A 57,671-nucleotide genomic window follows, 5' to 3' on the forward strand; every position below is an offset into this window, starting at 1 on the left:
ACACTATGACACCGTTGAGGAACTGAAGGATGAGCTCCTACAATATCTCTTTTACTACAACGAAATGAGGCATCATCAAGGAATAAATGACATACCTCTTAACTTTAGAAAATCATTACCGAATTAGTTGACTTTTACAATTGCGAGTGAGGAACGAACGCGGCAATCTCTCACAAAGAACTCAACCAAGCATCAGTTACTCTCTTTTAAACAAAAATGGACTGAAACGAAATCCTTAATAAAAGAAATACAGAGGTTTCATGACAGCAAAGCACCCACTAGTAAACGTACATTGGTAGGCAACTTATCTAAACCCATTACTATGATTAGCTTTTCTCAGAAGGGTCAAGCACTCTCCTTATATCAGCAATTAGAATCGGTGAAAAATCAAACACGGATAAATCAGTTCCAGCTAACCAATCAAGACACTGCTGCTTATCCATTTTTGTATCAGTGAGAAACTCAGTAATTGCGATTACAGTGTTTCTACTTAGACCTAAGGACAAAAATGATAGTTGGGTAGTTTGGGAGACCCCAAACTCAAGCCACAAATTGAGGTCAGGAATATCGTCCAGCAATTCAGGTCGATTAATTTCTGAAATGTAATGCCGTAAAATATCCACATAGCAACTATATTCTTTTGCAAACCTAAACCGGGCAAAATTCTCTACTTGCTCCATAGTGTCTCTACAAACCTTGTCAATTTTCACTTTAGGATCACTCTTTTTATAGCTTCTATATGAGGAGCTAATCAAATAGGAAAGAGGTTTACCACTCATCCAATTGACCAACAATATTGCACGAGAGTAATTTAGCTTCGGTTGGAAATCTGCAAGTGTTTTGCCTATTCTACCAATCAACTTTGTATACTCATCAACAGCAGCAGCATCTTCAGGATAAACAGGGATAAGCGATTCTAATTCATTCTGTTTTGATTCAAAATATTCTAAAAGTTGCTGTTGAGCAATTGGCGAAATTCCAGGATTGCGGAAAATGATCTCACTAGGCACGGCAATCCTGTCTTTCAGAGATTCAAAGATTCCCAAAAGCTTTTTGATAAAATCAGTCTTAGGAACGAGTTTATCCTGTAAGAATCGTGAGTAATAGTATGAAAAAGCAAACTCCAAGTCCTGACGGTTTTCTGCTACGCTCCTTGGAGTATCTTCAAGAATGAAATCAATGAGCTCCTCTTCCTTTATCAAATCAAGAGCTTTTTCTATTCGTTGTTTACGCTTAAAAGGAGATGGCTTTATTTCCCATCTATCTGGCTCTATGCAAACAATATTTCCACTGAACTCCTTACCCCACCTACCAGCACGTCCGGCTAAATTCCAAAAGTCATTTTCATTGAGTGGCTTACCCCTACCCCTTGTTGGTTTTTTAATAAACACAGAGGTCGCTGGTAGATTTACCCCCTCGAGCAAAGTGGATGTACAAACCAAATACTTGATTTGATTCAATTTGAATAATCGTTCTATTTCCTGCCTAATCAGAAGCGGCATATTTCCGTAATGGAAAGCAACTCCTTTACCAAGAACCTTGGCCAACGAATAATCTCTGTGAATTGACGATTTGACCAGTTTAATCAATTCGTTAATCTCAGAATTCTGAGATTCGTCAGGGCTCAACCCCATCAGTATTTTCGCATTACTTTCGGCTTCAGCAGCACCGTTAGCATAAATCAACCCACCTCCTACATTTCCAGAAATGGCTTTTGCCAAAAGCGAAATCTTCTTTGCTTCTGACACAGGTCTATCTTCCAGATTAATCGTTCCAATCTGAACACTCCCTGCTTTGGAGACCAAACTCACGTTCCATAACATCGGCTTTCTTTTGACTGGAGTTAGATACAGAAGATTCTGATTAACAGCGACAAACTCGGTGTTTACAACTGCGCTTGAACCTGAATCTCCGATCCAGTTTAATAATGCTTCAGGATTGGATGTAAAAGGACTTGAAAAGAAAATCCTAACCCGTGGGTTAAGTTCTTTAACCTCCTCAAGCTTTCGTTGCAGTAAAATCCCTCGATTTCCGTTGTCAATTTTATGAGCCTCATCAACAACCAAATAATCAATTGATGAAGTTCCAGGCTGTGTTAAAAACCAATGAAGCCTCTCTTGGGTGAATACGTACAGATTAATCTGAGAATTTGCCGTCTCGTTTAACGGGACCGTTGTTAGATTAACATTTACCAATTCTCTTGAAGTAATGAGTTTTCTCAAATCCTCCTCAACCTGACTGATTAGTGCTCGAGTTGGAACTATGTAAACAATATTGCAGCGACCTGAAACCAACCACTCGCTTAAAAGCTGAGACAGTATAAATGACTTTCCAGCAGAGGTAGGAGCTGAAATACTTACAGCTGCATGCGTTAATGAAGCATCGTAAGCCTCCTTTTGAAACCTGTTGAGGGAAACAACCTCGTTATCAATTATAGCAGAATTTTCAATCCTAGTTCGATTTGTTTGAAGTCGAAATGGTAATGGAAGCTGCTGGGCTAAGTCAGGTTCAATTAGCTGCCTCTTCTTAGCTAATTCTAATGCTGGTTGATTAGTCAGACTCTCAAGGACCACTATTGCACCCGCCTTTTGTTCTGGGCTGGTACTAGCCCTCAAGCATGACTGTGAGATTCGCAGAGCAGCCTCTAAATGTTCACTTTTTGAAGATAAACTCAGAATACTTGCGATGCCCAACAAATTATCCCAATTAATTTTCCCCAACAGGGCTTCCTGACTCTCGCACCAATTTAAATTGGACAAGGTATTACCTACAGAAAATGCTTGAATTGCACCATACTGTCTAGTGAAACTTGGGAGTTCAAATAACTTCTCTGCTATCATCGCGACACGATTTTCAAAAACTGATTTCTTAGGTCTTCAACTGAGGGAAAGGGGATTAGGAAGACGTGTATTTCAAACTTTTCGAGATTGACATGATTTTTAATTTTCGACCCGCTGGTTTTCAACCACGATTCAATTTCAGCTTCAAATAGTTTCTTTATATCAGCAAGAGTCTTTTCATGAGGATTACTCGGATAGTGTTTACTGTCAAAACCAACGAAACAAACACCCTTATACTTTAACTTATTCGAAGCATCATCATCCAAATCGAAATACTTTACAATGGCATCTTCCAATTTAGGGTTGTTAGTATTGTCGAATATGTTTTGAGTAATCAACATTAAATCTCTTTCCTGCACCGAACCTGAGCCATAGGTATCCAACAGAAATCCTTTTAGACTATTAAAACAATTGGTTAAACCAGAATTTAGGGTTTTCTCCATCTTGGACTCTCCCCAATAAAGAGATAAGGTGTCATCTTTTGAATCAAAATGAACATGTATACCATCTGCTCCTTGGTAATGCAGTTTTCCCGAAGTCTTTAAGCTCATTTTACTAATCAGTTGAGGAAATCCGAGGACTTCTTGAACCAGAACATATAGAAGCATTTCTCCCAGTTCACCTGTTTGCTTCAAATCAGTAAACAACATCTTTGCCTTAGCCTGTAATTCCAGAATCTTATCGGTAGAATTAGTTCGAATGAAACTTTCTTTCGCCTCATCAATCGACTTCTTTGGTATTGAATAGTCAACAATTTTGGTTGCTATAAAATCTACAAGGTCTTTAGTTCTTGGATTTCCTTGCCCATCCAATTTGACACAATAGCAGTGTGCGATAGCCTCGGTTTCCGGTATCTCAAGATCTTTCTCAAGACACGCGATCCTGGAATTGATTTTCCCTTCCTGAGAAATAACCAACTCATTGATTGCATCTTCAATCCAACTCATGGCTTTAAAAGTTTTGGTTTCTGTCCTATCTCGGCTAATGCCTGAAATATCGGGTTGGACAAAACCAAAGAAACGAAACGTTTTCCTTGAAATGGATTCGGACAACAAAATGAATGGATACATAATTTGTATTTAAATCACTTAGGGTTTATTCCAAACCACACACTCCAGTACGTAACCTATTTATGTCCAATCTTCTGACGCATGTTTCCAAACGCGTGCCTTCCAGTTCATCTGCCCTAAACACTTCCCGTTTCCATCCACCCGCACCGGCATAGGAATTCGCAATCGGGGTACCCACACTGCGCAGAGGCCGTCAGAACGGGGCGCAGAAGTGAACCCTGAGCTTGTCGAAGGGGAACGGCTTGGCCCGTTCAGGCCGCAGAGCAGTGAAGGGTCGAATGAGGATTCCAAGCCTTGACTTTTTGGTTCCTTTTGGGTCAAGCCAAAAGAACAAAGAAGCACCCCGTTGTAGGGCGTTTACAACTCTCCAAAAGTGGTTTTCCTCCCCCAACAAGTGGTTTGCAATTACCAACGAGAGGTTTTCAATCCCCAAGTACGCGTTTGCAATCACGTCCAGCGCGTTTGCAATAGCCAACAGCAATCGTTCAATCACTAACGGCAATCGTTCAATCGCCAACCAGTTGTTTTCATTCGCCAACATGTGTCGTTGAATCACCAACCAGTGACTTTCAACAACCAATGGGTGACGTTCAACCGCCAACAAATGGCTTACCTTCCCCAAAAAGTAGTTGCTACCCCAGCAACACCCGTTTTCATGGGCTGCATAGCTCACTTCTATTTCAGCACAGAAACACGCGCTGGGAACACATTTCACTTTCAGTTGTTCTTCCCCCAGAAAAATCCAAAACCATCCACCATGAAACTGATCCTGAGCTACGTTCTTACCACCCTTGTCTTCTTCGCCATCGACCTCACGTGGCTTGGCCTCGTGGCCAAAAAGTTCTACTGGCAACAACTGGGCGACCTCCTCAAAGAAAACGTCAACTGGACCGCAGCCATCATTTTCTACCTCATTTACATCGTGGGCATTTTCATCTTTTCCATCCTCCCAGCGGTAGAAAATGATTCCGTAAAACACGCCCTCTTTTACGGTGCGCTCTTCGGTTTCTTCGCCTACGCCACCTATGACCTCACCAACCTCGCAACGCTCAAAGGCTTCCCGCTTAAAGTGGTTTTCGTGGACATCCTTTGGGGAATCGTCCTCACGGGAGCCGTCAGCACAGCAGGTTTCTACATCACCCGCTGGGTACACTAACGCTGCTAAGTATTCAGGCATGTGCAAATCGCCTTCGGCAATATCTTCAGCCACAGAGGCACAGAACACACAGAAGGATCACAGATAAATTGTCCTTCTGCGAAAACCTCTGTGAAACGCTGTGTTTCTGTGGCCAAGAAAATTTCCTTTCGATAGTCCTCAGGTTTCTACATCACCCGTTGGGTACACTGACGCTGCTAAGCCGTTCAGGTACGTGCGAATCGCCTTCGGCAATATCTTCAGCCGCAGAGGCACTGAACACACAGAAGGATCACAGATAAATTGTCCTTCTGCGAAAACCTCTGTGAAACGCTGTGTTTCTGTGGCTAAGAAAATTTCTTTTCGATTGCCCTCAGGTTTCTACCTCACCCGTTGGGTGCAATGACGCTGCTAAGCCGTTCAGGTACGCGCGAATCGCCTTCGGCAATATCCTCAGCCACAGAGGCACAGAACACACAGAAGGATCACAGATAAATTGTCCTTCTGCGAAAACCTCTGTGAAACTCTGTGTTTCTGTGGCTAAGAAAATTTCTTTTCGATAGCTCTTCGGTAAAAGCAGACCTACCAACTTTCAATCAAGGCAACTATCTTGTTGCCCAAATGCTACAACTCACCAAACGATTTCCGCAAAAACGTGCGTTCATCACAGGCGCAGGCTCAGGCCTTGGCCTCTGTCTTTGCCGCGAACTGGCCGCAGATGGCTGGACCATCGGCATGAGCGACATCAACCTCGTCTCCCTCAAGGAGAAAAGCGAGGAAGTCGCAAAACTGGGCGCCAAAACGTTCACCTACGGATTGGATGTTTCCGACAAGGACGCCTACAAGCAGGTCGTTGACCAGTTCCTTTCTGATGTGGGCGGCATCGACCTTTTGGTGAACAACGCAGGCGTTGGCGATGGTGGCTACGTGGAAGAATACAGCCTCGAAAACTGGGACTGGCTTCTCAGCATCAACCTCCACGGGGTCATTTACGGAAACGTGCTTTTCATTCCGCAGTTCAAGAAGCAGAAAAGCGGAGCCATTATCAATGTAGCAAGTGCCGCTGCATTCATGAGTTTGCCCCGAATGGCCGCATACAATGTGGGCAAGGCAGGGGTTCGTTCCCTTTCAGAATCGATGGATGCCGAACTCAACGCCCACGGAATCCAGGTTTCGTGCGTGATGCCCACCTTCTTCAAAACAGCCGTCATGAAGAACGCCCGCGGAAATGCCGAAGAGATTCACATGAGCAAGATGATCTTCGCAACCTCCGAACTGACTCCCGAACGTGTCGCGAAGTACGTTCTGAAGAAAGCTGGCAAAGGACGATTCCACATCATCCTACCGGCAGATGCCAAGTTCTCGTTCTTCATGAAGCGGTTCTTCCCAAGTCTGTTGCTGCGCATCATCCGTTTGGGCGAGAAGAAAAAAGATGTAGTTCGCCAACGCTTAGAATCCCGCTACAACCAAGCCAACAAAAAAGGCAAGGTCGACCACCAGCATTGGGATCAAGTTTTTAAAAACCCCTCCTGACCTCCCCAAAAGGGGAGGAAATTAGAAACCATCTTAGGCGGCTCCTCTCTGAACGGGTTGTGAATCGCAGCAACTCTCCCCTTGGGGGAGATGCCGAAGGCAGAGGGGTCTCTACACGTTGAACCGAAAGTGCATAACATCTCCATCCTGCACCACATATTCCTTGCCTTCTACACGCATTTTGCCCGCTTCCTTCACCGCAGCTTCCGAGCCCAGCGTCACGAAATCGTTGTAAGCAATGGTTTCCGCACGGATGAAGCCCTTCTCAAAGTCTGTGTGAATAACACCTGCGGCTTGCGGAGCGGTCATCCCTTTTCGGATGGTCCATGCACGAACCTCCTTCACACCAGCCGTGAAATACGTTTGAAGGTTGAGAAGCTTATAGGCCGAACGGATCAGTTTGTTCACACCCGCTTCTTGCAATCCCATATCCTGAAGGAATTCTTGACGCTCTTCGTAGGTATCCAAGCTGGCAATGTCTGCTTCCGCAGCAGCTGAGATCAGAATCACTTCCGCGTTCTCATCCGCAACAGCAGCTTTCACTTTCTGGGAATATTGATTGCCCGAAACCACCGAAGCTTCATCCACATTACACACATATAATACAGGCTTCAGCGTCAGCAGATGAAACGTCTTCGCCAACTCCAACTGGTTATCATTCAGGTCGGCCGCGCGCGCAGATTTCCCTTGCTCCAAAGTGGTTTTCAAAATGGTCAGCGTTTCGTATTCCAATTTCGCCTCCTTCTGCCCGATCTCTGCCTGCTTCTTCACCTTCACCATGCGCTTGTCAACGGTTTCAAGGTCTTTCAACTGAAGCTCGGTATCGATCACTTCCTTATCGCGTATCGGGTCAACCGAACCATCCACGTGCACCACGTTTCCATCATCGAAACAACGCAGCACGTGAATGATCGCATCCGTCTCGCGAATGTTACCCAAGAACTGATTTCCCAATCCTTCGCCTTTACTGGCACCTTTCACCAAACCTGCAATGTCAACAATCTCGATATTGGTCGGCACTACGCGTTCTGGCTTCACCAAACCCTCCAATTTCTCCAAACGCTCATCCGGAACGGTGATCACACCCACATTCGGTTCAATCGTACAGAACGGAAAATTAGCCGCCTGCGCCTTGGCGTTGGAAAGGCAATTGAACAAGGTGGATTTCCCAACATTCGGAAGTCCTACGATACCGCATTGTAAAGCCATAGCTCGATTTTTTGAGGCGGCAAAGGTAATGCAATGGTTATATGATTTCCCGCCTTGATGGACTTGGTTAATTTAGCGGCAAATGCGTACCGAATTCCTGTTGCTTATAGCCTTTGCTTTAACTCTAACCGGAGGATTTGCTCAATGTCCTTCCGAAGAACAGATTTCTACAATTATTAAGGTCTTTGAAACCGACAGTCTGCTCGGTTCAAACGAATTCCATGTCTACGATTCAACGGACCGAATTCAATTGAGCAACATTGAATTATGGTTTTACTTTTTCCAGAAAGGAGATAGCGCCAAAGCTGCTCAGCTGTTGAGTGAAGAATTTGCGGATTCTCTCGTTAGTCATACCTGCAAAATCAAAGCACCGTTTGACAACAATCGAGAACCTTATTCTGGCAATAAACTACTGGTTATTTCCCCCTTTGTCCAAATTGATCAGCTGGAATTTGTTGCAGCAGATCTCAAGCGGTCAAAATATTTCTCCTATCGAGGTCTATTCTGCTTTGAACCAGATGGAACTCTTGTAGATTATCGAATTACAGAAACGATTTTCTGATGAAAATTAGCACTCGCCTACTATCAAATACTGTTTTAGTTTCTGTAGGAATCCTTCCGTTACTCCATTGGATGTTCGGACACGTGCATCAGGATGCTTGGTGGGATGAGTTGATCTCGTTGAAGGATTACGCGTTGGTCACGTTTGAAACCACGCGAACTTCCTATCCCGAACCTGGCAATCACATCTTCTTCAACCTGTTCGACAACCTGGTGAGCCGTCTCATTGGCGTTCGGGATTTCTACGAAATGCTCGATAACCTCTGGAAACTCCGACTGGCTCAAGGACTGTTGGCGATTGGAACGTGCGTTTACACTTTCCTAACGGTAAAACGATTCTTCAGCGAGCGCTACGCCAGCCTCGCAGCCATCATTCTGGCCAGCACCATTCCATTCCTGAATTTCTCCTTGCAACTGCGAGGCTACAACATGAGCATGCTTTTCGTCAGCATGGTCATCTACCACGGGTGGAGCTACTTGGAAAGCCGCAAATTGTCGCATCTCATACTCACAGGATTGACCTCCTTCTTCCTACTCTACACCATTCCGAGCAACGTTTATTTCCTGTTTGGACTGAGTGCGGTAATTGGGATTGATTGGCTGCTGCAGTTTCGAGAAAAAGGAGGAAACGAGAAAATGAAAAAGGGGGAAAAGGAAAAGAAACCTTCTCTGTTCTCCTTTCCGCATCTATGGGTTTTGGCCGCCATCGGCATCGGTGCTGGGATCACATTCGTGGCCTATCAACCCGTTATGGAACAATTGCTCGACAACCGTTTCGTGTCGAAAGCTCCACCGGAAAGAGCCTTCGTTCTGACAACTGTTTTCCCTTCGGTGATGAAAGCATTCTTCAGCTTCCGTTGGCTCTTGCTGATTCCAATACTTGGAGGTTTGTTCTTCTGGCTCACCAAGAAAGAACTGGCTTTCGACCGAAGGAAACTGGCTTATGTGCTGGTGGCATTCCTTCTTCCGTTCGTTTTTCTTTATGTACATGATAAAGTTCCATTTGAACGGACATTCGTGCATCTCGCACCCGTTTTCGCCATTCTGCTGGCAGGCATTTCTGCTCTTTTCTTAGAAGGATTGAATCTGAATGAGACCGCAAAACAAGGATTTATAGCGGTGCTTGCCATTTACTGCATGGGCAACTATGTGTGGCAGGAAAGCGAGATCAACATTCATCTCGACAAGAACCTCGAACGCAACAAACGCGAACAGAACATTTACAACGCCTTTTTCCTTGCGAATAATTTTCAACCGCACCGGGCTGTGAAGGAATTCATAGCCTTGAACGACACGAATGCGGCCGTAATGTTGGTGGATGAGTTGGACCGCGTGAGTTACCTCTACTATTTGGAGAAGTACGACATCACCAGCTACGCGATGATTAAGATTCAACCGAAAACGGTGGAGGCACAAGGGCACACTTTCAATCATGTTGGCATGTTCCAAAAGTCGATGGGAAAAGGCAACAAACCCGCGTTCCAACAGATTCCGGCCAACTTGGACGACAAGAACAAACCCTACAACAATTATCTGCTGCTGACCCAAGTGGTTTCACAGATCGAACGCGGTAAGAGCATCTACCTTTTTACGGGTTTCCCGAACAAAGCAGAAAAGGCCTTCGACATGTTTTTCAAAAACCAGATTTTGCTGAAGCGAGAGAATGAGTTCGGCTTTGCCAATCTGTTCAAATTGGAGGTGAGATCCGTTTCCGACCAACCTTGATCCACGGTCATGCTGTCCGCCTTTGGCGGATTCAGCATCTATTCTAAGACTGATCAAAAGACCCTGAAACAAGTTCAGGGTGACGGTAAAATCGCACTGATTGGCTTTTCAAAAGTTATTAACGCGGCTTTGCTCAGCATAGCTGTTACCCTACTTTTGAACCGAACCAATCAGCCATCAAATGCCCTCCAAAGAAGAACTGAAACGCATCTGTTCGCAGACCCGAAGAGACATTGTACGAATGGTGGCTGCACCCGCTTCGGGACACCCTGGCGGTTCATTGGGTTGTGTGGAGTTCTTCGTTTCGCTCTACCACGAGATCATGAAGCCTGACGCGTCCAATTTTACGATGGATGGCAAAGACGAAGACGTGTTCTTTCTTTCAAACGGTCACATTTCTCCGGTTTGGTACAGCGTGCTGGCACGTTACGGTTATTTCCCAGTAAAAGAGCTCGCCACATTCCGTTTTCTGAACTCGCGATTGCAAGGTCATCCAACGACACATGAAGGATTGCCGGGCATCAGAATGGCTTCCGGTTCGTTGGGTATGGGGCTTTCGTGTGGCATTGGAGCGGCACTTTCCAAAAAGCTGAACGGAGAAGACAAATTGGTTTACACGCTTCATGGCGATGGCGAATTGCAGGAAGGTCAAATATGGGAGGCGGCCATGTTCGCATCAGCCAAGAAAGTTGACAATATCATTGCCACGGTTGACGTTAATGGAAGGCAGATCGATGGCGACACGGATGATGTGATCGCACTTGGCGATCTGAAAGCAAAGTTTGAAGCATTCGGCTGGAAAGTATTCTCATGCGATGGCAACAATTTGGATGACCTTTTGAAAACCATGGCAGACTGCAAAGCAGCAACCGGTAAAGGCGTTCCGGTGATCAACCTGATGAAAACCGAAATGGGCATGGGAGTTGATTATATGATGGGCTCGCACAAATGGCATGGCGTGGCACCGAATGCGCAGCAGTTGGAAGTGGCGCTCGGCCAATTGGAAGAAACTCTGGGGGATTACTGATTCCCTTCCTGATAAAATGTTCCTTTTGAGGAAACATATTTCTTGCCTGATGTTAGCCTTGGGATTGATTCTCTGGTCTAACACAAGCTCAGTAGCGCAGGAAAACCCGACCAAACCGCAGAACAGAATCCTATTCGTTTTCGATGGCTCGCAAAGTATGTTCGGCCATTGGGAAAGCGGAATGAAGATCGACATCGCCAAGCAGATGTTGAATGAGCTTTTGGACAGTTTGAAGAATGTAGAAAACCTTGAACTTGCTTTCAGGGCTTACGGGCATCAGAGTCCTTATATATCTGGTTCGCAGCGCGATTGCAAGGACACACGTTTGGAAGTGCCATTCGGAGGTGGCGGTGCTTGGGCCATTAAGAAAGCGTTGGAAAAGATCCAGCCGAAGGGAACAACACCGATTGCTTATAGTTTAGAGCAATCGGCAAAAGATTTCCCGCCATGTTCCAATTGCCGCAACATGATCATCTTGATCACCGATGGAATTGAGGAATGCTATGGTGATCCGTGTGCTGTATCAATGGCGCTTCAATCAAAAGGAATTGTTCTCAAACCATTCGTTATCGGCATTGGCCTTGACCTTGAACTGGTTGACCGTTTTAAGTGTATTGGAAGCTACTTCAACGCAAACACCGAGAAATCGTTGAAAGACGTATTGAATGTGGTCATTTCGCAGGCGCTGAACCCCACTTCGGTGCAAGTGAATCTGCTTGACATTAACGGTGAACCGACCGAAACAGATGTAGACATGACGTTCTACGACTTACATTCGGGCAAGATGGTTTACAACCTCATTCACACCATGAACCATCGCGGGGTTCCAGACACATTGGTCATTGATCCGTTGGCTTCTTACCGAATGAAAGTTCACACGGTTCCACCCGTGTTTAAGGACAGCATCGAACTGACTCCGGGCATTCACAACATCATTGCGGTGGATGCACCTCAGGGCGACCTCATCATGAAAGTGCAAGGCAAGCACGATTACGAAAACCTTCAGGCCATTGTGCGAAAAGGAGGCGATATGAACACGCTAACGATGCAAAAGGTCGGTAGGAAGCAACGCTATTTGGTTGGCACCTACGACCTTGAAATCCTGACATTACCAAGGATGTATGTTTCGGGAGTGAACGTGGCGCAAAGCCATACCACCACCGTGGAAATTCCGCAACCAGGCATGGTTCACATTATGCGTAAATCCAAAGGTGTTGGTGATGTTTTCGTGAAGGATGGAAACTCCCTGAACTGGATTTATTCGCTCGACCCCGAACTTACTTCAGAAAGTATTCCGCTTCAACCTGGAAGCTACAAAGTGGTGTTCCGACCTACGGGTTCGAAGCGCGCTTTCTACACAATTGATCAGGATTTCACAATTTTCTCTGGCAAATCACAATTGGTTGAATTGAGATGATGAACACTTTTGATAAGCCACAGAGACACAGAATGCACAGAGGTTTTCACAGAATGGAAAATCTCGATTTTTCTGTGGAAATCTGTGTTTCTGTGGCTAAAATCATGTCATGAAATACTCAGAGAAAGACTTTCCCCTTCAAAAGGAGACCGACATCATCATCGGTTCAGGAATAGAAGTTCACAAAAGTCTTGGTGCTGGTTTTCTTGAGATTGTTTACAAGGATGCCTTAGAACTGGAATTCAGACAGAGAAACGTGTTCTTCGAAAGAGAAAAAGAATATCCTGTTGTGTACAAGAACGAGATTCTACCTCATTGTTTCTATGCGGATTTTGTAGTATTTGAAAATGTGATCCTTGAAATAAAGGCGAAATCAGACATTGCCAACGAAGACATTTCACAAACCCTCAATTACCTAAAATGCTCCAACTGCAAAGTTGGTCTGATATTGAATTTCGGTAGAACAACACTTGGTATAAAGCGACTTACTCTTTAATGAATACATTGCTGCATTTCTCTGTGAAAACCTTCTGTGCATTCTGTGCCTCTGTGGCTAAAAAACATAACTCATCATGGTAATAGAAAAACTGACCGAAGACCGCGACACACGCTCTGGATTTGGAGCTGGACTTCATGAACTGGGAAAGAACAACGACCAAGTGGTAGCCCTCTGCGCTGACCTTACCGGCTCGTTGAAAATGGATGCTTTCCAAAAGGATTTCCCAGACCGTTTTTTCCAAGTTGGAATTGCCGAGGCTAACATGATGAGCATTGCGGCAGGAATGACCATCGGTGGGAAAATCCCGTTCACGGGAACGTTCGCCAATTTCAGTACAGGTCGCGTTTACGACCAGATCCGTCAGACCATTGCTTACTCTGGTAAGAATGTGAAGATCTGTGCATCGCACGCAGGTTTAACGTTGGGAGAAGACGGTGCCACACACCAGATTCTTGAGGACCTTGGCCTGATGAAAATGCTTCCAGGAATGGTGGTCATCAATCCTTGCGATTACAACCAGACGAAAGCCGCTACACTCGCCATTGCTGAACACGAAGGCCCCGTTTATCTGCGTTTCGGTCGGCCCAAGGTTCCGAACTTCACTCCTGACAATCAGAAATTCGAGATCGGAAAGGCTTGGAAAATCAGCGAAGGAACAGATGTGAGCATTTTTGCAACAGGTCATTTAGTATGGAAAGCGGTTGAGGCTCAGGCCATTCTGGCGGATAAAGGCGTGAGCGCAGAAATCATTAACATCCACACGATTAAACCTTTGGACGTGGACGCCATCTTAGCTTCCGTTAACAAAACAGGATGTGCGGTGACGGCCGAAGAACACCAACGCAACGGTGGCCTCGGTGACGGTGTGGCGCAAACGTTGGCTTTGAACGGTCCGGCACCGATGGAAATGGTGGCAGTGAACGACAGCTTCGGGGAAAGTGGAACTCCTGAGCAACTGTTGGAGAAGTACGGACTGAGTACAGAAAGCATCGTTGAAGCAGCATTGAAGGTCATCGCGAGAAAGTGACATGCTTCGCATGATTTAGCCACAGAAACACAGATTTACACAGAACAAAAAGAGAGGAATACTTTTCAGCGAAACCCTCTGTGTTTTCTGTGTTTCTGTGGCTACTGAAAGTATTTCGCTTCAACACGAAAATTGCAGATGACCGAAAGTGCGGACAAACGACTGTTGGAGCAATTCAGAGACCCTTCGTCTCGGAATTTGGCCTTCAGTGAGCTGGTCAACCACTATCAGGAACGGCTTTATTGGCACATCCGCAGAATCGTCATCGACCATGATGACGCGGATGACGTGCTGCAGAACACCTTCATCAAGGCATTCAAAAATCTGGAACGATTTCGCGAGGACAGTCAACTTTATACTTGGCTGTATCGGATTGCGACCAACGAAAGCATCAGTTTTCTGAAGAGCAAAAGGCGCAACATTTTCGTTTCGTTGGATGATGTCTCGCATGCACTTTCCAGCAAGTTGGAAGCCGACCCGCAATTGAGTGGAGATGCCATTCAAATGAAGTTGCAGAAAGCAATTCTCACCTTGCCGACCAAGCAACGAATGGTCTTCAACATGAAGTATTTTGATGAGATGAAGTATGAGGACATGGCGGAGGTCACAGGTACTTCGGTGGGCGCGCTGAAAGCTTCGTACCATCATGCCGTCAAGAAAATTGAGGCGTACATGAAACAGCAGTTTTAGAGAGTCGTCAACTTTTGGAAAGTTGACGACTCTGGCAGGATTAAACCTTTTAGAAAGACAATTGTCAATGCAACGTGATGAAAACCACAGACAACCATAACGAACCCAAGTTGAACATTGAGGGAATTTCGGAGCAGGAGCTCAAGCGGAATGCTTTCAAAACACCGGAAGGTTATTTCGAAAACCTCACGCCTCGCGTGATGGAAAGCGTTCGGAATTCGGAACGGCCAGTAAAAGCTGGTTGGTCGGTTTGGATGAAATTTCTGCCACCTTCCATTGGAGTTGCGGCTGTTGCTTTGGCCGCGTGGTTTTTCATTCCGCCAACGGCTAACGATACGCCTGATTTTGACACCGTTCTGGCTTCACTGACAGTTGAAGAATTGGCAACTTATGCTGATCTGCAACCTTCGGAATTAGTGAGTTACGAATTGATTGACTACCATCAGGTGGCAATGAACGAAAGCAAATTGACCGATGATGACATCATCGAATATTTGGAAACAGAGGAAGACGTGGAATTGAACACGATCATGAACGAAATAGAGATCTGAGATGAAAAAGCTATTGATTTTAAGCGGATTGCTGATACTGAGTTCGATTTGGTTTGCAATGGCGCAGGAAGAACTGGATCCGTCTAAACGAGAGAGATTGGAAGCCTTGAAAGTGGCTTACCTGACAGAAAAGCTGAGCCTCACGCCAGAGGAAGCGCAGCAGTTCTGGCCAGTATATAATGAATTGGATGACAAGATGCGCGAACTTCGAAAGCAGCAGCGGGACAACCGCTCCGAGGCGAAGCAGAATTTTGATTCGTTGAGCGATGACGATCTATCAAAGACCATTGATCAGGAACTGGTTTTGGAGCAACAGGAACTCGACCTGAAAAAGGAATACAACGAGCGTTTCAAGAAGATTCTACCTATTAAAAAGGTGGCGAAACTTTATGCAGCCGAGCATGGCTTCAGGAGAGAATTGTTGCACCGCGCCAAAGACCGCACTAAAATTCCGGGCGGACCTCCGCATTGATCGCATCGAAGTAATCTGAAAAGGCGCTGAACGATCAGCGTCTTTTTTCGTTGTAACCATTGATGGGAATTATAGTTTAACTGGCCAGCTGAACATTGCGGCAACAGGTACAGAAATCAAGGGCTGCCGTAAGTTTTCAGACAAATTGAATGATTGAATTTTTTGTATAATCGCGCAAGCAAAACCAAAACCTTTTTACACAACAAAAATGAGTGAGACAGCCGAGATTCGCGTAGGAGATCAAGTGATAGAACTTCCCGTTGTCACCGGGACGGAAAACGAAAAAGGAATCGACATCCGTAAACTGCGTGACCAGACCGGGCTGATCACATTCGATAGCGGATACAAGAACACAGGTGCTACAAGTAGTGCCATCACTTTCCTTGATGGTGAAAAGGGGATTTTGCGATACCGTGGCTATCCGATCGAGCAGTTGGCTGAGAAGTCAACGTTTTTGGAAGTTGCTTACCTGTTGATCTATGGTGAATTGCCAAGCAAGGCCGAGTTCACGGCTTGGAGTGAGAAGATCACGCGCCACACACTCATTCATGAAGATATGAAGGAGTTCTTCGAGGCGTTCCCTCGCAAGGCGCATCCAATGGGAGTTCTTGCTTCGAATCTGATCTCACTTTCAACGTTCTATCCGGAAAGTCTGGATCCAGACCGTGAGGATGAAAAAGTGGATCTCACCATTATCAGATTGATCGCCAAGATCAGCACCATTGCTGCTTGGTCTCACAAAAATTCGGTCGGTCATCCGGTTGTTTATCCAAGAAACAAATACAATTACACGGAGAACTTCCTGAACATGATGTTCTCTGTACCAACAGAAGACTACGAACCAGACCCGGTTGTAGTGAAAGCACTGGATCAACTGTTGATCCTTCATGCCGATCACGAGCAGAACTGTTCTACTTCAACCGTAAGAATCGTTGGTTCTTCAAGAGCGAACCTTTATGCGTCTATCGCAGCAGGTGTTTCTGCCCTTTGGGGACCGCTTCACGGTGGAGCAAACCAAGCGGTTATCGAAATGTTGGAGAACATCCAAGCTGATGGCGGTGGCATGCAAAAGTGGATCGATAAAGCGAAAGACAAGGACGATCCGTTCCGAATCATGGGCTTCGGTCACCGCGTGTACAAGAACTTCGACCCACGCGCTACCATCATCAAGAAATCGTGTGATGACGTGTTGGAGAAACTGGGCATCAACGACCCGATTCTTGATCTTGCCAAACAATTGGAGGAAGTGGCCTTGAACGATGATTACTTCAAGTCAAGAAACCTGTACCCGAACGTTGATTTCTACTCAGGAATCATCTACAAGGCAATCGGAATTCCAACGGAGATGTTCACGGTGATGTTTGCGATGGGACGTCTACCAGGCTGGATCGCTCAATGGAAGGAAATGATGGCGAACAAAGAGCCGATCGGTCGTCCGCGTCAGATCTATACTGGCGAGAATGAGCGTCCTTACCAGCCGCTTTCAAGCAGATAATTCAAGCACATACACTTACAGAAAGGATGAGGTCGGCCTCATCCTTTTTTGTTTACGCCCCCCGAACCTCACGCAAGGAGGGGAATTTGCGTTCTTTGCATTTATGAGCAAGGGCATTTTCCGCAAGCGCAACATCGGGCTTTTCATCAAGGTCGTTATTGCGTTTGTTGCGCTGTGGTTCATCTACCGCGAGGTGCAGCTCAAAGATCAGGACGCCAAGCTCAGTTCGGGAATCAGCGTTCTTACCGAAAACCTGCCCCAGTTGATTCTTCTTATTGCATTGATGATGCTGAACTGGGTTCTGGAAGCCTTCAAGTGGCGGTTGTTGGTAAGTTATTTAGAGAAAATCTCGCTTTGGAAATCGCTGAAAGCCATCTTCTCAGGAATCACCATTGCCATCTTCACTCCCAACCGTGTTGGAGAATACGGTGGCCGCATCTTTCACCTGCAGAAAGCCGACCGCATCGATGCCGCGCTGCTCACCATTGTCGGAAGTTATGCGCAACTGGTGGTCACGCTCGTTACAGGAATTCTCGCCACCATCTTCTTCTTACCAGAGTACGTAGGTCTCGGGCCGATCACACCCATGCAGTACAATCTCATCGCCATCCTCATGTTCGGACTTTGCGTGCTACTGGTTGTTCTTTTCCTTAACACGCGGCTGCTGACCACCATCATCAACTGGCTACCGATTCCCCAAAAATATCGCCACTACGCGGGCGTTTTTGAGCATCACAGTTCCTCCACACTTTGGAAGGTTTTCCTCGCCAGCTTGGGGCGTTACCTCATCTTCACGTTTCAGTTCTTTCTGCTTTTGAAGTTGTTCGATGTGGAAATCAGCTACGCCAATGCGATGATGATGATCTCGATGACCTACTTCGTGATGACAGCGGTGCCGACCATCGCCATTACCGAATTGGGTGTGCGCGGCTCCATTTCGGTTTACTTTTTGGGGATGCTTTCCACGAATGTGAAGAGCATTTTCTTGGCAAGCTCCATGCTTTGGCTCATCAATCTGGCGGTGCCCGCATTGATCGGTGTGGTGTTCATTTTCCAACTGCGTTTCTTCCGAAAAGCTGACTGATGGCGTGGCTCTGGTATCTTCTTTTCGGATTCGCAGTAACGGTGATGGTGCTGTACTCGGCCATGATCATCTACGCCATTTCGGGCTGGAAGAAGATGAAAGTGGAAGATGAAAAACCAGCTTGGCTTGGCGTGAGCATTCTTGTTGCGGCACGCAATGAAGCCGAAAACATAGAAACCGTTATCCGCGACATTTTCAACCAGAGTTATCCGAACGAACTGTTCGAACTCATTGTAATTGACGACCATTCGGAAGATGACACGCTTTCCATTGCGGAATCACTGAAAGCCGAGTTCCCGAATCTGAAAGTGCTTTCAAACCAAGATGGCGAAGGCAAAAAATCTGCATTGCAGAAAGGCATTCGCGAAGCCAAATTCGAAACCATTGCTACAGTAGATGCCGATTGCCGCGTTCCCTCCGAATGGCTCATTACCATGACATCGCATTGGGAGAAAGACCAGACCAAAATGCTTTTGGGACCCATTGTTTTTCAATCCGACAGAACCGTTCTGCAACAATCGCAGGCCATGGAAATGTTGGCCATTATGGGACTGACAGGTGGTTTCGCTTCGCATCAAAAACCGATCATGGCCAATGGCGCCAACCTGTTCTTCGACAAAAGTTCCTTTGAAGAAATCGGTGGTTACGTGAGTTCAGAAAACCCTTCGGGCGATGATGTGTTCACCATGCTTCAGTTCAGCGAAAAGTGGCCCGATTCGGTTCGGTTTGTGAAGCATTACGAATCGGCTGTTCTGACCAAAGCACAACCCACATTTTCAAGTTTTTGGCAACAGCGTAAGCGGTGGCTTTCCAAGCGAAGCGGCTATACGAATCTGTTGGTGAAAGGAACCGCTATCATCACCTACTTCGCCAATCTGGTCGCCTTCATTTCATTCATTTCCATCATTGCCGCGTTCGGTTCTTATTGGGCAGACAGACTCATGTGGGTTCTGTTCGCCAAAACCATCCTTGACCTCGTACTTACGAGAACTGTGAGCCGCGACCTGCAACCGCATTGCGGCATCGCCAATATTCTGGTCACGGAAATATTCGTTGCCGTGTACGTCACATTTCTTGGCATTTTTGGAAATGTGCGCAGCTATGTTTGGAAAGGACGAACGATAAAAACCCCCTGACCCCCAAAGGGGGAAGCTGAAGCACGGGTGAATAGAGAAGGCGACAATCTGTGAACTCTGGGATTCAAAACATTCGCATATTCGTACTCATTTGTAATAAATGGGAAAGATGAAAGCATGAAATTCGAAATGGAGAAATTCGAAAACTCTGTGCATCTCTGTTTCTCAAAAGTTCTCTGTGCAATAAACAATGAATAAAGGAACGTCACTCGGGCAATTGGCTTGGCGCAGATTCAAGAAGGATGCTGCGGCCATTTTCGGTTCGGTGGTGATTCTTGTGGCCGTGATGCTTGCAACGCTTGGCCCGCTGATCACACCAGATGGAAGCCCGCACGCCAACCGACAGATCATTGAGTTGGCCGCCAAAAAGCCTGGTTCAACTTTCACTTTTTTGAAAGTTCCGAGAACCGTTGTTTCCGAAGATGGATTCAGCGAAAAACTGCTGGTAGGCAAACAGGAAAACTATTCTTGGGTCCCCATTTTCAGTCATTCTTTTTCTGCGGATACGCTGGTCATTGAACGCTACACAGGCGATACATCGAATGATGGTGAAATGGTGAAGTATTCCTTCGCATCGCTTTCATCAGAAGGAAAATCACCTGAAGAAGTGGAGAAAGAACTCATCGAAACCAAAACATTCTGGCTGGGCACCGACCGGTTTGGTCGCGACCTGCTTAGCCGCATGATCCTCGGAACACGCATCTCGCTCAGCATCGGATTTGTGGCCGTGGCCATCTCCTTGCTCATCGGAATTCTGATGGGTTCATTGGCAGGATTTTTCCGTGGCTGGATTGATAATGTGGTAATGTGGTTCGTAACGGTGGTCTGGAGTATTCCGCTATTGCTTCTGGTCATCGCTATCACGCTGGCAATGGGAAAAGGATTCTGGCAGGTCTTCGTGGCGGTTGGAATGGCCATGTGGGTAGAGGTGGCGCGTATCGTCCGTGGACAGATACTCAGCATCCGCGAGAAGGAATTTGTGGAAGCCTGCCGTGCGCTCGGTTTCTCTGGTTTCAGAACAATTGTGCGGCATATTCTGCCGAATATTCTCGGACCTGTCATTGTCATTTCGGCTGCGAATTTTGCTTCGGCCATTCTGATCGAGGCAGGTCTGAGCTTCCTCGGCATCGGTGCGCAGCCACCTATTCCGAGTTGGGGAGCCATGATCAAAGACCATTACGGCTACATCATTATGGACAAGGCGTATCTGGCGCTCATTCCCGGAACGGCCATTCTATTGATGGTACTTGCGTTTACCTTAGTGGGAAATGGCGTGCGCGATGCGTTGGATGTGAAAAGCACCCGATAGCTTCAAGATCTCCACGGTTTTGAAAACCTTGATGGTCTTTCGCTAAATTTGAATCATGGACGTTGCACAATTGAAATACAGCATCATTGAAAAACTCATCCGAACGGAGGATGAACAACTGCTGCAAAAAGTAGCCGAACTGATGAGTTCAACACGTGCGCGCTACCCAGAAAGCGACCTTAAACCAATGACGGTTGAGGAACTGAATGAACGTCTCCGAAAAGCTGAGGATGACATTGCGAATGGAAGAGTCTACTCCACCGATGAAGCAAAGAAAAAACTTGGCCTTTAATGGCATCTCGCAGAATCATTTGGACCGAACGCGCCATTGATGACCTGCAAGACATCAAGGAGTTCATTTCATTGGACTCCGAAATTCAGGCTACCAAACAACTGCTCAGGATATTTGACCGCGAAATGCAATTGATAACCCGACCCGGAAGTGGCGGAATACAAACTGAGACACGTTCTAATTTCGAAATACGATACTTGGTTCAGGACAATTACAAGATCCTATATCGATTTACAGAGACCGAAGTGTTTGTTCTCACCGTTTTCGAAACACGTCAGCATCCTGAAAAGATGAAACTCTGAATGAAAAAAGCTGCATACACGGCACTGGTCCTGGTCATTGCAATTTCCGTGGCCTTCATGCTCGGCCCCAAGCCGCCCGAATCTCACCTCAACCCTACTCCAACCTCCATTTCCATTCCGTTGGATTCGTTGGATGGCTGGCTGGCGTATCGTGAAAGTGGTTTCCAAACTCTGAAACCCAGCAATGAAGCCAAGATCGAATGGTACAATGATTCGGTTTCGGTGACCGACTATGCTGTGGTTTATCTGCATGGTTTTACCGCTTCGGGCGAAGAAGGAAATCCCGTTCATCGGGCATTTGCCCAACGATACGGCTGCAACCTGTATCTGCCTCGGTTGTACGGCCACGGATTGGACACTACCGAACCGTTGATCGACCTGACACCCGAAAACTATCTGCAATCGGCCAAAGAAGCCATTGCCGTTGGCAAGAAGATCGGACAGAAAGTGATCGTGATGAGCTGTTCGACAGGTGGAACGCTTGCAATTTACCTTGCCGCACACGACCCCGAAATTGACGCGCTGATCTGCTACTCGCCCAACATCGACATCTTCGATCAGACCTCGCAGGTGCTGACCCAACCGTGGGGACTTCAACTGGCGCGTTTGATCAATGGAAGCGATTTCCGGCAGTATGAAGCTCCCGAAGAATTCAAAAAGTATTGGCAGACCAAGTATCGTTTGGAAGGATTGGTGGCGCTGCGTTCGCTGATCGACCACACAATGACCGAAGAAACATTTTCGCACGTAAAGCAGCCCATTTTTGTGGGTGCGTATTTCAAAGACGCATCCGCGCAGGACAGCGTGGTTTCGGTAGAGGCCATGCGCCTGATGATGCCTGAACTGGGAACACCCGAAAGCCAAAAACGCATGGTGGAATTTCCCGTTGGTGCGCACGTACTCACCAATCCACTTCGCAACCCTGACGTGAAACTCGTGGAAGATGCAACTTTCCGATTTGCGGAAGATGTCATTGGTCTAAAACCTGTGAAATAGCACAATTTCACAATAAGATAGCGTTCTGTTATTTTCTTACTTTTAGACCTATGCGGTGGAACGTCTTGGTTTGGCTATTGCTGAGTGCCTCTTGTTTTGGGCAGGAGGTGACAGATTCCATTCCCATTCTAAAAAGTTATGATGACCCACTACCTCAAACGCCCTGGAACGGACGTGTGATCTCTGCCATGCAAAACCCTGCGTTTGCAGGTTTTGATAGACGATTGCAATTCGGTTATTACTATGAAGGTCAGAACTTGAAAGTACCGGAGGGCTATGACACAAAAAAGGCAGGCTTCTGGAATCAGACCGCAATCATTGATTTCGCATTTGGAGGGAAACGAAAAAACATCGGGGTCAATATCAGTTACAATGGAGGGCAGCGACTTATTTCTGACTACCATCGAGTTCAAATTGCACATTCATACCGTTTTCATCTGCGCAACCACAAATTCATATTGGGCGCGGGAATACGCTATCTAATGCTGAAAGGAGGCTCGGATGCTGCAGCATATGGTGATATGCTCGATCCGAGATACGGTTTCGTTTATCCTACGCAGGAATTTTTGAAACAAGACTCTCTTCAGTTGGCTGAATACTCCGCTGGTCTTATTTACAATTGGAAAAGACTATTTCTCGGATATGCTTTCAGGTACGAGGACAGGTCTTTATTGACCGCTGCAGGGAAAGACCTTCATCCTGTTCATCACCTCAATGCCATGTATACTTTGAATTATGGCGCCACGGGTCAATTTGCCGCAGCGTTCACCGCAGAATATGACGGGTTCAGGTGGTATCTGGAACCCGCGTTGGTCGTTATGCTGAAAAACATATTCTTCCTGAAGTTTTCTTCACCCAATGTCAGCCAATTCAAGACAGAACTGGGATTGCAGCTATGGAATTTCCGTGCGGTGTACTCCTGTTCCTTCTATTTCAACCAATACGCCATCAACACGTATGGCGTAGCCTCCATGTCAGGGGGACTTCGGTATCATTTTCAAAATCTTAAATCCAGAAAGAAATGAAACAACTAATCCCTTTCTTTCTTTCAGCACTTTTACTACCAGGATGCGTCAAGGAAATACCAAGTCCCTCCTATAAACACCAACCTCCAAACACAGTTGGAGTTATACACGGAGATACAAGCATTTGCTTCTATTGGCTGGAATTTTCACTGATCAATGGTTTAAGAGAAGAAGTGGACTCTTTCAGGTGGATTCCGATTGACACAAATGGTTATTACTTCCATGTTCACAGTCTTCACGATACTTTGGCCATCGACAATATTGAATGGCCCGATACGGGAAATATTATACTGATGAATTATGTCCATGGTGACAGTTCTTCCTTTAATATCACCGTCCTTTCATGCTTTCAGAGCTTGTACATACCAACGGGTTTTAAACCTGACGGGGATGGTATGAATGATCGATGGTCGCCTGTCTATTATGGCATCTCCGAGATGGATTGGATGATTCGTTCAGAAAATGGGAAAGTTCTGTTTGACAACAAAGGTGACATCAATGCCTCATGGGATGGAACTTATGAGGGCAAACCACAACCGGAAGGACTTTATCGGTATTGGGTGAGATACACCACCATTGAAACACATGAGTCGAAAGTAATGGAAGGCTGGCTTCAACTTTATCGTAATTGATGATGCGTTGGGCAACCTTCATACTGCTCTTTTATTTTGGATCGGTCTGTGCACAAAACGCAACAGATTCCACCACCGTTCCTGAACCCGAATGGGAAACCAAGAACTACACACAGGAGGATAAGATCTACAACCGCTCGGTATGGACGTTTGTGGACAATCCTGCGTTGGCTGGATTTGATAGAAAACTGGCCGTGGCCTATCGCTATCGGATGAAGAACCTGGCGATGGGCGTTCCGAACAAGGATGGAAATCTGACACTGGCCTTTCAGCGGCATGAGGCATTTGTGGATCTTCCATTCGGTGGACCGAAACAGAACTGGGGCATGGGGCTGTACTATTCTTATGAGAAGGAATTGCAGCACACCTACCATCGCATTCAGATGGCACGTTCCTTCCGCATACAGTTTCCCAAAGGCCATAATCTCATCTTGGGTTTTTCGGTTGGTGTGCAGCTTGCAAAACTGAACAACCAAGACCGACTCACTTTTCCAGATATGATCGATCCAAGATCAGGATTCATCTATTCAACGTGGGAACCAAGGCGCTGGGATCACATGGCCATTCCCTACTTAAATGGTGGCATTCGATACTATTGGAAACGATTTGTCTTTGACTATGCTGTTCAGTTAGGCCCTAGTGGTGTGTGGGCATTGGCTGGTGCTCCACGAACCAGCGATGTCAGAAATAAATTCAAAGCCGCATACCATTTCAATGTAGGAGATGATGTAACCATTTCTCCAGAACTGGTCGGAGAAATAATTACATATTACGGTGTCTTTTACCCGAATGGCCCAGACAAACCTCACATCAATAAGGCAACAAACAACTTCGGACTATTCTCAGGTTATGTCACCATCACATACAAAGACATGGTCTACGGGCAAATTGGCGTGGCCGACCTGAACCGATGGAGTTTCCGTGCCGGATATCAGTTGAAAGACTATCTGGTGATACAGCTTGGTGTTTCATCTTATTTGAACCCGACCATGGAAAAGATCGGAGGATTGGCAAGTGTAGATGGTGGCATCCGCTACCAGATAAAAGCATGGAACAGATGAAAAAGTACCTCTTACTTGCAATCCCATTTTTAGCTGGATGTTTCAAAGACGAACCAAAACTCCCTCAGTATTACGCCAAGCAGGAAATTGATGCGGCAACCGATTCCATCATTTGTTTTTCCGGACAGGAGGATTTTGATCATTTCAATCTGATCTGTTCACAACCATTTGACTCTTTGCATTGGTTTGCCAACTACTCCTATGCGTTATTCTTAGGAAGCGGACAACCATTGGAACTCCCTAATGCCCCGTATGGTTATGAAGCAATTAAGTGCTTAGGGTTTATCAATGGCGACACTACCGAACTTTATGTCAGGCTGGCCTATTGCGCCAGATACATGTATATCCCTGTGGCGTTTTCTCCAGATTACAATGGAATTAACGATAGTTGGTTTCCCGTTTATTACACCACAAACGATGGAATCAACTTTCAACCCTACACCATTCACTGGGAAATCAGAACCCTTGACGGAATCAAAATCTTTGAAACCGATGATCGCGAAGGAAAATGGGACGGCACCTACAACGACTATCCAATGCCAACGGGTTCTTACCTCTACTACATTGAACTGAAAATAGAAGGCGAAGATCCCGTGGAATATACAGGTTGGATTGAACTACTTGGATAAGAAAAAGCCCCGCTTTTGGCGGGGCCGACAAACAAAAGACCTTCAAGGTTTTGAGACCTCGTAGGTTTTTTGAAAACCTACGAGGTCTGAGGTCTGCATTTAAGAAAGCGCTTCCTGCACTTTCTCAGCAGCTTCTTTCAGTGCGATGGCCGACATTACTTTCAGGCCGCTGTTGTCGATGATCTGCTTGGCCTCTTCGGCATTGGTTCCTTGCAGTCGCACAATGATCGGAACATGAATTTCGCCCATGTTCTTGTAAGCATCTACAACTCCCTGCGCCACACGGTCGCAACGGACAATACCACCGAAGATGTTCACCAAGATGGCTTTCACGTTCGGGTCTTGAAGAATGATACGGAATGCTTGTTCCACTCGGGCAGCATCGGCTGTTCCGCCCACATCCAAGAAATTGGCAGGCTCAAAACCGAGTAGCTTGATCATATCCATGGTGGCCATTGCAAGACCGGCACCGTTTACCATGCAACCAACGTTTCCGTCCAGTTTCACGTAGTTCAACCCCACTTTACCAGCCTCAACTTCCGTTGGATCTTCTTCGGTCTCATCACGCATTTCTGCGTAATCCTTGTGGCGGTACAATGCGTTTCCGTCCAAGGTCACTTTCGCATCCACAGCCAAGATCTTATCGTCTGATGTTTTCAGAACCGGATTGATCTCAAACATGCTGCTGTCGCTTGAAACGTAAGCCTGATACAGCGCTCCAACGAACTTCACCATCTCTTTAAATGCCTGTCCTGAAAGCCCCAAGTTGAACGCGATCTTTCGTGCCTGAAAAGGCTGCAATCCCAAACCCGGATCGATCTCTTCCTTGAAGATCAAGTGCGGGGTTTCCTCGGCAACGGTCTCAATGTCCATTCCACCTTCGGTAGAATACATCACCATGTTCTTGCCCGTGGCGCGGTTCATCAACACGCTCATGTAGAATTCCTCCGGCTCGCTATCGCCCGGATAGTAAACATCCTCCGCAATAAGAACCTTGTTCACCTTCTTGCCTTTCTCGCCTGTCTGCTTGGTAACAAGCGTTCCGCCAAGGATTCCTTTCACGGTCTCTTCTACTTTATCAATTCCTTTTGCAAGAACAACCCCGCGATAATCGGTCTCTTTCACGGTTCCCTTACCGCGACCACCAGCATGGATCTGCGCCTTTACCACATACCAGCCTGTGCCGGTCTCATCGGTAAGTTCCTGCGCAGCCTTTACTGCATCTTCCACCTTGTCAACCACTTTACCGCGTTGCACGGTAACTCCGAAGCCGCTAAGAATGCCCTTAGCCTGATATTCATGAATGTTCATCTGCTATTACTTTTTGGAATGCCGAAAGTAGGCCTTTTAGGCAAACAGAACTGTTGATAAACAGGACAATTGTCCTCTGTTTTCCACTATTTGGCAACTGTCACATAGCCAGCGCGCGAATAGGAGTTCACCTCGGCAACAAAATAGAACGTTCCGTTGGACACAGGATGTCCCTTTTGATCGGTTCCCGGCCAGCAGTAACCGTTCTCAACATCGTTGGAATCGTAAATGAACATGCCCCAACGGTCCCAGATGCGGAGTCGGTAGCATTCTGCGTAGGCTTCGTGCCAGAAAGGCGCCAAGCAATCATTGAAGCCATCACCGTTAGGTGTGATGATATTTCCTGCGTTGATGGTGTCGAAATCGATTCCGAGCCACATTTCAGAAACATCAAGCCATGCAGTGTCCGAACATTCCCCTTCATTTGGATATGCATATGCAACCATCATTACATTGGGTCCGAATCCATTGGGCGTCTCATAAACTGGATTTTCGGATGTATCGGTTGCCACTTCGAAATCCCATAGATAAGCCACGGCATTTTCAGACTCGTTGGTGAATTTGAGTATGAAATTCTCGTTGTCGCATTGTGGTTCAGAAATATAACTGAATGCGGCACTTGCCGTTTCAACAACCGCTGCGGTAAATGTCGTATCAGATTCGCAGCCCTTGTCAGTTGTAGCGCTAAGTGTCACCTCATACTCCCCTACAGAAGGATACTGGTATGAAGGAGATTGCTGATCGGAAGTAGCACCAGCATCGCCAAAATCCCACGACCAACTGACAATATTACCCGATTGTATGGTTGAATTATTGGCAAAATCCGTCTGCAAACCGATACAGGTTATAGAAGGTGTAGCATCAAATTCAGGCAAGGGATGAACAGTGACAGTCGCCTCCGCTGTGTCCAAGCACCCATTTTCGTTTTCCAAGATGAGTGTAACGGTATAATCTCCAGGGGCAGCATACATATACTGTGGTAACGTATCGGTCGATGTACCCTGACCATCGCCAAAATCCCAATTCCAATTGGTAAGCTGCAAAGGCGTAATTCCCTGCTCTGCGAAGTTGAATGACATATCCACCGGCTCCATGCTTTCATTTTGGCAAACATCCGGTACATCGATACTCGCAATCGGATAATTGTTCACGTAAACCACATAAAAGTCATTTCCGTAACATCCTAAACTATCCATGGCGAATACTGAAAAGTTGCCCGACTGAGCCCAATAACTCGCGGTTTGAGTTCCATCTTGCCATTCATAAGTAACAGGACCCGTTGCCCCATCCAACGCCACTGTAAGTAATGTGCTGTCATTGCATGCAATTCCCTTGTACTCCGGAGTAACATCAGCAATAATGTTGTTGAAGTAGAAGGTGAATGTGAAGTTTGAATACCCCACTACAGGACAGTTATCATCGTAAGCCTGAAACACTAAGGCCTGAGTGTTGATATTGCTCAGATTCGGAGCCCATGTAAAATGACCTATCACCGAACCTGGATTGGCCGTATCAGGTTCCACCTCAAATGTTGCACCTTGAAAATCGGAAAGGTTTCCAACGTTCAAATAATAATTGGGTCCTTGCTGCGTGTTGCCCAAATAAATATCAAAGGAGATGGTATCCTCGGTACAAACGACAATTGAGTCAGCGTCAAAACCAGGAAGGTAATTTGTTTCAAACAATCCATCCGGATTCTGTGGGCAAGAAGTGACCACCGTGACCTGAAAATCGCGCATCACTCTTCCGATGAGCACTCCATTTCGGTATTCCTCCACCATAACACCCATTACGGCCACAGCTTGTTCTGTAGGTGTGATGTTCAAAATGCCGTTGGTGAATGTGAGGTTGGAATTGTTTATCGGGTTGGAAGAGGAATAACCGGAAACGTACGATACGGTAGAATTAGAACCCGTCAAAGGCGTGTAAAGGCTGTACACCAGCATGTCTCCATCATAGTCCGTAGCGGTATGAATCATGGTGTTGGGCTGATTGAGGCAAATGATGCCACGTGCAGGAAGATCGAACTGGGGCGAACTGTTGTTCGGTGCATCAACGCTGTTCAAAAAGGCCTCTACGTAAATATCTTCCGAACCAGGGCTTTGAATTGTTTGGATACTTGCACTACGTGCATTCTCCGAATACGAGAAAACGTAATCGCTGCATGGCTGCAAGGTCACGGTACCCTCATAAACGATCTCCTGAATGCCAGGTAAACTACCATTACCACAGTTTGATGCCTGACAATAGATTGGGATCTCATAATCCTGCAAATACTGATCGAACGGAGGTCCATAGACCGGTGGATCCTGTAGCTGAAGGGTTATGGAACTATTGTAGCAACTTGAGTTGATGTCAATCGTATGACCGACACTTGCGATGGACACCGTTCCTCCGCAATCGCGGTAAAAGGTAAGCCTCAGCAGGTATTGGTTATTTCCCAAAGACTGATAAGTAAGTTCTGCTCCCAAAGCATGCGAAGCATGTGCCTCGCTCAACGAAAAGAGCGTTAAGGCTGCAATGGAAATAACCGATGCAAGCAGGGAAGTAGTATGTTTGAACATAGGGGTTGATTGAATAATTGGTGAACAAAGTAAAATAATCCGATCAAACTGCCGAATAAATTATCTTCTAAACGAAAACGGGAGGCCGAAGCCTCCCGTCTCCGTTCTAAAAAACAGATCGCTAACCGTTTATGCCACGGTACCAATCCACTTTTCTGCTCCAAAGCATGATGGTGGCCAGGATGAGGAAAAGTCCGATACTTCCGACCAAAAGGGCGGTGTCTTCCAATTGCAGAATGATGTAAATGAAACCGTACATCACCGTAAGCAGCCCGCCCAGAAATGCGGTGAGCTTGAAACTCGTAAGCATGTTCGAGCTGTAGATGGTGATCAGCAAGGTTGTTCCGATGGCACCAATTAAATAGGCCCCGCTAAAGCCGATGAACTCGGAGAGCGAAAGAATCAGGACAAAGAAGAGCGAAAGTGCCAAGCCCACCAGAATGTACTGGATCGGATGTATCCGTTTCTTATTGATGGTTTCCATGAAAAAGAAGACCATGAACGTGAGCGAGATGAACAGAATGGCATACTTGGCGGAGCGCATGCTCTGCTGGTAATGGTCGTTGGGCATAAAGAGTTCAAACCCGAATGCCGCATCGTAAATACCCGTACGCTGCCCTTTCCACTGTTGTGGAAAATTCCTGTTCAGGTCGAGCACCTTCCAAGTGGCGGAGAAACCTTGATCGGTCACTTCATGATCTGGGAGAAATGCCCCGTTGAAACTTGGATGCGGCCAATCCGACCTCAGATCGACCCGCGTAGCGCGGCCAATGGGAACGAAACTCAATGAGCGGCTTCCACGCAGCTCAAGACCGATCTTGAACGGAAACTCCTCTCCATCGCCAATCGGCATTCGGGCAGAAATGCCCTGCGCAAAAACCTCACTGGTGGGGATTCCCGGACCGAACTCGGCAAGCGTATCACCGAAGGTCAAATTCACCTTCTCGCCAATGCCGCGCATATCTGGAATTCCCATACTGATGATGGCCTCGTTTAGCAGGAACATGTTCTTAGGAATGTTCAACAGTTCCGGATCGGGACGCTTGAACTTGCCGGAAACCGTCATATCGGAAGTGTAAACCACCACTTCGTAAATGCTTCGCTTACGCTTATTGCTGGCCACTTCTGCATTCACGCTCAGGTCATCCGGCAAAAAATGACTCCAATATTTGGTGTAGGTCCGATTGCCTTCCTTGTCTTCGGTATAAGTGAGATAGGGAACCGAAAGCACAGGGCCGACCACCGTCTGTGCGTAACCCCATTTAGAGCTGACCTCCGAGACGGCATCTTCGCTGGTCAGTTTCCGCTCGCGGATAATATCGCGGATCATTGAGTTGGGGATCATCAGCAAAAGCACAAGGATGGCTACGCTGAAAATGCGCACGGTGACCGATCCGCTCAACCAGCGGTTGAACCGATCGAATGCGCTCATGTTCTGATTTGATTCTGAATTGGTGACGGGTGTTTCCATGATGTAAGTTTTATTTAGAGTTTGGCTGGAAACGCACCGTAGTTCCTGAATATTAGACCATTAACAGTCTTTATGATTTGGTGCCGCAATGCGTATCATTGCATCCCACATGGGAAGAATCGATTTCGACAGATTTGTGCTTGATAACGGACTCACGGTTATCGTTCATCAGGACACCACCACACCGTTGGCGTGTTTGAACATCATGTATGATGTGGGCTCGCGCGATGAGAACCCGGACAGAACGGGATTTGCGCACCTTTTCGAACATCTGATGTTCGGTGGCTCGGTCAATATTCCATCGTACGACTCTCCGTTGCAGGTGGCGGGCGGATCCAATAACGCCTTCACCTCCACCGACATCACCAATTATTACATCACGCTTCCAGTTCAGAACCTCGAAACGGCCTTTTGGCTGGAAAGTGACCGCATGCTCAATCTCGCATTCACGGAAAAAAGCTTGGAGGTGCAGCGTAACGTGGTGGTGGAAGAATTCCGACAACGGTATCTCAATCAGCCTTATGGCGATGTTTGGCTACTGATGCGGCCGTTGGCATTCAAAAAGCATCCGTATCAATGGGCCACCATCGGCAAAGAGGAAAAGCACATTGAGGAAGCCACCATGGCTGATGTGAAAGCCTTCTATCAACAGCATTATCTACCCAAGAATGCGGTGATGGTGGTGGCAGGAAACGTGGAGACCGACCAAGTAAAGGTGTTGGCAGAAAAGTGGTTCTCTCCCATTGCAAAAGGTGAAAAACCGATTCGGAAACTTCCGAAGGAGCCTGTTCAGAAAGCTGCCAACCGACTGGAAGTGGAGCGACCAGTACCGCTGGATGCGATCTACATTTCGTTTCACATGTGCGGGAAATCGGATGATGATTACTGCAAGTGGGATCTTCTATCGGATGTGCTTTCTGCTGGAAAATCGAGCAGGCTGCAGCAACGATTGATCAAGGAGAAACGGATCTTCACTTCTGTAAACGCCTTTGTAATGGGCGAACGCGATCCGAGCCTGTTCACCATTGCAGGACACATCTCGCAGCAGCACAGTATTGAAGAGGCCGAGGCTGCCATTTGGGAAGAGATCGAGCTCCTGCGAAAACAGAAAGTGGACAAGAAGGAATTGGAAAAGGTGAAAAATCAGGTGGAGGCCAATCACGAATTCTCGCAGATGAACCTATTGAACCGCGCCATTGGACTTGCTTACCATGAATTGCTTGGCGATGCCGATGGTGTAAACTCGGAAATGGAGAAGTATATGAAGGTGAGCACGAATGACCTCCAAGAAATCGCGCAACAGTATCTGACAAAGGAGAATTCCTCTACCCTCATTTACAAACGGAAGAACGATGCTTGACAGAACACTACAACCGAATTTCGGCAAGATCGAGAGCATCGACCTGATGGAGCCGAAGGTGCGCCACCTCGATAATGGAATCCCTGTTTTCAGCATTGATGCGGGCGAACAGGAAGTGCTGAAAGTAGAACTGGTATTTGATGCTGGAACCGCTTCGAGCGATAAGCTCTTGGTGGCTTCTTCCACAGTAAAGTTGCTGACCGAGGGAACTGAGAAGCGCTCGGCACAGGAAATTGCCGAAGACATGGATTTTTATGGTGCGCACCTCCAAACAGAGATCGGGCACGATGACGGTTCATTGGTGCTATACACGTTGAGCAAGCATCTGAAAAACACCATTGGAACGCTTGCAGAAACATACGCTGAGGCCAATTTCCCAGAAAGAGACCTGGAGACTTTCCTTCTTAAACACAAACAGGAACTGTTGGTGAATGAGGAGAAGGTGGGTTATCTCTCAGCTCGCGTGTTCGGCACAGCACTTTTCGGAGAAGGGCATCCGTACGGACGCTCGGCATATTCCAAAGATTATGAAGCGGTTACCCGCAACGACCTTGTGGATTTTCATGCAGCCAATCTTCAAGGCCGCATCAAGTACATTTTCCTTGCGGGAAAGCTTGACGGAGACACCATCCAGCTGTTGAACACCTATTTCGGACAGACATCAAGACAACCGATTCCGAGTACTGAGGTGACGGTTTCTCCTCAGGATGAACGCACATTTCATGTAGAAAAGGCAGGCGCGGTTCAGAACGCCATCAAGATCGGACGCGTGCTGTTCAACCGTACGCATCCCGACTACATAGGTATGCAGATCCTATCAACGGTGCTTGGGGGCTATTTCGGCTCAAGACTGATGGACAATATTCGTGAAGACAAAGGCTACACGTACGGAATCCGTGCGGGAATGGTGAGTTTGAAACACAGCGGGTACTTCACCATTTCCACAGAAGTGGGCTCCGATGTCTGCGCTCCGGCACTTACCGAGATCTACCGCGAAATCGAGCGACTGCGGAAGGAACTGATTCCATTGCATGAACTGGAACTGGTTCGAAACTACATGCTCGGTTCTGTGCTGAAGAGCATTGACGGACCGTTCCACATTTCGGAGAAGTGGAAAGGCTACATCCAGTACGGCCTTGGCATGGATGCCCATCACGACCTTGTAAAGCAGATCCGGACCATTACATCCGAACGGCTACGCGAACTTGCCAACCAATACCTTCAACCGAACGACCTTGTACAGGTGACCGCAGGCAGCAAATTCCAAGATTGAAGCAACTTTTGGATGACCGAAGCGTTCTGTTACCGTGCTAAAAGTCCCAAATGCAGCGGACAATAAATGGTAATTTAGCGCATTATGTCTGTGGCGGTTCAGATGAGAGGTTTCAAGAAAGTTTTCAGCGCATTCTGGGTGATGGCGATTCTGGTCATCACGGCCTACACGAACACTTCCGCATCTCATATAAAAAGTGGCGACATTACATGGGAATGTCTCGGTAACGGATCGTTCATTTTCCGTGTAAGGCTTTTTCGCGATTGCACGCAGCAACCGGTCAATACCGCGAATCAAAATTTGAATGTTTCCAATTATCCGGGCGGTCTTACCATTCCGTTACACTTGGCTTCAGGATACCCGATCGACCGTACCGACCCAAGTTGTGGTGTCAGTTGCTCATCACCGGGAACCGGTGAACTGACCGCTGAAGAATGGTTATTTGAATCGGACCCCGTTACATTGACGGGAACACCACCGGCCAATGGTTATCAGTTCAGCTACAATCTCTGCTGCAGGGGAACGGTTGACAACATCGTCAACTCAAGTAATGTGAATCAGTATTACGTTGCCACCATGTACCCATACAATGGCAACGATCTTAGCAACTGCTATGATTCAAGCCCTCAGTTTGCCGAACTGCCCACTACAGCCCTGTGTTCCGGCTATGAGATGCGGTACAACAATAACGCGGTGGACCCCGACCTTGATTCTCTTTCCTATCAGTTAGTTCAAGCACTTGGCGACCAAGGTGTTCCTGTAACATACGAATCGGGCTATAGCGCAACATCGCCTTTGCCGGGTCCCAACCCGATAACCATCGACCCGACCACAGGTCAGATAGAATATGCTTCATCTGCAAGTGTTACAGGAAAATGGACCGTTGTCATTGCCGTTGACGGCTGGCGATGCGGGCAGCGCATATCACGCATTATCAGAGAGATGAACGTGACCATCGTTCCCTGTAGTGGCAACAATCCGGTGCAGGTGGCTGCTCCGGTATGGTCTGCTCCCGCAGGAGCCTCTGGATTCTCGGTTTCTGTGCAAGCGGGCGACCCCGTGAGTTTTACTTTGACGGCAACGGACAATGACCTCATCAATGGTGTTCCTCAGACCATCGACTTTACGGCAGCTGGTTCGCAGTTCGATGCCAGCGTTACCGGACAACCGAACAGTTGCGTGGCTCCGTGCGCCACACTTTCCAATGTAAGCCCACCATATTCAGGAACCGGAAGCGTCTCCACAACCTTCGATTGGCAGACCACCTGCGACCATGTTGGAATTTTTGATGATTGCGGAAAGTTGACCAACACCTACAATTTCCTGTTCACATACAAAGACAATTTCTGCCCTGCAAGGGCCATTACCACGGTTAACGTTGCGGTAACGGTTATCGGAGAACCTATTATTGAAAGCCCTACGCTCCATTGTGCAAGCACGGATGCAAATGGCAATATCACCCTGAGTTGGGAACCCGTAGTGGACAATAACGTTCCGCAATCGTTTGTGGAGTATGTGATCTATCACAGCACCTCGCCCAACGGGCCTTTTCAGGAAATAGGTACGGTGAGCAACATCAGTTCGGGAACGTATGTGCATGATGGCACCAACGCCACTCCGCCTACCACGTCAGGTCCCAACTACTATTACATCAGAACACGTTCCGGCTGCAACGATTCTGTTTTGGAAGCTCCGGTAGACACCATCTCTTCCATTTATCTCACCCTGAACAACACGGGAACCACGGCCGAGTTGAGTTGGACACCTGTTGCTACCCCTCCGCTGGCATCCTCCAATGGAAATGGGCAAGGACTTTACAAACTGTATCGGGAATACCCTACAAACACATGGTCTGAGGTCACCACTACGTTTAATCTGAGTTATACCGACCCGGTTATCTGGTGCAACGAACAGGTCAATTACCGCGTGGAGTTGACAGATAATCTTCCCTGCACATCGGTTTCCAATGTGGTAGGTGATGTTCTGAATAATCCGGCAACGCCAGACCCTCAACCGATAGATTCTGTAACCGTTGACCCAGTTACTGGTTTGGTAACCATATGCTGGCCTCCGAACACCAGTCTGAATGTGGTAGAGTACAACGTCTATTGGAACCCAAACCATTTTACTTGGAATCCGCTTACAACCGTACAGGGATATAATACAACATGTTGGACTGACCCGAACCCCGCTGCCCAAAATGGCCCGGTCTGGTATCAGGTTACAGCTACAAACAATTGCAATGAAGAGGGCTTACCTTATGGTTCTGGTGTGGATCAGACAGATTACCATGAGACAATGTGGCTTCAGGGGAACTATGTCCATTGCGAAAAGACGGTAGAACTCCAATGGAACCCTTATCGATATTGGCCAGAAGGCGTAAAACAATATGAGATATATGCGTCTTTGGACGGTCAGCCTGAAGTAAAGGTGGGTATCGTTCCAGACACGGTAAGAACCTTCACACATACGAATCTTCAGGAAAGTTCGAAATACTGCTACTACGTCCGAGCTGTGAAAAACGCACCAACCCGTATTACGAGTACTTCGAGTGATACGTGTTTCGTCATCTACGTCCCCAAACGCCCAGACTACCAGTACAATTACAACACCACCGTACAGGCGGGAAATACGGGAGTGGAAGACTACATCTTCATTGACAGCACTTCTGGCTACAAGGGGTTGGAGATTCAGCGTGGACTCGACCCTGAATCCATGAAATATCTTTGGTTCATTCCTTTCGACCCGGCAACCCGTTATTATCAGTATACCGATGTAGGCGCGCGGCCAGAATACCACAGCTATTATTACCAGATCATAGGAGTGGACAGTTGCCAACTATATGCTGATACCATGAACATGTCGCGCACAATTTATGTGGAGGCCGTGGCCAATGCGGACCGCACGAACGACCTGCAATGGAACGAATACGAAGGTTGGATCGGAGGTGTGACCTCATACAATATCTACCGACAGATAGGAGGCCTGGGTGGACCTTTCGACTACCTGACCACGGTTCCGTCCAGCCAACTGACCTATAAGGATTCTGTTGTAGAGATCATTACCGGAGATGGGAATTTCTGCTACTACATTGAGGCTGTTCAAGGCGTAGGAGCATCGGTGGGTCCCGTGGTGGCTCCGCCAGACCCTGTGGTCTTTATGGAAACCAGCCGCTCCAACGAAGCCTGTGCCCACCAGACACCGAATGTGTTCATTCCCAACGCGTTCATGCCCGAAGGGGTGAACAACATCTTCAAACCTGTAACGGTGTATGTGGATTATGAGAGTTATCTCTTCCAAGTATATAACCGCTGGGGAGGAAAGATATTTGAGACCACCGACCCCGAGCAGGGTTGGAACGGAGACAAGGCCGATCAGGGAGCCTACGCGTACTACATTCGATTCGTATCCGCAAGCGGAGAGTCTTACAGCAAACGGGGTACGGTAACGTTGATCCGTTAGTTCACTACGCTATCGTTTACCTTTGCAGGCAACATTTTCGGATGAAAGAAACAGCTTTTACGATTGCCTTCATGCTATTCATCGCACTTGGTGCGGTTGCTCAGAATGCCCATTGCGGTACATCGGAAAAGATGCAGGAGCTATTTGGTGCCGACCCATCCTTGGCAGAAAAACGTAAAGGAATTGAGGAATTTACTGCCCGATGGACAGCTGAGAACCAGATGAATGTGAACCGCGATGTGGTGACCATTCCCGTAGTAGTGCATGTGGTTTACAACACTCCGTTACAGAACATCTCCGACACGCAGATCCAATCGCAGATTCAGGTGCTCAATGAAGACTACAGAGGCCAGAATGCCGACATTTCGGGTGTTCCGAGTGTGTGGACAAACTTGGTGGCCGACTGCGAGATACAGTTTGCCTTGGCCACCTGCGACCCGAACGGCTATGCAACAAACGGAATTACCCGAACCCAAACAGATGTTAGCAGTTGGAACGGTTCGGATGACGTGAAAAAGACCGCCCTCGGTGGCCACGACCCTTGGCCAACATCAGACTACATGAACATCTGGGTCTGCAATGTAGGCTCCGGTATTCTGGGCTATGCCTACCAGCCAGGGGTAAGTGCCTCGCTTGACGGAGTGGTTATCGGGTACAAGTATTTCGGTCGTCCAAGTCAATCATCCACTTACAACAAAGGCAGAACAAGTACGCACGAGATCGGTCATTACTTCAATTTGGATCACCCTTGGGGAACAGGAACAGACAATATCAATTGCACGGCCGATGACAACGTGGCCGATACACCTATAACCGAAGGGCCCAATTACGATTGCGATGTCTCTTTCCCACACATTACATGCAGCAACGGCCCCAATGGCGATATGGTGAACAACTACATGGACTACGGAGACGACCCGTGCATCTTCTTTTTCACCAACGGACAGAAGGCACGGATGCTTGCGGCCATCAATGGTCCGCGGCAATCGCTTTTGAATTCAAATGGGCTCAACCAATGCCCGCTGGGCTTGGAGGAACACGTATTGGAAAGTTCCATCAACGTCTACCCCAACCCGGTAAGCGATGCGCTTTTCGTGCAATCCGACCAGCGGGAGAACCTGCTTGCCGACATCCGCATCATCGATCTTTCGGGAAGGGAAATACTGAATCGCGCCAATGTGCGCCTCGGCCATGCGGCCACTTCTTTGGATGTATCGCAACTTTCTGCCGGAACGTATGTTCTCGAAATACGCTCGCAGCGCGAACTGCTCACCCACAAATTCAACATTATCCGATAAATGAACACCAACGGACTCGACCACATTCTCAACAGCACCCTCGACAAACCCTTTAAGACCATTGCCGAAAAGGTGATGAACAAGGAGCGCATCTCGTTCGATGAGGGCGTTTTTCTGTACGAGAAGGGCGAACTGGGCTACCTCGGTTCGCTGGCCAACCACATCAAGGAGCGCATGCATGGAGACAAGGTGTTCTTCAACCGCAACTTCCATGTGGAACCGACCAACATCTGCGTGTTCGACTGCAAGTTCTGCTCCTACTCTCGCCTGCTGAAACAGAAGAATGAGGGCTGGGAACTTTCGGAGGATGAGATCCTGCAAATTGTGAAGAACTACGAGGGCAAGCCCATTACCGAAGTGCACATCGTGGGTGGCGTGCATCCTAAAATGGGGCTTCATTATTTCGCTTCGCTGATAAAAAAGGTGAAGGAGATACGGCCCGACATCCACGTAAAGGCATTTACGGCCGTGGAGTTGGAATACATGTGCCGCAAGGCCAAGGTGAGCTACCGCGAAGGGCTTCAAATCCTGAAAGACCACGGGCAGGATTCGCTGCCAGGCGGTGGTGCCGAGATCTTTGATGAGGCCATCCGTGCCGAAATATGCAACGACAAATGCACCAGCGAGCAATGGCTGGAAATGCACCGCACCGCCCACCAATTGGGCATGCCGAGCAACGCCACCATGCTTTATGGACACATCGAGAAATTCGAGCACCGCGTGGATCACATGGACCGCCTGCGAAACCTACAGGACGAAACTGGAGGATTCAACACCTTCATTCCGCTCAAGTTCCGCAATGGTGACAACCAGATGAGCCACATCCCGGAGGTGAGCACCGTTGAAGACCTGCGCAATTATGCCATCGGTCGTATCTATATGGACAACTTCGGCCACGTAAAGGCCTACTGGCCCATGATCGGGCAGCAGACCGCGCAAATGAGCCTTGCCTTTGGCGTGGACGACATTGACGGCACCATTGACGACAGCACCAAGATCTACAGCATGGCCGGGGCCGAAGACCAGAACCCCGCACTGACCACCGAACAACTGGTGGCCATGATAAAAGAGGTGGGCCGCCACCCCATTGAGCGCGACACGGTTTACAATACCGTGACCGACTACATGAACTATGACTTCGCTGCAGAGGCAGCTAAAGCATAGACATGTTACGCATCAATTGATGTTGATGGGTCCCTTCGGTGGTCGGTTTATTCTCATGTCGATGACCTTTACAGGACACGGCAGTTCCTTCGATAAAAGCACATTGGCCATATCCTCTGCCTCTGCCAGCGAAAAGTTTCCTGTAATGGAAGAATGTCCACCTGCTATTTCTCCCTGAACGGTGGGAAATGAATACACCTTACCATCTTCGATGATCGCAATGGAACGGTGAATATTGTTCCGCGTCAGGATCATCCATTCCCGTGCTCCTTCATCATTCATCCTCATGCTTATGCCGGGCATTTTCCCAAACGCATCGAACTCAACTTCGGCTTCAGCCACACAGGAACCGTCCAAAGCCGGGCCATTGGTTCCGGCCGTTGTTTTGATGGCAACGAGTTGATATACCGGATCGGGTTCCTCAGGATCAAAGGGTTTTGCGGTCTACCGAAATCGGAGGTCGGATGGAAACAATGCCACGATCTCCTTCTTTCGAAGGTACCCGCTTACCTTGGCCGTGTCTGATTGCTTGGTATAACCTACCACCGGTCCGGAAAAAAGTCCGCTATCGTTTGCTGCTGGCGAGAGACTTACAAACAGCGGATTGTTCTTCTCTATCAACGACATGGAACGGGAATCTGCACCGGCCGTGGTATCGGTACCGAACTTCTCCAGAAGTGACCCTTCAGGCGTGTCATTGCCATCAGAAGTTTCTTTCTTCGGAATCAACCGAAGCAATTGCCTGTTCGCCTCCTCCAAATAACTGAACACCTCCTGGTTCTCATAGGTTTCCCAAAAACCAATGTTCCCTTGTCGGCCAACCAGTTTGGCGGTCCTGTCCGCATCGGTCAAATGAATGAGGTTCAAGCGGACCCGTGAGCCCTCCACTCTTATCTGAACATCATTGCTTTCTACTCCGAGCTGTTTCAGTCGGGCAGAAATGACCTCGGCCACAGCATCGGCACAATTGCCACTTCCGCCCGACCGCGAGCTTACGCCAAGGGTCATTTCCAGCCGCTCTTCTCCCTTCTTTGGAAGCAGGTCGCAACTGCCTATCATACAAGCCAAGATGACAAGCAGCAATAGCATACAACTGAATCTTGGCCTTTGCATATCAGTCGTTAGACCCAAAGATCTTCTTCTTCAATGTGGCGAAAGCACCTACTACGGCCACGGCAATGATCTTCCAGAACTTGAGCAGAAGTGCGAAGAAACCGGCCTTGGCCAGCACCTTCCCGGCTATCAGACCACCAATGCCGTAGGCAGCCACCTCATCCATATCGGGGTTGAAGTTGCTGTATCTGTGCCCTTCGTTAAAGCTCACGCTGCCCAGAATGTCGTCAATGTCGTTCTGCACCATCGGCAGAATGCTGATGTCACCTATAGCGTTCATATTGAGGTAACCATAGCGGCCAAGGATGCGGATGTTGTAATTGAGCGTGTTGGTCTCCTCATCCTCAAACTTCAGTTCCTTGGCCCAATGCAGTTTCTTGTTCTCCTTGTCGTAGAACGGAGGTGAGGCCCATCCCACCAGTTCAATGGTCGGGTATCCGGCCTCAACGCGTTGCGGGTTGATCTCCTTCATGTCGCTCTGCATCTCTTCCAGCAGGTCGTCATAGTCGATGTCCTCTGCATCATCGTCATCAATGTAACCGTCCTTGGAATAAGACACCTCCACCGCATAGGTGAAATTCTCGCTCATGGGCGATACTTCTTCTGGAAAGAGGAGTCCGAGGCATTCCGATGGCGGGTTGCCCCAGAGGTCGGTAAGCACGTGTTGGCTCTGCGCTGCATCCAAAAACTTGTAGCCCTCGGGCACGGTGATGGTGGCCGTACCATCGAGCAGATCAACGGTGCCGTAATTGTAGGTGAAACTGCCGTTGATGCTGTCAAGAACGGATTGTACGTCCACCACTTCTTCGAGCAAGGTGGTGTCTTCCTGTGCAAAAGAGACGGAGGCGGTTGCCAGTAGAGCAACCAAGCAAGTAAGCTTTTTCATGAGGTTGTTGGTTGATTGAAAGAGAATGTTTATCTGGTCGACAAGATAGAACAAAGTGACAAAAGGTGGAACCCGAACCATCTTCAAAAACACCAATCATAAGGAGTACACCACCTACTTAGCGAAGGCCAACAGCGGTTGGCTGGTCGAGAATCGAAATAGACAGAAATCCCGATCATGAAACATAGGAGGTGTCCATAACCTCATTGATCTTTCGGAGCTTACCTCCTATCAGCAGCAATCTTGTCAGTGAATAGCGCGGGCTTGTGCGGGACTTTCGTGGGCTTGTCCAGGAATTGAACCGTCTTGTCCGTGAATCGAACCGTCTTGTCCGTGAATCGAACGGGCTTGTCCATGAGTCCCTTCTTTGTCTCCTCCGTTGGCTTCTGTCTCATGTCGGTACACTTCTTTGTAGTAGTGGAACACTTCTATGTAGACTTAGAAGTAAACCTCTTACACAAAGAACCCAACGGGGGCGATGATGAAAAGAACGAGGTGTAAAGTTGCCGGGCAGTCCGGTTCCTGTCAATCGGGTATTCTATTGAAAGACAATAGGCCAAATGGATTCATTTCAATCCATTCATTTCAATGGAAAACGTTGGATTGAATAAGCCAAGAAATACATTGATACGATGTTGTTTTTTTAGATAACTTCATGTTCATGATTTTCAACATTATCAACCAACATTCTTCAATATGGAAAAAGAACTGCAACCATCGTTGAATTTGACAACCTACATGGTGGACGGAAAAAAGCTTACCGAGTGTCAGATGCGGATCATTGGCCTATCGGTAAAGGGGCTGATGCGCAAGGAAATGGCCGAAGAGCTGGGCAAGAGCAGGCATACCATTGATACGCACCTCGACCGCATTTACAAATTACTGGACCTGCACAGCGACAAGCAACTTACAGCCTGGGCATGCGCAATGGATTTGATGAGAACGGCCGCTTTCTTGGGAATGAAATACTGGTTTTAAAATGATCGGCAAATGATCAAAATGATCATTCGCAAAGTTACCCTGAGCGGGAATTCCTCTTACCAACTCACCTCTGTCCCCGCAGGCCGGAGAAGAGGAAAGCTCCGCGCAGAGCAGGGGTGGGTTGAATATGGTCCATGGTCGGATGGAGGATGATCGATTGATCGCCAACAAAAAAGGAGCAAGACACCTTGCTCCTTTTCACATACGCCTTATGTATTTCGGCTTTTACAGCAGTTCCTTTTCGATCACCTCCTTAAAGGCAGGTTTGGGCAGCGCACCGGGCTGCATCATGGGCATGCCTTCCGTTGGTATGAAGAGGATGCTGGGTATGCTGCGGATTCCGAACACGGCCGATAGCTCCTGCTCTACTTCGGTATCTACCTTGTAGATGTCCACCTTACCTGCATACTCGGTGCTCAGTTCCTCCATAATGGGCGCCACCATTTTACACGGGCCGCACCAGTCGGCATAGAAGTCGATAATGGCGGGACGTTCCCCTTTGTATTTCCATTCCTTGGAAGCGGTATAATCGAAAATATCGCTCTTGAATTTATCTGCTGTCAGTTTAATAGATGTCATAATGATAATGGTTTGGTTACACCACAAAGGTAACGTGCGCCTCTCCCCGCCCCTGTGATACGGGTCACAGCCAGAGATGAGGAGGGGTTTGGCAACAGGTTGAAGTACTGGCAGGTTCTTCTTATGTCATAGCTTTGCGGCATGCCACGTGCAGCCCTTCTGTTCATCGTACTGTCTGCTATGGCTGCCTGCCAGCAACGGCAGGAATGCAGCAGTTCCAAACCTCTGAATCCCAACGGAGATTCGGAATTGGCCCTGCTGATGCGTGATATGTTCACAGAATCCGACAGCTTAAAGCAATTGGTAGTGGACGGCAAACAGCTCTCTGGGTTACGTAAGTATCAGGAGATTCACTCCGCCATACCAACAGACGCAACGGTTCGTGGCCCCGTGTTCGATGCCTTTGCGCAGAACTACATCGCATCCATCAAGGCTCTGGAAGCATCCGATTCGGCCAGCGTGTTCAACTTCAACCACATGGTAGACCAATGCATGAACTGCCATACCGAGTTCTGCCCCGGCCCCAAGAAGCGGATCAGGAAGCTGTATATTGAGGAGTGAGCAATTGGCCACAAGCCTCAAGAATTCCTCATTGCCAGTAGCTAAAGGCTAATAGCTAACCGCTAAATAATAGGCTGATCCAAAAACAGCATCGGGTGGCCGTTCACCTCCGAGCGCTTTTTGAACTGCTGTAACTTCTGCTCATCGTTGCAGATGATGAAGTAGGCATACTGGTCATCCAACAGGCTCTTGTTGATGTCGTAGTACTCGTCTCCCTCCGAAGTGGAAATAACAGTGACCCCTACCCCCGACTCTTTCCAGTATTTGTAGCAGAGCCCTTTGAGCAGTTTCTTATAGTGTTCCGGTTTCCCGATGCCCATCATGGGTTTGAAGAAATGCTTCATGATGCCCGATTTCTGCGCCAGAATGAACACGCCTTTCGGATTCACGATCTGGAATGTGAGGAACTCGCCCCAGTTCATGGCCGTGCTGGCGCTGAGAATGTTCCCGCTGGCATCCAAATGCGCATACACCCCGCTTGTGGGCGAGTAGGCCTTCATGCTCAGCATCAGCTTCTGAAATGCTTCGAACGTAAGGTGGTTGTAGAACAGATACTTCTTCATTTTGGCATGCATCTGTTCGTAATACTTACGCAATCGTGGCTCATCGTTGGTTATGTCCACCAACTTCTGGTATTCCTTTTTGCTGCCATACAGGCGGTTTATTTTGGAATACATGGTAAACGGCAAACGCTCGTAGTATTCGCCATGCAGATGCGTGTTGCGGTGCAGCGCATCCTTAATGCTCTTGTTCTCCTTGCCCATGCAGGCAAAGCAGAAATTGACCCCGTTCTGGTACACCAGATGGTGCAGAATGGAGAACATCAACGAGAATATCTTCTTTCTTCGGTAGATCTTCACTCCGTTCTCGGCATGTTCGGTAACGCGAAGCATGTTGTAGTAATACCCCTTCTCGATCTTTGTCTCATCCTCGTAAGGGGCAAAATCGAACTCATTGGCGTGGATGTAACCCACAATGCGGTAATCCTTGGCCTCTTGCTGCTTGCCGTACACATGGATGGAAAGCACAATGATGGCATCGTAATTCACCGACAGAATGGACTCCGGAATGTTGTAGAACAGGCTCTGGAAACTCATCTTCCCCCCACCCGACTCGTTCTGGTGGTTCTCTGCCACCGCAATTACCTCTCGGCATTGCTCCAAGAAGTTCTCTTTATCGGGGTTGAGATTGAAATGGTCCAGTACCGGACCGATGTTCTCCATGTAGGCAATTGGGAATGAGATGAGCAGCAGGTCTTCCTCAAAAGTGTCTTCCGATGCAACGAGCGATTCGTTCACATCGAACTTGAAAAGACCGCCCTCCGTTCGGCCGTTCTTGATGTGAAAATAGGGTCTACGCTTGTCAAAAACGTCTTTCAGTTCCTCCAGCGTTGGAATGTCTGTGGATGTGATTGTCATTCCACGAAGAAAGCAATTTGCTACGACCCACCTCTTGACGTATTCGTATATCACCTAAAAAGCAGCCCGTTGCAAGCGCAGGAGCATCTTGCAACGGACTGCTTCTCTAAACGCCCGGTCTATCTTACTTCGACCTTGCGCGTGCTTATTTGTCCATCAACATTCATCTTAAGAATGTAAAGCCCACGGGCCAACTGCCCCACAGGGATGGTGAGGTTTGTGAATGCACCGTTCGGGGCATGCTGGAAGACCACTTTCCCACTTGCATCCATCAGCAGGATGTTCTGCATGTTCACCGGGGTTTCGGCACGTAGGTTTACAAACTCGTTGGCCGGATTCGGATATACATTCACCGTTGCTGCATGCTCATGCTCTATGCCCAATGCCATGGTTACGCTCACATCTCCAGTAGCTTCGCAAGACCCATCATCCACCGTAACGGTGTAAGTGGCATCTGCATTCGGAGTGACCACAATGGAACCGGAAACCTCTCCACCGGGAGACCATGCATAATTGAGGCCAGCGGGGTTCTCTACCTCGTAATGCACAATGGTGTTGAGCATACGTGCAGGATAAACACCATCGAACGGATAGATCATTCCAGTACCCGACCTGACCGTAAGGTTGGCATCGGAATTCACAACATCCCCAACCGCTGTAGTATTGGTGTAGTTAAGGTAACCGCCATCAGTTCGGGTAATGTAAAACGCCATGGTCTGTCCGGGGGCCAATGCAAGTGGAGATGTAAGCGGTACGTAACTGTCCTGCTCTTCTACCAAACCCGATGCAGAACCAACGTTGGTCCAAGCACCCGAATTTGTCTCAGAGCCAACGAACGTGCCGGTCTTGTAGAATATTTGTACATCGGCTGTAGAACTGAGCGCCATCGGGTAGACTGAGAAACCGTTGATGACCAGCGCGTTTGTTGCGGCCACATCGAACATGGCCCCGTTCTGATTGTTTCCGCCAGTGAACATGGTTCCCAGCCCTGTGGTCTTGGTCACGGTGGTAGTAATGGTGCTGGCCTCATCCCAACCGAGCACGGTTGGTGTTGCAGTTGCTTCCACCCTATAATCATTGACCGTTAGAATTGTACTTCCCTTGTGTGTTGCACTGCCGTAATCTGCGGCAGCAATGATGCCCATGCTTCGGCTAATGGTATAATCTGCGGTAACATCGGTACTCACATTGTCCGACCAGGTAATGTTGGTCAATACAGGCTCATAAATGACCTGTCCGATAAAATCGCGCGGGGTGAATGTATCTGCAAACGGGTATGCCTTTCCAACACCTGAGTTGATGGTGAGATACACATTCGCTGCCAGTTGCGTACCCTCTACCGTACCATTGGCATACTGAATAAATTGATTGACCGCATCTGTACATGTAATATAGAATCCCAAGGTCTGCCCAGGAAGGATGGTTAGGTCGAGGTCTATTCCCGTGTTGACATCGGTTCCCGTGGCAATACCTGTAGAACTTCCAAGTAGCGTCCAGCCTACACTGCTGTTCTCAAAACCAGCATAACTACCTGTGCGGTAGTAAATTTCGAAGTCCGTGTCGGCCTGATTCACGTTTACAAGGAAACCTTTGATGACGGCTCCTTCAACGCCAACTACATCGAACATGACACCGTTGTGCTGATTGGTGCCCGTGGCAGAACTTGCCAAATTCAATTCAGGGCTGACAAGTGTAGCCGTTACGGTCTCACCTACGCACGCAGTACTCGTACTGAGCGTTACAGTGGGGTTCTGTGCGTTGGTCCAAAGCATCGCCATGGATGCAGCTAATAGGGTAAAGATCTTTTTCATTGTCGAAGTGTTTAGGGTTGTTTATTGATATTAATTTGCGCGCAACATGAGGTTTTTGGCATGTACTCTTGTTCACTTTTTCAATAGCGAAATTGGATGGCGGCATAGCAGAAACCGATGATTTCGGTCACTCCAAAAAGTGATTGAATGTCAATTGACCGATGTTGAGCCTATGAAGATTTTCAGCACGTTACGCTCGCCAGTCTCTTTACAATGCACGCATTGCTTTTTTAATAATTTTGCGGGAAATACATTCAGCCATGACATTAAAAGGAGGCTCATTTCTAATTGAGCAGGGTAACCCGAAAGACATCTTCATCCGAGAGGAATTTACCGAGGAGCAGGTGATGATCGGAGATATGGTAAAGGATTTCTGTATTCAGGAGATCCAGAACCCGATAAAGGAACGCGGCCGCGAATTTGAAGCGGAGAAAGACCGCGAAGAAATTGTGAAACAACTGGAGAAGGCTGCAGAACTCGGTCTCTGCGGTGTGGCCATCTCAGAAGAGCATGGCGGCATGGGGCTCGATTTCAACACAGGACTGATCTTCTCAGAGGCCATTGCCTTGGGGCTTTCCTTTGCCACCACCATCGGTGCGCAGACATCCATCGGCTCTTTGCCCATTGTCTACTACGGCACCAAGGAGCAGCAGGACAAATACCTTCCTGGGGTTGCATCGGCACAACTAAAAGCAAGCTATTGCCTTACCGAGCCTACCGCAGGATCGGATGCCAACAGCGGGAAGTCGCAGGCCATCCTCAATAAGGAAGGCACGCACTACATCCTGAATGGACAGAAGATGTGGATCACCAACGGTGGTTTTGCAGACATCTTCATCGTGTTTGCCAAAATTGATGACGATAAGAATCTTTCGGCCTTTATTGTAGAGAAAGCATTCGGAGGCATCACCATTGGTGCAGAGGAAAAGAAACTCGGTATCAAAGGTTCCTCCACCGTGCAGGTATTCTTTGAGGATTGTCCTGTTCCTGTAGAGAACCTGCTGGGCAAGCGTCAGGAAGGTTTTTCCATCGCGTTGAACATCCTTAACACAGGCCGCATCAAATTGGCCGCAGGAACAAACGGAGGCGCCAAGTTCGCATTGGAGCAGGCATTGACCTACGCCAAGGAGCGCAAGCAGTTTGAAACACCCATTGTGGAGTTCGGTGCCATGCAGCATAAACTGGGCGAAATGGCCTCCCGCATTTTCTGTGTGGATGCTGGAGTTTTCCGCGTGGGCCGCAACATTGACCTGAAGCGCGAGGAACTGAAAGCCGCTGGAAAGACCATTCAGGAATGTAAACTGGAATCCATTCGCGAATACGCCATCGAATGTGCCATCCTGAAAGTGAAAGGTTCTGAGAATGCCGCATTTGTGATCGATGAGGCGTTGCAGATCTATGGCGGCATGGGCTATTCTGCCGAGGCAGGTATTGAAATGGGCTATCGCGATGCTCGTATCACGCGTATCTACGAAGGCACCAACGAGATCAACCGCATGCTATCGGTTGCCGAGTTGACCAAGCGCGCGCTCAAAACAAAGGAGATAGACCTTATCGGTGCTGGAAAGAAGGTACAGAGCCGCGTCATTTCCTCCGTCTTCTCTGGAACAAAGTCTGGAGCAGAGGAAGAAGCTCGTATTGTTCAGGCCATGAAGGATACCTTCCTTTTCCTTTCTGGTACGGCTGGAAAAAAGCTTGGCAAAGCGATGGTGGATGAGCAAGAGATCGTGATGAATCTGGCAGACATTCTTGCCGATGCGTTCGTTTGCGATTCAGCGCTATTGAAAGTTCGCAAACTCGAATCAATGGGTGGTGATAAGGCGAAATTGGCCATCCAGCGCAAGATGATGCAAGTGTATCTGTATGAAGCGTTGGGACGTGTACGCAAGGCAGCTCACGATGCCGTTGCCAGCTACGCCACGGGTGGCGAAAAGAAACGTGCCAATTACCTCATCAAGAAATTGCTGAAGCACTACGATATCAACCCGAAAGCACTTCGAAGAGACATCGTGACCTACTTGGTACAGGAAGGGAAATACCCTTTCTAAAACTTACTGCATGAAAATGAAAAGGGCGGAGTTCAGTGAACTCCGCCCTTTCTTTTTCGCATACAATTGGTAGTTATTCCTTCACGAATTTCTGGATCATCTGTTGTCCATCCATGGTTTCCAATCGAAGTAGATAGGTACCGGTTGTAAGACCTGAAACATCAATAGTGGCAGCACGGTTTGCCAAGGACTCGTTCATGACCATTTTGCCGTCAATCGAAAAGATATGCGCCTGACTGAACCGAAGGCCATTCTCGTTTCCAATTCTTATCGTGTTCAACGCTGGGTTTGGGAAAACCGATACACCAAACTCAGTTGCGTCCTCAATACCTTGGGGATACGTATAGTAAAGGTCGTCTACAAACAAAGCGGAACCTTCCTGCGGAGCGGTATTTGTTCCTGAACCAAAAAGAAGAAGTACCGTATCAGGAGTTTCGGTACTGTAATACTCGAAAGGAAGTTCGAAGTTTACAAAAGCTCCGGATGTGCCAGTAATCACCGTGTCGATAGTAGCAATATTGTCTCTACTATTCATAACGGTGTTCCATTTGGTGAGACGTACATTAAAGAATGCCGTATCGGTGCTTATGGGGTCGAATCGGAACCAACCTCCAAAACTCATGGGGCGCGAGTTCATGGCAGAACCTCCTTCGATGCTCTGGGTCTGAACATTGATCATTCCATTGGTAAGAATGGCTGGAGTGATGCCGATACCCGTGACGCTGGTTGTTACCAATTTAATGGCGGCAGTACCTGAATGGTATTCTCCAGAGGCATCAGCTTTGTAGGCTAATTGGGCACCCAGTGCCGAAGCAAGGGGATTCAACGTTGTCCAGTTGACAGGGTCGTCATATTGCGGATTGAAATTCCACTGTTCAAACCCCGCATTGGCAATGGTGTCCTGCTGGGCAAAGCAGTATACGCTTAGAAGAGAAACAATGATGGTAAGTAGATTTTTTTTCATCTGTGAAATGGTTTTTAGTAAGGCACGAAAAAAGCCAGTATTGATTGATCTTGAAGTAAGTACAATGACAAAGGAATAAAAAAATTGATTTTCAAATGCACGCATTGTATTTTCGTGTCCCCCAAATCTTACTGTCCAAATAAAATGAAGAACAAGTACTATTTATTATTCGCACTCTTGTTAACTGGCTCATTCAAAAGTGTTTCTGCACAGGAGACCTTCGCCATGATCCACCAGATGCTTCAAACCCGATGTAGCGGCAATGGCTGCCATAATGGAACCTCGTCCACGTTCAATGTGGATCAGAGTGCATCTGACCTGTATGCCGATCTGGTAAATGCCGACCCTCTCAATCCTACGGCAGCGGCCAAGAACAATAAACTCATCAAACCCGGTTACCCTACGCGCAGCTTTCTTCTAAGAAAGGTAGCCCACGGGTTGAGTGATGTGCTGGCGTTGGAAACGCCTGCCGAAGGCGCTCCGATGCCCGATGGTGGTGGTCAGTTGGCAGATAATGAGGTGGAACTCATCAGACAATGGATCATCTTCGGTGCCCCCGAAACAGGTGCTGTTGTAGATACGGCATTGATCAATACCTATTACCGCGAAGGTGGTATCAACGATACGTATGCAGACCATGCCGCTCCTGCCGAAGGCGAAGGATTCCAAATGTATATGGGACGCCTGTTCGTTCCACCTTTGAGCGAACACGAATATTACATGAAGTTCGATCCGCAGATAGCAACCGGAATTGAGGTGACCAAGGTTGAAACCTTCATGCCGCAACAGACCCACCATTTCGTGATCTACTCTTTCAATCCGGGGGCAGATGCCGCTTATGTGGACGGACTTCGGGATGCTTACGACCCTGGCGCACAGAACTCGCATGCGGACATCAAGAATCCGATTGCCACGGGTCCTGGCGCATGGAACTATGACCTCCCTCCCGGCACCGCCTACTTCTGGCCTGCTCATACAGTTTTTGATATGAACATTCACATCAAAAACTCAAGTACAGACAGCATTCTTGCTACCGATATGTACATGAATGTATACACCCAAACTGCGGGAACCACACAGCATTACATGCAGATCAAACTGTTCCCAGATCTGGATATTTCTATTCCACAGGACAATCAGGAACACATTTTCACACAGGTTGCGGATGACCAGAATGCCACTCACATGTGGAAGGTATGGAACCTGTATACGCATACGCACAAGTACGGAACCATGTACAATGCTTATGTTCGAAATCCTGACGGCAGTAAGGGTGAGCAACTTTACAATGGCAATTACAGCTATGAATTAGGTTTTGACGCTGGCTATTACAGAACGGGGCCGGAGGTGACCTTCCGTTACTTCCCAGACAATGACCTATATGAGATCGACCCGCGTCTTGGCATTATCCACGAAGCAGGGTTTGTGAACACAGCAGGACCGGATCCTGTAAACTGGGGACTCACATCGGACGATGAAATGATGGTATTGGGAGTCCAGTTCATTGAAGGTGAGACATTGACCGGAATTGAAGAGGCCGCACCGATCGAGGGACTTCGTATTTACCCGAACCCGACCAACGGCAACTTTACCGTCAACTTCAATCTATTGGAAAGTGCTGATGTGAACATTGAACTGATGGACATGCTTGGAAAGCGGATTGCCACGCTGCCCGGTCAGAAGAACGTAAATGGCATGTACTCACAAACGTTCGATGCAAAAAGCCTGAACCTGAAACATGGCATGTACATGGTGAAGATCACCGTGAATGGCGCTTCCGTTACTCAGAAATTGATGCTTACGGAATAGCGACCCTTACTTTAGAATCCACAAAGCCGCCAAGGAAATGAATCAATTCATAACTTGGCGGCTTTGATGTTTATCCATTCGAAACCTTAGCATGTTTGACCAACTTTTGGCAGAGGCCCAACGCGTCACTACCGAGTACCACATTACCGAACTGATGATCTATGGAGGTCCGGCCTTCATTGCACTCATCATTCTGGAGATCATCTTCAGCCTCAAATACAATCCTGAACTCTATAAGTGGAAAGATCTGGCAACCAGCGGAACCATGGGAATTGGAGCGGCTGTTTTGGCTGCGGCTGCTAAGGCGTTCTCTCTCCTACTCTTTTCGATTGTTTACGTCATATTCAACCCGATCGGTGAAAGCGGTGTTCGGGAGAATGTCATGTTCGGGTGGCAGGCATTCGGACTGACCACATGGTACATCTGGCTCATCTGCCAGGTGCTGGACGACTTCAGTTATTACATGGTGCATCGCGCCAATCATGAGGTACGTGTGCTCTGGGCCGCGCATATCGTACATCATTCTTCCGATCATTTCAACTTGGGAACGGCTGTAAGAAATGGTTGGGTAACGTTGTTTTACAAACCGTTCTTCTATATGTGGATCCCTGCGTTGGGTTTTCACCCTATCATGCTCATGACCTGTTTGGCCATCGAAGCGTTCTGGCAATATCAGTTGCATGTGCAATGGATGCCGCGGTTGGGTTTCTTGGAAAAGATCTTCAACCTGCACAAGCATCACGAAGTGCATCATTCTTCAGATGTTGAATATCTTGACAAGAACCATGGGGGGTACCTCATCATCTTCGATAAATTGTTCGGTACGTTTAAAGATAAGGACGATGAAAAGCCTGTGAACTACGGTGTACTTCATCCACCTAATTCCTACAACCCTGTTACGGTGCTTACGCACGAATACGTGAACATCTGGAACGATGTGAAAGAGGCCAAAACCTGGAAAGGTCGTTTCATGTACGTTTTCGGTCCTCCGGGATGGCGCGAAGACGGAACGGGTAAGACCGTAAAGGAGATGCAGCAGGAACTACAGGAGCAACGTCAGAAAACCGCTGCCTGATAATTTTCTGTAAATTGCTCGTTGTGATTACGGGCAATGAGATTCTTTGTAATTCTATTTCTGGTTCTTAGCTGTTCTCGGACAAATGCCCAAGACGCGACTTTCTCCCAGTATTTCAGCAATCCCATCTATCTGAATCCTGCGTTTGCGGGGTACAATGGTTGTCCGACCATCCACACATCCTATCGAAATCAATGGCCGCGTATTGCCGGCAATTACCAAACAGCCAATGTCTCTTACGATATGTTGCTGGGCAAACGCCACGGAATCGGCATCAACTATCAATACGACAATGCCGCGAAAACGCTTGAGTCACATGGTCTGAGCGTGATCTACGCTCCCGTTTTTCGTGTGTTCAATAAGCAACTTGCCATCAGTCCTGCAATTGAATTTGGCTGGGGATACCGAAAGCTGAATACTGGAAATCTGACATTCGGAGATCTGATCGATCCGAGATATGGTTTCTATCCTGCAGATCAGAACCAGGCAAAGAACCAAAAGAACCTTTTCGATCTTAATACAGGTTTACTGCTAACATGGAAAGGGCTGGTAACCGGGTTTTCAGCCCAACATGTTACACAGCCTGATGAAGGTATTGCTGGAACATCAAAACTTCCCGTAAAACTGACAGGACACATCAGTTACCAATTCAATATTACCGAACAGATAAAGATATCCCCGGCTTTCATCATCCTGCATCAACAGGATTTCGACCAAATACTGCCGTCCATTTCCTATGAGGCGTACGGTGCGCGTATTGGCGTGGCCTACAGAACAAGTTTCACCAATCCGGATGCGGTGATCTTCATGATCGGTTACCGAGGTTATGGCGTAAAAGTGGGTTACTCGTACGACTACACCGTTTCTTCCCTGACAAACAATACAGGAGGAAGTCATGAAGTTTCGCTCGCCTATATTTTCAAATGCAAGAAGTCAGAATTCCGAAAAGGTGTACCGCTCATCAATTTCTGACAGACAACTCTTCCGATTTCTTGGCTAATTTGCCGCATGGCAAAAAAAATAAACGAGGTGTTCTCCATTTTGGAGATGAGAGACATGGCAAAAGCCAAACTACCTTCCGTGATGTTCGATTATTTGGAAGGTTCCGCTGAAGATGAACTCACGTTCGATTGGAACCGTGAATCGTTTCAGAAATACGAGTTCGTTCCAAGAACCTTAAAAGACGTCAGCAAGATCGATCTTTCCACTTCGATTCAAGGTGTTCCGGTTGAACTTCCAGTTATCAGCGCACCTACGGGCATGTCGCGCATGTTCCATTGGGAAGGTGAGAAAGCCGTTGTCCGCGCCACACACAAGGCAGGAACGGCCTATTCACTCAGCACGGTTTCCACTACTTCCATCGAAGATGTAGCGAAGGAATCAAAAGGTCCGCTGTTCTTTCAGATCTATGCGTGGCACAACCGTGAAATGGTACTCGATTTTATTGAGCGTTGCCGCCAAGCAGATTATCAGGGATTGATGCTGGCCGTAGACCTTGCCTCGTTGGGCAAGCGTGAACGCGACCTGCGCAACGGACACGGACGGCCAGCGGTACTTAGAAAAAACACGGCACTCGGTGCATTGAGCAAACCCGAATGGCTTTTCAATTTCCTCACCAAGCCCAAGATGCGCATGGCCAACATGGTCGATCATCTTCCGCATGGTGGCGATGCGTTGAAAGTGGTAGACACGGTCAATGCACAGTTCCGCGCAGATGTTTCTTGGCAAGATCCCGAGGACATGATGAAACAATGGAACGGCAAGTTCATGCTCAAAGGAATTCAATGCGTGGAAGATGCGGTGAAAGCTGCTGAACTCGGTGTTTCAGGCATTATCCTCTCGAACCACGGTGGCCGCCAACTGGACGGAGCGCCTGCCGGAATGGACATTCTCCCCGAAGTGGTGGCAGCAGTTGGCAAAGACGTGGAAGTGTTGGTGGATGGTGGCATTACCCGTGGTTCGGACATCATCAAAGCGATTGCATTGGGTGCCAAGGGCTGTCTTATCGGTCGCGCCTATCTCTACGGATTGGCTGCTGGTGGCGAGGCCGGTGTAACCCGCGTTTACGACATTCTACGTGATGAGATGACACGCGTGATGCAATTGATAGGATGCTCATCAATAGCAGAACTGGATGCCAGCTACGTTAAACGGCATGTAAAATAGATGACAGTCTGTGCCTTGAGGAGTTTCAGTTTCGTTCTACTGTTACATTATCGTTAATTTCATCGCCATTCAAATTAAAAACTCCATGAAAAGATCTTTTATGTTGATTGCCCTGCTTGGCTTTATGCATGGCATTTCATTTTCCCAATGTGTTGAGGTTCCTGAGAACCGTGTGCTGTTGGTCGGTGACAGTTGGGCCTCTTTTGAGAATGCAGACCAGACCATTACGCATGGTCTTTCACATCTCGGTCATTCAGACAAGAAATTTGCCTCGAGCGTAGTTATTGCCGAGAACGGTGCAGAAACGAATGATTTTCTGACACAGGAAAAGCAGGATGCGATACAAGCTTTGATCGATGCCAACCCGGACATCCAGATTGTCCACCTGAGTATTGGCGGGAATGATGTTCTTGGTGATTGGAACGTGGATTTCACCCAGCACATGACCGACAGCATGGAGCAGTCGGTGGCCGCCAGACTGGAAGAGGTCATTGCCTTTCTGAAAAATACACGACCTGGAATGCGTGTTTTCTGGGCAGGATATACCTACCCGAACTTTGCCGAGGTCATCAATGATGTTCATCCTTTCGAAACCAGTCATCCGTTCTATGGCACTTGGGATGGAATGGGACAGCCTACATTCATTCAGATCAACACACTTTTGAATGATTTCTCAGACTCCGTTGCCGCTTACTGTGACAGTGATCCAATGGTGAATTTTGTCCGTGCTCAGGGCATACTCCAGTACTATTACGGTCAGGCCCAACCTTTGGGAGTGGCTCCTGGTGGCACCTATCCGGCATTTACCTGCCCTGTTCCATTGGGTTATCCAGATTATCCTTCTCCGAAGGACGCCATGCGTCTGTATGCCGGGGTTTTCACCGACTGTTTCCACCTTTCGCCAGAGGCGTACCAGATCATGTTCGATTATCAGGCACTTCATTTCTACCAGAAGTTCTTTATGGATGACCTTTACCTACTCTCTGAAGGAGGAACAATGGACGGTTCTGTTAGCTCTGCCGGAGATGTCTCTCAGGAAGTGAAGATCGGTGAAGATGGCGGGAATGAGATCGCTGCCGTACTCACATTCGATACGCAGCAAATGATGGACACGACCCTTTCCAATGCAAGCATCTTTCTGAGAAGAACCGACCTTACAGGAACCGATCCGTTCACCGGAACTGATGTTCACGTCAAAATGAAGAGCGGCAACTTCGGTACATCTGCCGATGTGGAAGCTGTTGACTTTACTGCGGATGGAGATGCCGAAGGTGCTCCGTGCCAGTTCGGTTCGCATGATGCCAATGAGCATTGGGTACGATTGGATCTGACGGCAGAAATGATCGCCAACATCAACAATGGAGACAAGACGCAGTTTGTGATCTCCATTCCTGGATTTACGGGCGGTGTCATGACATTCAACGATGCCAGCGACCCGGTGACAGCCCCAATTCTGAACTTGAACTATGGCCCAGAACCATCATCTGTTGCCGACATCAGAAAAGCGAAGGAATTGCCTGTTTATCCTGTACCAACTACCGGTCCGTTGACAATTGATGCGGACATGAATGCATTGATGACGGTTGATGTCGTCAACATCATGGGCGAAGTGGTGAAGCAATTGAAACCAAGCAACAACCGGATCGATATTTCGGACCTACAGGCCGGACCTTATGTTTTGAGAATTACAACGAAGGACGGAATCAGTACCAAGCGCATCATCAAGCGCTGATAGACCAGAATGAACTCTTAAAATGGCGTTCTACGTATTCTCGTAGGACGCCATTTTTTCTTTGAACTCATCGATAGCCGCAGGAATGTGGTTCACCACATCGAAGAACGCCTCCAGTTTTTTCGGGTCGATCTGATTGACAATGGCGCGCTCAAGTCTGTAAACCGCCTTCATGGCCACTTCCCTTTTCTCTTTTCCCACTTTGGTGAGATAAACGTAAGCCATCCGCTTGTCCACGTCATCGCGCCTACGCTCAATAAAACCCTTGTCTTCCATCGACTTCAAGATGCGGCTCAGGCTGTTAGGCTCCATTCCCATACGTGGCGCAATGCGCGTAACGGGCGTGCCATCGCTCTCATTGATGGCCAGCAACACAAAGGCCATGCTTACGGTTCCATCATGTTCCATCGCCATCTCATTGTACAGCTTAGAAATTTGAAACCAAGACGTTCGCAACTTGTAGATGATCAACTGATCGGCAAGTCGTAGAAACTCATCCATACCTTAACAACTTTAAAGGCCACAAAATAGGAACAAACAAAGATTAAGGCCTACGCTTGGGTCAATCCATATCTTTACTGCCAAAACAGACCGAAATGAAACGAATTGCCGCCTACGCCTCCATCCTACTTGTTGCCGTTACGCTTTGGGGATGTCCTTACAAATCGAAGGTTGCACTGACCGATGCCGTTGAAAAAGTGGACACGAACCTGCTCGGTAAGTGGATACCTGAAAACATGTTGGAGAAGGAAAGTCCCGAATACTACGTGCTGAACAAACGCGATTCACTGCATTACGATGTGGAGCATTATCAGTATGATGACGAAAACAAGGAATACAATCTGAAACAGTACGTGGGTCACACCACACGGTTGGATGCCATTCTTTTCATGAACCTACAGGAATCA

At 47.7% G+C, this 57,671-nt stretch carries 52 protein-coding genes (1 of these 52 running past the window's edge); 37 read left to right on the forward strand and 15 right to left on the reverse strand.

The genetic code is table 11. The annotated features are described in order from the left end of the window. The coding region (locus GC178_04105; GenBank protein MBI1286741.1) for an IS3 family transposase at positions 1-127 on the forward strand (127 nt) is incomplete at its 5' end. A gap of 199 nt (positions 128-326) precedes the next feature. Here the strand turns inward: GC178_04105 and GC178_04110 are convergent. The 3 genes from GC178_04110 to GC178_04120 form a co-directional block, all read right to left on the reverse strand. Further along, positions 327-2,840 carry a DEAD/DEAH box helicase gene (locus tag GC178_04110; protein MBI1286742.1) on the reverse strand — a complete coding sequence of 838 codons (2,514 nt, stop codon included), beginning with the start codon at positions 2,838-2,840 and terminating at the stop codon, positions 327-329. Further along, positions 2,837-3,910, reverse strand: coding sequence for a DUF1837 domain-containing protein (locus GC178_04115; protein MBI1286743.1), 1,074 nt, complete (start codon positions 3,908-3,910; stop codon positions 2,837-2,839). The genes GC178_04110 and GC178_04115 overlap by 4 nt, the downstream gene beginning before the upstream one ends. Before the next feature lie 193 nt (positions 3,911-4,103). Further along, positions 4,104-4,511 carry a hypothetical protein gene (locus GC178_04120; protein ID MBI1286744.1) on the reverse strand — a complete coding sequence of 136 codons (408 nt, stop codon included), beginning with the start codon at positions 4,509-4,511 and terminating at the stop codon, positions 4,104-4,106. A 156-nt stretch (positions 4,512-4,667) separates the two neighbouring features. On the opposite strand from GC178_04120, the gene GC178_04125 reads away from it, so the two are divergent. Further along, positions 4,668-5,066 carry a DUF2177 family protein gene (locus GC178_04125; GenBank protein MBI1286745.1) on the forward strand — a complete coding sequence of 133 codons (399 nt, stop codon included), beginning with the start codon at positions 4,668-4,670 and terminating at the stop codon, positions 5,064-5,066. 600 nt (positions 5,067-5,666) lie between these two features. Beyond that, complete coding sequence (locus GC178_04130; GenBank protein ID MBI1286746.1) at positions 5,667-6,578, forward strand: SDR family NAD(P)-dependent oxidoreductase; 912 nt, start codon at positions 5,667-5,669, stop codon at positions 6,576-6,578. 111 nt (positions 6,579-6,689) lie between these two features. Here the strand turns inward: GC178_04130 and ychF are convergent, their stop codons facing one another. Next, positions 6,690-7,787: a redox-regulated ATPase YchF gene (gene ychF / locus GC178_04135; GenBank protein MBI1286747.1), complete on the reverse strand. Its 1,098-nt coding sequence runs from the start codon at positions 7,785-7,787 to the stop codon at positions 6,690-6,692. Between the two features lie 82 nt (positions 7,788-7,869). On the opposite strand from ychF, the gene GC178_04140 reads away from it, so the two are divergent. The 20 genes from GC178_04140 to GC178_04235 all read left to right on the forward strand — a co-directional run bounded on the left by GC178_04140 (position 7,870) and on the right by GC178_04235 (position 25,717). Beyond that, positions 7,870-8,349, forward strand: coding sequence for a hypothetical protein (locus GC178_04140; protein MBI1286748.1), 480 nt, complete (start codon positions 7,870-7,872; stop codon positions 8,347-8,349). Continuing rightward, positions 8,349-10,073, forward strand: a complete 1,725-nt coding sequence (locus tag GC178_04145) for a hypothetical protein (GenBank protein MBI1286749.1) — start codon at positions 8,349-8,351, stop codon at positions 10,071-10,073. The genes GC178_04140 and GC178_04145 overlap by 1 nt, the downstream gene beginning before the upstream one ends. A gap of 181 nt (positions 10,074-10,254) precedes the next feature. Further along, positions 10,255-11,100, forward strand: a complete 846-nt coding sequence (locus tag GC178_04150; protein MBI1286750.1) for a transketolase — start codon at positions 10,255-10,257, stop codon at positions 11,098-11,100. Then, complete coding sequence (locus GC178_04155; protein ID MBI1286751.1) at positions 11,027-12,517, forward strand: VWA domain-containing protein; 1,491 nt, start codon at positions 11,027-11,029, stop codon at positions 12,515-12,517. The genes GC178_04150 and GC178_04155 overlap by 74 nt, the downstream gene beginning before the upstream one ends. Before the next feature lie 109 nt (positions 12,518-12,626). Beyond that, complete coding sequence (locus GC178_04160; protein MBI1286752.1) at positions 12,627-13,013, forward strand: GxxExxY protein; 387 nt, start codon at positions 12,627-12,629, stop codon at positions 13,011-13,013. A gap of 76 nt (positions 13,014-13,089) precedes the next feature. Continuing rightward, positions 13,090-14,043 carry a transketolase family protein gene (locus tag GC178_04165; GenBank protein MBI1286753.1) on the forward strand — a complete coding sequence of 318 codons (954 nt, stop codon included), beginning with the start codon at positions 13,090-13,092 and terminating at the stop codon, positions 14,041-14,043. A 138-nt stretch (positions 14,044-14,181) separates the two neighbouring features. Further along, entirely contained in the window at positions 14,182-14,733 is a 552-nt protein-coding gene (locus GC178_04170; GenBank protein ID MBI1286754.1) for a sigma-70 family RNA polymerase sigma factor, read from the forward strand. 77 nt (positions 14,734-14,810) lie between these two features. After that, on the forward strand, positions 14,811-15,284 hold the full coding sequence (locus GC178_04175) for a hypothetical protein (GenBank protein MBI1286755.1): 474 nt from the start codon (positions 14,811-14,813) through the stop codon (positions 15,282-15,284). 1 nt (position 15,285) lies between these two features. Beyond that, the gene (locus tag GC178_04180) at positions 15,286-15,756 is read left to right on the forward strand and encodes a hypothetical protein (protein MBI1286756.1); all 471 of its coding nucleotides are present in this window, start codon (positions 15,286-15,288) and stop codon (positions 15,754-15,756) included. A 208-nt stretch (positions 15,757-15,964) separates the two neighbouring features. Then, positions 15,965-17,251: a citrate synthase gene (locus GC178_04185; protein MBI1286757.1), complete on the forward strand. Its 1,287-nt coding sequence runs from the start codon at positions 15,965-15,967 to the stop codon at positions 17,249-17,251. Then, a complete protein-coding gene (locus GC178_04190) occupies positions 17,217-18,335 on the forward strand; it encodes a hypothetical protein (protein MBI1286758.1) in 1,119 nt (372 codons plus the stop codon). Before GC178_04185 ends, GC178_04190 begins: the two co-directional genes overlap by 35 nt. Continuing rightward, positions 18,335-19,471, forward strand: coding sequence for a glycosyltransferase (locus GC178_04195; GenBank protein MBI1286759.1), 1,137 nt, complete (start codon positions 18,335-18,337; stop codon positions 19,469-19,471). The genes GC178_04190 and GC178_04195 overlap by 1 nt, the downstream gene beginning before the upstream one ends. Before the next feature lie 190 nt (positions 19,472-19,661). Beyond that, positions 19,662-20,780 (forward strand): ABC transporter permease subunit, encoded by a 1,119-nt coding sequence (locus GC178_04200; GenBank protein MBI1286760.1) that lies wholly within the window; start codon positions 19,662-19,664, stop codon positions 20,778-20,780. 55 nt (positions 20,781-20,835) lie between these two features. Further along, positions 20,836-21,072, forward strand: coding sequence for a hypothetical protein (locus GC178_04205; GenBank protein MBI1286761.1), 237 nt, complete (start codon positions 20,836-20,838; stop codon positions 21,070-21,072). Continuing rightward, positions 21,072-21,374, forward strand: coding sequence for a type II toxin-antitoxin system RelE/ParE family toxin (locus GC178_04210; GenBank protein ID MBI1286762.1), 303 nt, complete (start codon positions 21,072-21,074; stop codon positions 21,372-21,374). Before GC178_04205 ends, GC178_04210 begins: the two co-directional genes overlap by 1 nt. Next, positions 21,375-22,370 (forward strand): alpha/beta hydrolase, encoded by a 996-nt coding sequence (locus GC178_04215; protein MBI1286763.1) that lies wholly within the window; start codon positions 21,375-21,377, stop codon positions 22,368-22,370. A 50-nt stretch (positions 22,371-22,420) separates the two neighbouring features. Further along, a complete protein-coding gene (locus GC178_04220) occupies positions 22,421-23,395 on the forward strand; it encodes a hypothetical protein (protein MBI1286764.1) in 975 nt (324 codons plus the stop codon). Continuing rightward, entirely contained in the window at positions 23,392-24,027 is a 636-nt protein-coding gene (locus GC178_04225) for a hypothetical protein (protein MBI1286765.1), read from the forward strand. Before GC178_04220 ends, GC178_04225 begins: the two co-directional genes overlap by 4 nt. Continuing rightward, on the forward strand, positions 24,027-25,088 hold the full coding sequence (locus GC178_04230) for a type IX secretion system membrane protein PorP/SprF (protein MBI1286766.1): 1,062 nt from the start codon (positions 24,027-24,029) through the stop codon (positions 25,086-25,088). The genes GC178_04225 and GC178_04230 overlap by 1 nt, the downstream gene beginning before the upstream one ends. Beyond that, positions 24,938-25,717: a hypothetical protein gene (locus GC178_04235; GenBank protein MBI1286767.1), complete on the forward strand. Its 780-nt coding sequence runs from the start codon at positions 24,938-24,940 to the stop codon at positions 25,715-25,717. The genes GC178_04230 and GC178_04235 overlap by 151 nt, the downstream gene beginning before the upstream one ends. 99 nt (positions 25,718-25,816) lie before the next feature. On the opposite strand, the gene sucC is transcribed toward GC178_04235, so the two are convergent. The 3 genes from sucC to creD form a co-directional block, all read right to left on the reverse strand. Next, a complete protein-coding gene (sucC, locus tag GC178_04240) occupies positions 25,817-27,028 on the reverse strand; it encodes an ADP-forming succinate--CoA ligase subunit beta (protein ID MBI1286768.1) in 1,212 nt (403 codons plus the stop codon). A gap of 86 nt (positions 27,029-27,114) precedes the next feature. Further along, positions 27,115-29,592, reverse strand: coding sequence for a PKD domain-containing protein (locus GC178_04245; GenBank protein ID MBI1286769.1), 2,478 nt, complete (start codon positions 29,590-29,592; stop codon positions 27,115-27,117). Between the two features lie 121 nt (positions 29,593-29,713). Next, positions 29,714-31,063: a cell envelope integrity protein CreD gene (creD, locus tag GC178_04250; GenBank protein ID MBI1286770.1), complete on the reverse strand. Its 1,350-nt coding sequence runs from the start codon at positions 31,061-31,063 to the stop codon at positions 29,714-29,716. A 109-nt stretch (positions 31,064-31,172) separates the two neighbouring features. Here creD and GC178_04255 point away from each other — a divergent pair, with 109 nt between their 5' ends. The 5 genes from GC178_04255 to mqnE all read left to right on the forward strand — a co-directional run bounded on the left by GC178_04255 (position 31,173) and on the right by mqnE (position 39,620). Continuing rightward, a complete protein-coding gene (locus GC178_04255; GenBank protein ID MBI1286771.1) occupies positions 31,173-32,423 on the forward strand; it encodes an insulinase family protein in 1,251 nt (416 codons plus the stop codon). Continuing rightward, positions 32,416-33,696 carry an insulinase family protein gene (locus tag GC178_04260; GenBank protein MBI1286772.1) on the forward strand — a complete coding sequence of 427 codons (1,281 nt, stop codon included), beginning with the start codon at positions 32,416-32,418 and terminating at the stop codon, positions 33,694-33,696. The genes GC178_04255 and GC178_04260 overlap by 8 nt, the downstream gene beginning before the upstream one ends. A gap of 84 nt (positions 33,697-33,780) precedes the next feature. Then, positions 33,781-37,158: a hypothetical protein gene (locus tag GC178_04265; protein ID MBI1286773.1), complete on the forward strand. Its 3,378-nt coding sequence runs from the start codon at positions 33,781-33,783 to the stop codon at positions 37,156-37,158. 41 nt (positions 37,159-37,199) lie between these two features. After that, complete coding sequence (locus GC178_04270) at positions 37,200-38,456, forward strand: T9SS type A sorting domain-containing protein (protein ID MBI1286774.1); 1,257 nt, start codon at positions 37,200-37,202, stop codon at positions 38,454-38,456. After that, positions 38,457-39,620 (forward strand): aminofutalosine synthase MqnE, encoded by a 1,164-nt coding sequence (gene mqnE / locus GC178_04275; protein ID MBI1286775.1) that lies wholly within the window; start codon positions 38,457-38,459, stop codon positions 39,618-39,620. Positions 39,621-39,632: 12 nt separating this feature from the next. Here the strand turns inward: mqnE and GC178_04280 are convergent, their stop codons facing one another. The 3 genes from GC178_04280 to GC178_04290 all read right to left on the reverse strand — a co-directional run bounded on the left by GC178_04280 (position 39,633) and on the right by GC178_04290 (position 41,619). Continuing rightward, a complete protein-coding gene (locus GC178_04280; protein MBI1286776.1) occupies positions 39,633-39,962 on the reverse strand; it encodes a hypothetical protein in 330 nt (109 codons plus the stop codon). 102 nt (positions 39,963-40,064) lie between these two features. Next, entirely contained in the window at positions 40,065-40,709 is a 645-nt protein-coding gene (locus GC178_04285) for a hypothetical protein (protein MBI1286777.1), read from the reverse strand. Between the two features lie 25 nt (positions 40,710-40,734). Further along, positions 40,735-41,619 (reverse strand): DUF2167 domain-containing protein, encoded by an 885-nt coding sequence (locus GC178_04290; GenBank protein ID MBI1286778.1) that lies wholly within the window; start codon positions 41,617-41,619, stop codon positions 40,735-40,737. A gap of 696 nt (positions 41,620-42,315) precedes the next feature. Between GC178_04290 and GC178_04295 the strand changes: the two genes are divergently transcribed. Next, positions 42,316-42,597 carry a hypothetical protein gene (locus tag GC178_04295; GenBank protein MBI1286779.1) on the forward strand — a complete coding sequence of 94 codons (282 nt, stop codon included), beginning with the start codon at positions 42,316-42,318 and terminating at the stop codon, positions 42,595-42,597. Between the two features lie 228 nt (positions 42,598-42,825). On the opposite strand, the gene trxA is transcribed toward GC178_04295, so the two are convergent. Further along, positions 42,826-43,179 carry a thioredoxin gene (trxA, locus tag GC178_04300; GenBank protein MBI1286780.1) on the reverse strand — a complete coding sequence of 118 codons (354 nt, stop codon included), beginning with the start codon at positions 43,177-43,179 and terminating at the stop codon, positions 42,826-42,828. Positions 43,180-43,320: 141 nt separating this feature from the next. Here trxA and GC178_04305 point away from each other — a divergent pair, with 141 nt between their 5' ends. Further along, positions 43,321-43,740 (forward strand): hypothetical protein, encoded by a 420-nt coding sequence (locus tag GC178_04305; GenBank protein MBI1286781.1) that lies wholly within the window; start codon positions 43,321-43,323, stop codon positions 43,738-43,740. Between the two features lie 62 nt (positions 43,741-43,802). Here the strand turns inward: GC178_04305 and GC178_04310 are convergent, their stop codons facing one another. Further along, entirely contained in the window at positions 43,803-45,158 is a 1,356-nt protein-coding gene (locus GC178_04310; GenBank protein MBI1286782.1) for a hypothetical protein, read from the reverse strand. A 119-nt stretch (positions 45,159-45,277) separates the two neighbouring features. After that, positions 45,278-46,969: a T9SS type A sorting domain-containing protein gene (locus tag GC178_04315; GenBank protein ID MBI1286783.1), complete on the reverse strand. Its 1,692-nt coding sequence runs from the start codon at positions 46,967-46,969 to the stop codon at positions 45,278-45,280. 260 nt (positions 46,970-47,229) lie between these two features. Here GC178_04315 and GC178_04320 point away from each other — a divergent pair, with 260 nt between their 5' ends. Further along, positions 47,230-49,017, forward strand: coding sequence for an acyl-CoA dehydrogenase (locus GC178_04320; GenBank protein ID MBI1286784.1), 1,788 nt, complete (start codon positions 47,230-47,232; stop codon positions 49,015-49,017). A gap of 73 nt (positions 49,018-49,090) precedes the next feature. Here the strand turns inward: GC178_04320 and GC178_04325 are convergent, their stop codons facing one another. After that, a complete protein-coding gene (locus GC178_04325; GenBank protein ID MBI1286785.1) occupies positions 49,091-50,086 on the reverse strand; it encodes a T9SS type A sorting domain-containing protein in 996 nt (331 codons plus the stop codon). Between the two features lie 39 nt (positions 50,087-50,125). Here GC178_04325 and GC178_04330 point away from each other — a divergent pair, with 39 nt between their 5' ends. The 5 genes from GC178_04330 (at position 50,126) to GC178_04350 (ending at position 56,763) form a co-directional block, all read left to right on the forward strand. Continuing rightward, positions 50,126-51,790, forward strand: coding sequence for a T9SS type A sorting domain-containing protein (locus tag GC178_04330; protein ID MBI1286786.1), 1,665 nt, complete (start codon positions 50,126-50,128; stop codon positions 51,788-51,790). 154 nt (positions 51,791-51,944) lie between these two features. Then, positions 51,945-52,865, forward strand: a complete 921-nt coding sequence (locus tag GC178_04335; protein ID MBI1286787.1) for a C-5 sterol desaturase — start codon at positions 51,945-51,947, stop codon at positions 52,863-52,865. A gap of 36 nt (positions 52,866-52,901) precedes the next feature. Next, a complete protein-coding gene (locus tag GC178_04340) occupies positions 52,902-53,837 on the forward strand; it encodes a type IX secretion system membrane protein PorP/SprF (protein MBI1286788.1) in 936 nt (311 codons plus the stop codon). Positions 53,838-53,873: 36 nt separating this feature from the next. Continuing rightward, on the forward strand, positions 53,874-55,031 hold the full coding sequence (locus tag GC178_04345) for an alpha-hydroxy-acid oxidizing protein (protein MBI1286789.1): 1,158 nt from the start codon (positions 53,874-53,876) through the stop codon (positions 55,029-55,031). Between the two features lie 85 nt (positions 55,032-55,116). Further along, positions 55,117-56,763 carry a T9SS type A sorting domain-containing protein gene (locus tag GC178_04350; GenBank protein ID MBI1286790.1) on the forward strand — a complete coding sequence of 549 codons (1,647 nt, stop codon included), beginning with the start codon at positions 55,117-55,119 and terminating at the stop codon, positions 56,761-56,763. A 30-nt stretch (positions 56,764-56,793) separates the two neighbouring features. Here GC178_04350 and GC178_04355 read toward each other — a convergent pair whose 3' ends face one another. Further along, complete coding sequence (locus tag GC178_04355; protein MBI1286791.1) at positions 56,794-57,264, reverse strand: MarR family transcriptional regulator; 471 nt, start codon at positions 57,262-57,264, stop codon at positions 56,794-56,796. Between the two features lie 95 nt (positions 57,265-57,359). Here GC178_04355 and GC178_04360 point away from each other — a divergent pair, with 95 nt between their 5' ends. Then, positions 57,360-57,671 carry the 5' portion of a hypothetical protein gene (locus GC178_04360; protein MBI1286792.1) on the forward strand. It continues 192 nt past the right edge of the window, so the window shows 312 of its 504 coding nt (coding positions 1-312); the start codon lies at positions 57,360-57,362; the stop codon falls past the right edge of the window.

The sequence above is a fragment of the Flavobacteriales bacterium genome (assembly GCA_016124845.1).
Taxonomy (GTDB): Bacteria; Bacteroidota; Bacteroidia; order UBA10329; family UBA10329; genus UBA10329.

Excerpts from the sequence above, each read along its gene's own strand:
- GC178_04110 (MBI1286742.1), bottom strand. The coding sequence starts at position 2,840 with ATGATAGCAGAGAAGTTATTTGAACTCCCAAGTTTCACTAGACAGTAT.
- GC178_04115 (MBI1286743.1), bottom strand. The coding sequence starts at position 3,910 with ATGTATCCATTCATTTTGTTGTCCGAATCCATTTCAAGGAAAACGTTT.
- GC178_04125 (MBI1286745.1), top strand. The coding sequence starts at position 4,668 with ATGAAACTGATCCTGAGCTACGTTCTTACCACCCTTGTCTTCTTCGCC.
- GC178_04130 (MBI1286746.1), top strand. The coding sequence starts at position 5,667 with ATGCTACAACTCACCAAACGATTTCCGCAAAAACGTGCGTTCATCACA.
- ychF (MBI1286747.1), bottom strand. The coding sequence starts at position 7,787 with ATGGCTTTACAATGCGGTATCGTAGGACTTCCGAATGTTGGGAAATCC.
- GC178_04140 (MBI1286748.1), top strand. The coding sequence starts at position 7,870 with ATGCGTACCGAATTCCTGTTGCTTATAGCCTTTGCTTTAACTCTAACC.
- GC178_04145 (MBI1286749.1), top strand. The coding sequence starts at position 8,349 with ATGAAAATTAGCACTCGCCTACTATCAAATACTGTTTTAGTTTCTGTA.
- GC178_04150 (MBI1286750.1), top strand. The coding sequence starts at position 10,255 with ATGCCCTCCAAAGAAGAACTGAAACGCATCTGTTCGCAGACCCGAAGA.
- GC178_04155 (MBI1286751.1), top strand. The coding sequence starts at position 11,027 with ATGGCGTGGCACCGAATGCGCAGCAGTTGGAAGTGGCGCTCGGCCAAT.
- GC178_04160 (MBI1286752.1), top strand. The coding sequence starts at position 12,627 with ATGAAATACTCAGAGAAAGACTTTCCCCTTCAAAAGGAGACCGACATC.
- GC178_04165 (MBI1286753.1), top strand. The coding sequence starts at position 13,090 with ATGGTAATAGAAAAACTGACCGAAGACCGCGACACACGCTCTGGATTT.
- GC178_04170 (MBI1286754.1), top strand. The coding sequence starts at position 14,182 with ATGACCGAAAGTGCGGACAAACGACTGTTGGAGCAATTCAGAGACCCT.
- GC178_04175 (MBI1286755.1), top strand. The coding sequence starts at position 14,811 with ATGAAAACCACAGACAACCATAACGAACCCAAGTTGAACATTGAGGGA.
- GC178_04180 (MBI1286756.1), top strand. The coding sequence starts at position 15,286 with ATGAAAAAGCTATTGATTTTAAGCGGATTGCTGATACTGAGTTCGATT.
- GC178_04185 (MBI1286757.1), top strand. The coding sequence starts at position 15,965 with ATGAGTGAGACAGCCGAGATTCGCGTAGGAGATCAAGTGATAGAACTT.
- GC178_04190 (MBI1286758.1), top strand. The coding sequence starts at position 17,217 with ATGAGCGTCCTTACCAGCCGCTTTCAAGCAGATAATTCAAGCACATAC.
- GC178_04195 (MBI1286759.1), top strand. The coding sequence starts at position 18,335 with ATGGCGTGGCTCTGGTATCTTCTTTTCGGATTCGCAGTAACGGTGATG.
- GC178_04200 (MBI1286760.1), top strand. The coding sequence starts at position 19,662 with ATGAATAAAGGAACGTCACTCGGGCAATTGGCTTGGCGCAGATTCAAG.
- GC178_04205 (MBI1286761.1), top strand. The coding sequence starts at position 20,836 with ATGGACGTTGCACAATTGAAATACAGCATCATTGAAAAACTCATCCGA.
- GC178_04210 (MBI1286762.1), top strand. The coding sequence starts at position 21,072 with ATGGCATCTCGCAGAATCATTTGGACCGAACGCGCCATTGATGACCTG.
- GC178_04215 (MBI1286763.1), top strand. The coding sequence starts at position 21,375 with ATGAAAAAAGCTGCATACACGGCACTGGTCCTGGTCATTGCAATTTCC.
- GC178_04220 (MBI1286764.1), top strand. The coding sequence starts at position 22,421 with ATGCGGTGGAACGTCTTGGTTTGGCTATTGCTGAGTGCCTCTTGTTTT.
- GC178_04225 (MBI1286765.1), top strand. The coding sequence starts at position 23,392 with ATGAAACAACTAATCCCTTTCTTTCTTTCAGCACTTTTACTACCAGGA.
- GC178_04230 (MBI1286766.1), top strand. The coding sequence starts at position 24,027 with ATGATGCGTTGGGCAACCTTCATACTGCTCTTTTATTTTGGATCGGTC.
- GC178_04235 (MBI1286767.1), top strand. The coding sequence starts at position 24,938 with ATGGAGTTTCCGTGCCGGATATCAGTTGAAAGACTATCTGGTGATACA.
- sucC (MBI1286768.1), bottom strand. The coding sequence starts at position 27,028 with ATGAACATTCATGAATATCAGGCTAAGGGCATTCTTAGCGGCTTCGGA.
- GC178_04245 (MBI1286769.1), bottom strand. The coding sequence starts at position 29,592 with ATGTTCAAACATACTACTTCCCTGCTTGCATCGGTTATTTCCATTGCA.
- creD (MBI1286770.1), bottom strand. The coding sequence starts at position 31,063 with ATGGAAACACCCGTCACCAATTCAGAATCAAATCAGAACATGAGCGCA.
- GC178_04255 (MBI1286771.1), top strand. The coding sequence starts at position 31,173 with ATGGGAAGAATCGATTTCGACAGATTTGTGCTTGATAACGGACTCACG.
- GC178_04260 (MBI1286772.1), top strand. The coding sequence starts at position 32,416 with ATGCTTGACAGAACACTACAACCGAATTTCGGCAAGATCGAGAGCATC.
- GC178_04265 (MBI1286773.1), top strand. The coding sequence starts at position 33,781 with ATGTCTGTGGCGGTTCAGATGAGAGGTTTCAAGAAAGTTTTCAGCGCA.
- GC178_04270 (MBI1286774.1), top strand. The coding sequence starts at position 37,200 with ATGAAAGAAACAGCTTTTACGATTGCCTTCATGCTATTCATCGCACTT.
- mqnE (MBI1286775.1), top strand. The coding sequence starts at position 38,457 with ATGAACACCAACGGACTCGACCACATTCTCAACAGCACCCTCGACAAA.
- GC178_04285 (MBI1286777.1), bottom strand. The coding sequence starts at position 40,709 with ATGCTATTGCTGCTTGTCATCTTGGCTTGTATGATAGGCAGTTGCGAC.
- GC178_04290 (MBI1286778.1), bottom strand. The coding sequence starts at position 41,619 with ATGAAAAAGCTTACTTGCTTGGTTGCTCTACTGGCAACCGCCTCCGTC.
- GC178_04295 (MBI1286779.1), top strand. The coding sequence starts at position 42,316 with ATGGAAAAAGAACTGCAACCATCGTTGAATTTGACAACCTACATGGTG.
- trxA (MBI1286780.1), bottom strand. The coding sequence starts at position 43,179 with ATGACATCTATTAAACTGACAGCAGATAAATTCAAGAGCGATATTTTC.
- GC178_04305 (MBI1286781.1), top strand. The coding sequence starts at position 43,321 with ATGCCACGTGCAGCCCTTCTGTTCATCGTACTGTCTGCTATGGCTGCC.
- GC178_04310 (MBI1286782.1), bottom strand. The coding sequence starts at position 45,158 with ATGACAATCACATCCACAGACATTCCAACGCTGGAGGAACTGAAAGAC.
- GC178_04315 (MBI1286783.1), bottom strand. The coding sequence starts at position 46,969 with ATGAAAAAGATCTTTACCCTATTAGCTGCATCCATGGCGATGCTTTGG.
- GC178_04320 (MBI1286784.1), top strand. The coding sequence starts at position 47,230 with ATGACATTAAAAGGAGGCTCATTTCTAATTGAGCAGGGTAACCCGAAA.
- GC178_04325 (MBI1286785.1), bottom strand. The coding sequence starts at position 50,086 with ATGCGTGCATTTGAAAATCAATTTTTTTATTCCTTTGTCATTGTACTT.
- GC178_04330 (MBI1286786.1), top strand. The coding sequence starts at position 50,126 with ATGAAGAACAAGTACTATTTATTATTCGCACTCTTGTTAACTGGCTCA.
- GC178_04335 (MBI1286787.1), top strand. The coding sequence starts at position 51,945 with ATGATCTATGGAGGTCCGGCCTTCATTGCACTCATCATTCTGGAGATC.
- GC178_04340 (MBI1286788.1), top strand. The coding sequence starts at position 52,902 with ATGAGATTCTTTGTAATTCTATTTCTGGTTCTTAGCTGTTCTCGGACA.
- GC178_04345 (MBI1286789.1), top strand. The coding sequence starts at position 53,874 with ATGGCAAAAAAAATAAACGAGGTGTTCTCCATTTTGGAGATGAGAGAC.
- GC178_04350 (MBI1286790.1), top strand. The coding sequence starts at position 55,117 with ATGAAAAGATCTTTTATGTTGATTGCCCTGCTTGGCTTTATGCATGGC.
- GC178_04355 (MBI1286791.1), bottom strand. The coding sequence starts at position 57,264 with ATGGATGAGTTTCTACGACTTGCCGATCAGTTGATCATCTACAAGTTG.